45 protein-coding genes, 1 tRNA gene and 1 pseudogene are annotated in these 48182 nt (G+C 65.4%); 22 read left to right on the top strand and 25 right to left on the bottom strand.

Annotation, left to right across the window (positions count from 1 at the left end; all coding sequences use genetic code 11):
* A pseudogene (locus tag Q0319_RS00480) lies at window positions 1-419 on the bottom strand (alpha/beta hydrolase); the annotation flags it as partial.
* A gap of 399 nt (window positions 420-818) precedes the next feature.
* Between Q0319_RS00480 and Q0319_RS00475 the strand changes: the two are divergent.
* Window positions 819-1538 carry a TetR/AcrR family transcriptional regulator gene (locus tag Q0319_RS00475; protein ID WP_299450136.1) on the top strand — a complete coding sequence of 240 codons (720 nt, stop codon included), beginning with the start codon at window positions 819-821 and terminating at the stop codon, window positions 1536-1538.
* Here the strand turns inward: Q0319_RS00475 and Q0319_RS00470 are convergent.
* From Q0319_RS00470 to rplU, 6 genes are all read right to left on the bottom strand, one after another.
* A complete protein-coding gene (locus tag Q0319_RS00470; protein WP_296464917.1) occupies window positions 1487-3094 on the bottom strand; it encodes a glycerol-3-phosphate dehydrogenase/oxidase in 1608 nt (535 codons plus the stop codon). The two genes, Q0319_RS00475 and Q0319_RS00470, sit on opposite strands and share 52 nt — an antisense overlap.
* Window positions 3091-4620 carry a glycerol kinase GlpK gene (gene glpK, locus Q0319_RS00465; RefSeq protein ID WP_296464920.1) on the bottom strand — a complete coding sequence of 510 codons (1530 nt, stop codon included), beginning with the start codon at window positions 4618-4620 and terminating at the stop codon, window positions 3091-3093. The genes Q0319_RS00470 and glpK overlap by 4 nt, the downstream gene beginning before the upstream one ends.
* A gap of 232 nt (window positions 4621-4852) precedes the next feature.
* Window positions 4853-5977, bottom strand: a complete 1125-nt coding sequence (proB, locus tag Q0319_RS00460) for a glutamate 5-kinase (protein ID WP_296464925.1) — start codon at window positions 5975-5977, stop codon at window positions 4853-4855.
* 48 nt (window positions 5978-6025) lie between these two features.
* Window positions 6026-7159 carry a GTPase ObgE gene (obgE, locus tag Q0319_RS00455; RefSeq protein ID WP_299450131.1) on the bottom strand — a complete coding sequence of 378 codons (1134 nt, stop codon included), beginning with the start codon at window positions 7157-7159 and terminating at the stop codon, window positions 6026-6028.
* Between the two features lie 334 nt (window positions 7160-7493).
* Window positions 7494-7751: a 50S ribosomal protein L27 gene (gene rpmA / locus Q0319_RS00450; protein ID WP_296464929.1), complete on the bottom strand. Its 258-nt coding sequence runs from the start codon at window positions 7749-7751 to the stop codon at window positions 7494-7496.
* A 69-nt stretch (window positions 7752-7820) separates the two neighbouring features.
* Window positions 7821-8132 carry a 50S ribosomal protein L21 gene (gene rplU, locus Q0319_RS00445; RefSeq protein WP_296464932.1) on the bottom strand — a complete coding sequence of 104 codons (312 nt, stop codon included), beginning with the start codon at window positions 8130-8132 and terminating at the stop codon, window positions 7821-7823.
* A gap of 354 nt (window positions 8133-8486) precedes the next feature.
* Between rplU and ispB the strand changes: the two genes are divergently transcribed.
* The 3 genes from ispB (at window position 8487) to Q0319_RS00430 (ending at window position 10145) form a co-directional block, all read left to right on the top strand.
* A complete protein-coding gene (gene ispB / locus Q0319_RS00440) occupies window positions 8487-9452 on the top strand; it encodes an octaprenyl diphosphate synthase (RefSeq protein ID WP_299450126.1) in 966 nt (321 codons plus the stop codon).
* Window positions 9453-9509: 57 nt separating this feature from the next.
* A tRNA-Pro gene (locus tag Q0319_RS00435) sits at window positions 9510-9586 on the top strand.
* 124 nt (window positions 9587-9710) lie between these two features.
* Complete coding sequence (locus tag Q0319_RS00430) at window positions 9711-10145, top strand: secondary thiamine-phosphate synthase enzyme YjbQ (RefSeq protein ID WP_296464939.1); 435 nt, start codon at window positions 9711-9713, stop codon at window positions 10143-10145.
* A gap of 22 nt (window positions 10146-10167) precedes the next feature.
* On the opposite strand, the gene Q0319_RS00425 is transcribed toward Q0319_RS00430, so the two are convergent.
* Window positions 10168-10746 carry a CNP1-like family protein gene (locus tag Q0319_RS00425; protein ID WP_296464943.1) on the bottom strand — a complete coding sequence of 193 codons (579 nt, stop codon included), beginning with the start codon at window positions 10744-10746 and terminating at the stop codon, window positions 10168-10170.
* A 104-nt stretch (window positions 10747-10850) separates the two neighbouring features.
* Window positions 10851-11429, bottom strand: a complete 579-nt coding sequence (locus Q0319_RS00420; protein WP_296464946.1) for an RNA pyrophosphohydrolase — start codon at window positions 11427-11429, stop codon at window positions 10851-10853.
* A gap of 83 nt (window positions 11430-11512) precedes the next feature.
* Here Q0319_RS00420 and Q0319_RS00415 point away from each other — a divergent pair, with 83 nt between their 5' ends.
* Window positions 11513-13255, top strand: a complete 1743-nt coding sequence (locus Q0319_RS00415) for a proline--tRNA ligase (RefSeq protein WP_296464949.1) — start codon at window positions 11513-11515, stop codon at window positions 13253-13255.
* A 48-nt stretch (window positions 13256-13303) separates the two neighbouring features.
* Here Q0319_RS00415 and Q0319_RS00410 read toward each other — a convergent pair whose 3' ends face one another.
* Entirely contained in the window at window positions 13304-14224 is a 921-nt protein-coding gene (locus Q0319_RS00410) for a tripartite tricarboxylate transporter substrate binding protein (RefSeq protein WP_299450120.1), read from the bottom strand.
* Window positions 14225-14420: 196 nt separating this feature from the next.
* Between Q0319_RS00410 and Q0319_RS00405 the strand changes: the two genes are divergently transcribed.
* Window positions 14421-15314: an SMP-30/gluconolactonase/LRE family protein gene (locus Q0319_RS00405; protein ID WP_296464958.1), complete on the top strand. Its 894-nt coding sequence runs from the start codon at window positions 14421-14423 to the stop codon at window positions 15312-15314.
* Window positions 15315-15326: 12 nt separating this feature from the next.
* Here Q0319_RS00405 and Q0319_RS00400 read toward each other — a convergent pair whose 3' ends face one another.
* From Q0319_RS00400 to ffh, 5 genes are all read right to left on the bottom strand, one after another.
* Window positions 15327-15962, bottom strand: a complete 636-nt coding sequence (locus Q0319_RS00400) for an ABC-type transport auxiliary lipoprotein family protein (RefSeq protein ID WP_296464961.1) — start codon at window positions 15960-15962, stop codon at window positions 15327-15329.
* Window positions 15959-16897 (bottom strand): MlaD family protein, encoded by a 939-nt coding sequence (locus Q0319_RS00395; RefSeq protein ID WP_299450115.1) that lies wholly within the window; start codon window positions 16895-16897, stop codon window positions 15959-15961. Before Q0319_RS00395 ends, Q0319_RS00400 begins: the two co-directional genes overlap by 4 nt.
* 1 nt (window position 16898) lies before the next feature.
* On the bottom strand, window positions 16899-17693 hold the full coding sequence (locus Q0319_RS00390) for an ATP-binding cassette domain-containing protein (RefSeq protein ID WP_299450112.1): 795 nt from the start codon (window positions 17691-17693) through the stop codon (window positions 16899-16901).
* On the bottom strand, window positions 17687-18883 hold the full coding sequence (locus Q0319_RS00385) for an ABC transporter permease (RefSeq protein ID WP_296464969.1): 1197 nt from the start codon (window positions 18881-18883) through the stop codon (window positions 17687-17689). Before Q0319_RS00385 ends, Q0319_RS00390 begins: the two co-directional genes overlap by 7 nt.
* Before the next feature lie 79 nt (window positions 18884-18962).
* Complete coding sequence (gene ffh, locus Q0319_RS00380; RefSeq protein WP_299450108.1) at window positions 18963-20381, bottom strand: signal recognition particle protein; 1419 nt, start codon at window positions 20379-20381, stop codon at window positions 18963-18965.
* A gap of 24 nt (window positions 20382-20405) precedes the next feature.
* On the opposite strand from ffh, the gene ccsA reads away from it, so the two are divergent.
* From ccsA to Q0319_RS00345, 7 genes are all read left to right on the top strand, one after another.
* Window positions 20406-21257 (top strand): cytochrome c biogenesis protein CcsA, encoded by an 852-nt coding sequence (gene ccsA / locus Q0319_RS00375; protein ID WP_296464975.1) that lies wholly within the window; start codon window positions 20406-20408, stop codon window positions 21255-21257.
* Between the two features lie 44 nt (window positions 21258-21301).
* Window positions 21302-21547, top strand: coding sequence for a PP0621 family protein (locus Q0319_RS00370; protein WP_296464981.1), 246 nt, complete (start codon window positions 21302-21304; stop codon window positions 21545-21547).
* Complete coding sequence (gene ampD / locus Q0319_RS00365) at window positions 21544-22140, top strand: 1,6-anhydro-N-acetylmuramyl-L-alanine amidase AmpD (RefSeq protein WP_296464984.1); 597 nt, start codon at window positions 21544-21546, stop codon at window positions 22138-22140. Before Q0319_RS00370 ends, ampD begins: the two co-directional genes overlap by 4 nt.
* Before the next feature lie 605 nt (window positions 22141-22745).
* The gene (locus Q0319_RS00360) at window positions 22746-25646 is read left to right on the top strand and encodes a ribonucleoside-diphosphate reductase subunit alpha (protein ID WP_299450102.1); all 2901 of its coding nucleotides are present in this window, start codon (window positions 22746-22748) and stop codon (window positions 25644-25646) included.
* 26 nt (window positions 25647-25672) lie between these two features.
* Window positions 25673-26830, top strand: coding sequence for a ribonucleotide-diphosphate reductase subunit beta (locus Q0319_RS00355; RefSeq protein ID WP_296470218.1), 1158 nt, complete (start codon window positions 25673-25675; stop codon window positions 26828-26830).
* Window positions 26831-27210: 380 nt separating this feature from the next.
* On the top strand, window positions 27211-27744 hold the full coding sequence (locus Q0319_RS00350) for a histone H1-like DNA-binding protein (protein ID WP_299450143.1): 534 nt from the start codon (window positions 27211-27213) through the stop codon (window positions 27742-27744).
* Between the two features lie 158 nt (window positions 27745-27902).
* Window positions 27903-28460 carry a YggT family protein gene (locus Q0319_RS00345; RefSeq protein ID WP_296469712.1) on the top strand — a complete coding sequence of 186 codons (558 nt, stop codon included), beginning with the start codon at window positions 27903-27905 and terminating at the stop codon, window positions 28458-28460.
* A gap of 110 nt (window positions 28461-28570) precedes the next feature.
* Here the strand turns inward: Q0319_RS00345 and Q0319_RS00340 are convergent, their stop codons facing one another.
* The 9 genes from Q0319_RS00340 to Q0319_RS00300 all read right to left on the bottom strand — a co-directional run bounded on the left by Q0319_RS00340 (window position 28571) and on the right by Q0319_RS00300 (window position 36023).
* Entirely contained in the window at window positions 28571-29020 is a 450-nt protein-coding gene (locus Q0319_RS00340; protein ID WP_296469721.1) for a glycine zipper 2TM domain-containing protein, read from the bottom strand.
* A gap of 230 nt (window positions 29021-29250) precedes the next feature.
* Complete coding sequence (locus Q0319_RS00335; RefSeq protein ID WP_296469714.1) at window positions 29251-30207, bottom strand: carbohydrate kinase family protein; 957 nt, start codon at window positions 30205-30207, stop codon at window positions 29251-29253.
* 5 nt (window positions 30208-30212) lie between these two features.
* Window positions 30213-31388 (bottom strand): DUF3426 domain-containing protein, encoded by a 1176-nt coding sequence (locus Q0319_RS00330; RefSeq protein ID WP_299450096.1) that lies wholly within the window; start codon window positions 31386-31388, stop codon window positions 30213-30215.
* 12 nt (window positions 31389-31400) lie between these two features.
* Window positions 31401-32291: a 50S ribosomal protein L11 methyltransferase gene (gene prmA / locus Q0319_RS00325; RefSeq protein WP_296469718.1), complete on the bottom strand. Its 891-nt coding sequence runs from the start codon at window positions 32289-32291 to the stop codon at window positions 31401-31403.
* A 9-nt stretch (window positions 32292-32300) separates the two neighbouring features.
* Window positions 32301-33650: an acetyl-CoA carboxylase biotin carboxylase subunit gene (accC, locus tag Q0319_RS00320; RefSeq protein ID WP_296469719.1), complete on the bottom strand. Its 1350-nt coding sequence runs from the start codon at window positions 33648-33650 to the stop codon at window positions 32301-32303.
* Between the two features lie 168 nt (window positions 33651-33818).
* Window positions 33819-34283 carry an acetyl-CoA carboxylase biotin carboxyl carrier protein gene (gene accB, locus Q0319_RS00315; RefSeq protein ID WP_299450091.1) on the bottom strand — a complete coding sequence of 155 codons (465 nt, stop codon included), beginning with the start codon at window positions 34281-34283 and terminating at the stop codon, window positions 33819-33821.
* A 22-nt stretch (window positions 34284-34305) separates the two neighbouring features.
* On the bottom strand, window positions 34306-34740 hold the full coding sequence (aroQ, locus tag Q0319_RS00310) for a type II 3-dehydroquinate dehydratase (RefSeq protein WP_299450088.1): 435 nt from the start codon (window positions 34738-34740) through the stop codon (window positions 34306-34308).
* 132 nt (window positions 34741-34872) lie between these two features.
* Window positions 34873-35412, bottom strand: coding sequence for a TlpA disulfide reductase family protein (locus tag Q0319_RS00305; protein ID WP_299450085.1), 540 nt, complete (start codon window positions 35410-35412; stop codon window positions 34873-34875).
* Window positions 35409-36023, bottom strand: coding sequence for a hypothetical protein (locus Q0319_RS00300; RefSeq protein WP_299450082.1), 615 nt, complete (start codon window positions 36021-36023; stop codon window positions 35409-35411). The genes Q0319_RS00305 and Q0319_RS00300 overlap by 4 nt, the downstream gene beginning before the upstream one ends.
* 100 nt (window positions 36024-36123) lie before the next feature.
* Between Q0319_RS00300 and mpl the strand changes: the two genes are divergently transcribed.
* The 7 genes from mpl (at window position 36124) to mgtE (ending at window position 44645) form a co-directional block, all read left to right on the top strand.
* The gene (mpl, locus tag Q0319_RS00295; RefSeq protein WP_299450079.1) at window positions 36124-37512 is read left to right on the top strand and encodes a UDP-N-acetylmuramate:L-alanyl-gamma-D-glutamyl-meso-diaminopimelate ligase; all 1389 of its coding nucleotides are present in this window, start codon (window positions 36124-36126) and stop codon (window positions 37510-37512) included.
* Entirely contained in the window at window positions 37509-38120 is a 612-nt protein-coding gene (locus tag Q0319_RS00290) for a YqiA/YcfP family alpha/beta fold hydrolase (protein WP_296469290.1), read from the top strand. The genes mpl and Q0319_RS00290 overlap by 4 nt, the downstream gene beginning before the upstream one ends.
* A 6-nt stretch (window positions 38121-38126) precedes the next feature.
* Complete coding sequence (locus Q0319_RS00285) at window positions 38127-40184, top strand: ribonuclease catalytic domain-containing protein (RefSeq protein ID WP_296469282.1); 2058 nt, start codon at window positions 38127-38129, stop codon at window positions 40182-40184.
* A gap of 288 nt (window positions 40185-40472) precedes the next feature.
* Entirely contained in the window at window positions 40473-41288 is an 816-nt protein-coding gene (locus Q0319_RS00280) for a TonB family protein (RefSeq protein ID WP_299450076.1), read from the top strand.
* Window positions 41285-42127, top strand: coding sequence for a shikimate dehydrogenase (gene aroE, locus Q0319_RS00275; RefSeq protein ID WP_299450139.1), 843 nt, complete (start codon window positions 41285-41287; stop codon window positions 42125-42127). Before Q0319_RS00280 ends, aroE begins: the two co-directional genes overlap by 4 nt.
* Before the next feature lies 1 nt (window position 42128).
* Window positions 42129-42911: a monofunctional biosynthetic peptidoglycan transglycosylase gene (gene mtgA, locus Q0319_RS00270; protein WP_299450073.1), complete on the top strand. Its 783-nt coding sequence runs from the start codon at window positions 42129-42131 to the stop codon at window positions 42909-42911.
* 264 nt (window positions 42912-43175) lie between these two features.
* Window positions 43176-44645, top strand: a complete 1470-nt coding sequence (mgtE, locus tag Q0319_RS00265; RefSeq protein ID WP_299450070.1) for a magnesium transporter — start codon at window positions 43176-43178, stop codon at window positions 44643-44645.
* A gap of 57 nt (window positions 44646-44702) precedes the next feature.
* Here the strand turns inward: mgtE and Q0319_RS00260 are convergent, their stop codons facing one another.
* On the bottom strand, window positions 44703-45956 hold the full coding sequence (locus Q0319_RS00260) for an aromatic ring-hydroxylating dioxygenase subunit alpha (protein WP_299450068.1): 1254 nt from the start codon (window positions 45954-45956) through the stop codon (window positions 44703-44705).
* 202 nt (window positions 45957-46158) lie between these two features.
* Between Q0319_RS00260 and Q0319_RS00255 the strand changes: the two genes are divergently transcribed.
* Together Q0319_RS00255 and Q0319_RS00250 are read left to right on the top strand one after the other, a co-directional pair.
* Window positions 46159-46908, top strand: a complete 750-nt coding sequence (locus tag Q0319_RS00255) for an FCD domain-containing protein (protein WP_296470605.1) — start codon at window positions 46159-46161, stop codon at window positions 46906-46908.
* Window positions 46909-47167: 259 nt separating this feature from the next.
* The gene (locus Q0319_RS00250; protein ID WP_299450066.1) at window positions 47168-48169 is read left to right on the top strand and encodes a tripartite tricarboxylate transporter substrate-binding protein; all 1002 of its coding nucleotides are present in this window, start codon (window positions 47168-47170) and stop codon (window positions 48167-48169) included.
* Window positions 48170-48182: the final 13 nt, after the last annotated feature.

Genomic DNA, 48182 nt, shown 5'->3' with positions numbered 1-48182 from the left:
GCGTATGCGCGGCCAAACGGCGTTCGGCCTGGGTCGCATCTTCGCGCCCCTTGATGGACTTGCGCGCCGTCAGCCGCCGGGCGATCAGTTCGCGCGCCTGCGCATCGAGGCGCGCGACGCGCTCGCGCTGCGCCTCGCGGTAGCGCCGGACGAACTCCGGCGCGTAGCGTGCCTGGCCGCCTGGCCGGTACCCGTTGTCGGGGTTGAGCGGATCGAGCTCGGGATCGACCGACAGGGCGTCCCCTTCGTCGCGCACGCGCAAGAAGGCCAATCCCGCCGCGACGTCGTGCAGCGCGATTTTCGTGCTCCAGTCGCAAATCGTTGCCCACGGAACGTGCACCTTGCGACCAGGCTGCCAACCCCGCCCCGACGATATCGGGAATCAGGTAGTGGCAAGCCATGAACTCACGGGGGTGCATGATGCAAACCACCGTGCGGGGCCGCTTGCCGCCCGGCTGATAGAGAGAACCGGTCGTCGCCGCGCCATCATCCGTACGCAGGACGACGTTGCGGGTAGACGCGCCCGCCGGAAGATCGCGAGGGTTCCAGTCTGTGTTCAAGAAACCAGCGGTGACGTGCTGGGGTGCAGTGGCGCCGATGTTCACGATGCGTCTCCTGAATTCCTGCCGGCAGATCCAGCGTTTGTCGCATTCGACTATTTTTTGACTATTATGTCAATACAAGTCGAAAATTAGACGAATGTGTCGAACCACCCCTGCCAGACCCTACGTTTCCCTCGGAAAGCAGCCGGTCGCCATGCCATAATCCGGCCTCGGGTTGTCGCCCGACGGTCCCACTCTCCTGGAAAATCCCTATCCGTGAACGAGGCTCCCATCAAGACGACGATGAAAGGTGAAGTCCTGCGCAGCGCCATCCTGGACGCGGCCGCCAAGCTTTTCATCCAGCGCGGCACCGGGGGAACGAGCATGCAGGACATTGCCGAATCGCTCGGACTCAGCCGGACCGCCGTCTACTACTACTTCAAGAACAAGAACGCGATCCTGCGCGCGCTGACCGAAGAAGTCCTGATCCCCGCCAAGCAGCTGGCCAATGACGCCGTTGCGCGCAAAGACCTGGATCCCACCGAGGCGCTGCGCCTGCTCGTGACGAAATATGCCGAGCTCATCCTGTCACGGCCCGCAGAATTCCGCGTCGCGGACCGAAATGAGTCGGACCTCACGCAGCGCCAGCTCGCATCCATGCAATCGGCGCGACGCAGCGTGCTGGCCGACTTCAGCGATGTGATCGAACGCGGCATCGAGCTCGGGCACTTCCGCATGGTTGACGCGCACGTAGCGGCGTTCAGCCTGATCGGCATGTGCAATTGGACGGCTTGGTGGTTCAAGCCGAGCGGACGGCTGAGCAAGGAGGAAGTAGCCGAGGCCATCGCGGACCTCGCCGTCCACGCGCTACGGCGGGACGAAACGCGACGCGCCCGCACCCCCGACGTCAAGGAATCGCTGCGCTTGCTGCGCGAAGACCTGGCCTACCTGGAGAAACTGGTGCTGCCGGACGAGTCGCCGGACCAGCGCAAATAAGACGCCGCCAATTCGCGGAACGCGGCCACGCCTGGGTCTCGGCCGGTCTCTTCCTGCAGCAGGCGGCCAACCTCGTCCGCCGCCTCGAGCGCCAGCCGCACGTCTAGGAACAGCAAGCGTGAGCGCCGGGCAAGGACGTCCTCCACCGTGCGGGCGTACTCATGGCGCGCCGCAAACCGCACCATGGCCTCGGTCAATCCACATCCCAGGTCGCGTTCTGCGCCTGGCAGCGCCAGCACGGCCTCCTGTTCGCTGCCATACCCCCGGATGCCCGGGCCGTCACCCAAGCGGCGCCGGCCGGATGCGGCGCCCACCAGAGGCCAGTCGGAGGTCAGGCTGGGCTTGTTCGTTTTCAGCAGTCCCGCATCGATGCATGCGTCCACGGCATCTTCGGCCATGGCGCGATACGTCGTCCACTTGCCCCCGGCCACCGTCACCAGCCCGTCACGCTCGACGCGCACCACATGCTCGCGGCTGATGTTCTTGGTACTGGTGAAACCGTCGGTCCGTACGAGCGGACGCAACCCTGCCCAGGCGCTCGAGACATCTTCCACGCCGGGCGGCTTGGCCAAGTACCGGGCAATCTCGCCGAGCAGGAAATCCACTTCGAGCGGCAAGGGCCGTGGCTCGATTTCGGCCGCCGGGCGCGGGGTATCGGTCGTGCCGATGATGGTCTTGCCCATCCACGGCAAGGCGAACAGCACGCGGCCATCGCGGGTGCGGGGCACCAGCAGCGCCCGGTCGCCCGGCAGGAAACTCCCGGGAACCACGACGTGGGCACCTTGGCTGTACGTGATCATGGGTTCGGAGGGGGCGGACTCCCGGCCGAGCGCGCGCACGGCATCCACCCAGATGCCCGCCGCGTTCACGACGCAGCGCGCACGCACCGCATAACTCCTGCCCGTCTCGCCGTCCTCGCAGCGCACGCCAACCACCTGGCCGCCCTCCCGCACGATCGCCGTGACGCGGCAATAATTGAGCAGCAGGGCACCTGCCCGCGCGGCGGTGCGGGCCAATGCGATCGCCATGCGCGCATCATCGAACTGGCCGTCCCAGTATTCGACTCCTCCACGAAGCCCGTCGGCGCGCAGCGCCGGCTGGCGCACCAGCGTCTCGCGAGGGTCCAGCCACCGCGTACGGCCGAGGCCGGCCTTGCCAGCGAGCACGTCGTACAACACCAACCCCAGGCCGTAGAAAGGCTTCTCGCCCAGGCGATACGCCGGAACCACGAAGGGCAGCGGCTGGGCCAGGTGGGGTGCATTGCGCAGCAGGACCTGACGCTCGCGCAGTGCTTCCCGCACGAGCGCGAAATTGCCTTGGCCGAGGTAACGGACGCCGCCATGGACGAGCTTGGTGGCGCGCGACGAGGTGCCTTTTGCGAAATCCTGCGCTTCGAGCAACACGACCCGCAGGCCGCGCGTCGCGGCATCCAGCGCGACGCCCAGGCCTGTCGCCCCCCCGCCTATGACCGCCAGGTCGTAATCGACCGGTTCCGCGAGGCGCGCCAACAAGGCGGCCCGGTCGGTACGCGCGGGCTGGGGAACGCTCGCGCTCACCGCCTCGCCCACGCCCGGGATCGGGCCACGGCTTCGCGCCAACGCTCGACCTTGGCACGACGCGCGGTTTCGCTCATGGAGGGCTCGAATCGCCGGTCCACTTCCCACTGCGCCGATATCTCGGCTCCGTCGGCCCAGAACCCGGTGGCCAGCCCGGCAAGATACGCGGCGCCTAGCGCCGTGGTCTCCGTGATCCCGGGCCGCACTACCGGCACGCCGAGGAAGTCCGCCTGCATTTGCATGAGCAAGTCGTTGCTGCATGCGCCGCCGTCGACGCGCAATTCGCGGATGGCGAGGCTGGAATCCCCCATCATGGCGGTGAGCGCATCGGTTGCCTGCAAGGCAATGGACTCCAGCGCGGCCCGGGCAATGTGCGCACGCGTGGTGCCCCGCGTCATCCCGATCAGCATGCCACGCGCGTAAGCGTCCCAATCGGGCGCACCCAAGCCGGCGAACGCCGGGACGAGGAACACGTCGCCAGTATCGGGCACGCTGGCCGCGAGCGCTTCGATCTCCGACGCGCTCGATATCATCTTCAACCCGTCGCGCAGCCACTGGACGGTTGCCCCGGCCATGAAAACCGAAGCCTCGAGGCAATAGGCCGTGCGCGTGGCGGGGTCGGCCGAAGCCGGCCCCTGCCATCCCACCGTGGTCAGCAGTTTGTTGCCGCTCGGGATGGGGGTGGCGCCGGTATTCATCAACATGAAGCAGCCGGTGCCATACGTATTCTTGACCATGCCGGGCGCAAAGCACGCCTGGCCGAAGGTGGCGGCTTGCTGGTCGCCCGCCACGCCGGCGATGGGCACGGACGCGCCGAACAGCTCGGGCTCAGTCTCGCCCAGCACGGCACACGATGGCACGACAGCCGGCAGCACGCTGGCCGGGATGTCGAACAGCTCGAGCAGCTCCTCGTCCCATTGCATGCGATGCACGTCGAACAACATGGTGCGCGACGCGTTGCTGACGTCCGTCGCATGAACCCGCCCGTTGGTCAGCTTCCAGATGAGCCAGGCATCGACCGTGCCGAACGCCAATTCGCCGTTGCGCGCACGCTGGCGCGCGCCGGGTACGTTGTCGAGCAGCCACTGCAGCTTGGTCGCGGAGAAATAAGCGTCGAGCACCAACCCCGTCTTGGCCTGGATCAGCGCCTCCTTGCCCTCGGCCCGGAGTTGGTCGCAGCGCTCCGCCGTACGCCTGTCCTGCCAGACAATCGCGTTGGCCACCGGCCGCCCCGTGGTGCGATCCCACAGGATCGTGGTTTCCCGCTGGTTGGTGATGCCAATGGCGATGGCTGGCGCCCGCGAATAGCCGTTGCCCACCAGGGACGTCGGCGCACGCGCGAGGCAGGCGCGCGCAACCGCCAGCTGCGATTGCCAGATCTCTTCGGGATCGTGTTCGACCCAGCCGGGCCGGGGGAAAAACTGCGGGAACTCCTTCTGGGCCAGGGCGACGATTTGCCCGGCATGGTCGATCAATAGCGCGCGCGAACTGGTCGTGCCTTGATCCAGCGAGAGGATGTAGCGCATGCGTCTGCCCGTAAGAACCTGCGATGTAGCGGCACGGTGACGGGACGCGGACGATGGCCGGCAGCCCCGCTCAAGCGTAGCCAGCGGGAAACCCTCGCTTCCATAGGGATATCCCCCCAAGGACAGCTGCCCGTTTTCTACTCTGCCGCGCTCGAATGCGCAAGATCCAAGTGCCGCCCGCTCCCTCCGCGCCGGCGGGCGGCGGCGGAAAAACGAAGCGCCCTGGCGCCGCTCAGCGTATGACCATGTTGTCCCGGTGCATCAGCTCGGGCTCTTCCATGCTGCCCAGCAGGGCCTCGATCTGGCTCGAGGGGTGGCGCATGATGCGCCGCGTGGCACCGGAGGAGTAATTGATCAGGCCGCGGGCGAGCTCCCTCCCAGACTCGTCCACACAAGCCACGACGTCGCCCCGGTCGAACTCGCCTTCCACGGCGATCACGCCGATGGGCAGCAGGCTCTTGTTGTCCCGCGTCAGGGCCAAGGCCGCCCCGGCATCCACTGTCACGCGTCCGCGCAGCTGCAGGTGGTCGGCGATCCACTGCTTGCGGGCCGACAAAAGCGGCATGGAAGCACGCAATTCAGTGCCGATGCACTCGCCTTCGGCCAAGCGCACCAAGACATCGGGTTCGCGGCCGGAGGCGATGACGGTATGTGCCCCGCTGCCGGCCGCCCGCTTGGCGGCCAGGATCTTCGTGAGCATGCCGCCCTTGCCGAGGCTGCTCCCGGCCCCGCCGGCCATGGCCTCCAGCGCAGGGTCTCCGGCCTGTGCGTGGGACACGAACTGGGCGTCCGGATGCTTGCGCGGGTCTGCCGTATACAGGCCCGCCTGGTCCGTCAGGATGATCAATGCATCTGCTTCGATCAGGTTGGTCACGAGCGCGCCCAGCGTGTCGTTGTCGCCGAATTTGATCTCGTCCGTGACCACCGTATCGTTTTCGTTGATGACGGGCACCACGCCCAGGCGCAGCAGGGTGAACAGCGTCGAACGGGCGTTCAGGTAGCGGCGCCGGTTCGAGAGGTCGTCATGCGTGAGCAGGATCTGCGCCGTCTGCAACCCGTACTGGGCGAAGCTGCTCTCATAGGCGCGGGCCAGGCCCATCTGCCCGACCGCCGCAGCGGCCTGCAGTTCCGGAACCAGGGTGGGACGCTTGTCCCAACCCAGGCGCAACATGCCTTCGGCGATGGCGCCGCTGGAAACCAGCACGACCTCCTTGCCGAGCGCCCGCAGCCGCGCGATCTGCTCGGCCCAGCGCGCGAGGGCGCGCCTGTCCAGGCCGCGCCCCTCGTCGGTGACCAACGAGGAGCCGACTTTGATCACGAGCCGCCGGGCGGCGGCGATCACGGATGGGGTATTCATCGAGAACCGTGAGCGAATAAGGTGAAAATGGTCGCGGGGAAGAAAAAGTCAGTCGTCGTCGCCCTCGGCCGGGGCATCGTCGACTTCCGTCCCTTCGCCGGACGAAGCGCGGGCATCATCGCCGCTCGCAGGCCGGGAGGCAAAGCGGGGATCGTCGTCGAACCCCCGCTCGGCATCGCGCTGCGCGTCCAGCCAGTTCTGGACGGCCCACACCAGTTCCTGGGTCCCGTCCCCGGCGAGGGCGGAGATGCAGAAAACCGGGCCGTCCCAGCCCAGCTCCAGGCAGAACGCTTCCTTCAGCCCCTGTGGATCGTCCACCATGTCGATCTTGTTGAGCACCAGCCAGCGCGGCTTCTCGTAGAGGGCCGGATCGTAGCGGCGCAGCTCCTCGACGATCGCCCGCGCTTCATGGATAGGATCGACGGTGGGATCCACCGGCGCCACGTCCACCAGGTGCAGCAGCAGCCGGGTGCGAGACAAGTGGCGCAAGAATTGGTGGCCCAGGCCGGCCCCTTCCGAAGCGCCTTCGATCAGCCCGGGAATGTCGGCAATGACGAAACTGCGCTCAGCATCCGTGCGCACCACGCCCAGGTTGGGATGCAGCGTCGTGAACGGGTAATCGGCTACTTTGGGCCGCGCGTTCGATACCTTGCGGATCAGCGTAGACTTGCCGGCGTTCGGCATGCCGAGCAAGCCCACGTCGGCCAGCACCTTGAGCTCCAGCCGCAGCTTGCGGTGTTCGCCCGGCCGGCCGTGCGTGAACTGGCGCGGCGCGCGATTGGTGCTGGACTTGAAATGCAAGTTGCCCAGCCCACCGGCGCCGCCGGCCGCCAGCACAACCTTTTGGCCATGGGTGGCCAGGTCGAACAGCAGCTCGTTGGTTTCCGCATCGTAGATCATGGTGCCGACGGGCATGCGCAGCGTAATGTCGCGCCCGCTCGCCCCGTACCGGTCCGAACCGCTGCCCTGCTCCCCGTTCTGCGCCCGGTGCACGCGCGCGTAACGGTAATCGATCAGCGTGTTGATGTTGCGATCGGCCACGGCGTACACGCTGCCGCCCCGGCCGCCGTCCCCACCGTCGGGACCGCCGAAAGGAATGAATTTCTCGCGGCGAAAGCTCGCCACGCCATTGCCGCCTTTGCCGGCAATCACTTCGATGGTGGCTTCGTCGACGAATTTCATAGAGAGAGGCCCATCTCTCACCTCGCGCCACGCCGCGCGAACAGCCGATGCGGGCAGAGCGGTGAAGCCGGCGCGCGGGCTCCCGGATCGGGCGGCGCCTGGAGATGGGACTTTAGCGTCCTTGCAAACAGACTTGCGATGATAATAAAAAAACGCCTCCGCGCTCAGGATGGCGCGGCGGCGCTGTTCTCGTCGAGGCGGTTTCGCGCCTCGGAGCTACGACTCAGGTCGGCGAGCGTCCTGTCCAGAGCAGCGCAACCACCGCTCCGACTCCCCCCGCCCTCTCAAGCTCCCCGGCAGGCCGGGATCGCGAGTCGCAGGCAGGGGAAAAGGATTACACCGGCTCGATGGAAACGGTCTGCTTGCGCAGAGCGCCCTTCACGCCGAACTGCACCCGACCGTCGACCAGGGCGAACAGGGTGTGGTCCTTGCCCACGCCGACGTTGACGCCGGGATGGAAACGCGTGCCACGTTGACGCACGATGATCGATCCGGCGGAGATCACTTGACCGCCATAGGCCTTGACACCCAGGCGTTTCGCTTCGGAATCGCGGCCGTTCCGGGTGGAACCGCCGCCTTTTTTCTGTGCCATGCTTGCACTCCTGCTTGTTCAGTTACCGATTCTTGACTACTTCCGACGGCCGGCCGGGCCGGCCCGCGATCAGGCGGAAATGGTGCCGATCTGGATTTCGGTGTAGTTTTGACGGTGGCCTTGGCGCTTCTGATAGTGCTTGCGCCGACGCATCTTGAAGATACGGACCTTGTCGTGGCGACCGTGCGCAAGAACCTTGGCCGTGACCACGGCACCGGACAGAAGGGGCGTGCCGACCTTGAGTTGATCGCCTTCGCCCACTGCCAGGACCTGGTCCAGCGTGATTTCTTGCCCAATGTCTGCCGGTATCTGTTCTATCTTGAGTTTCTCGCCGGCGGCAACGCGATACTGCTTTCCGCCGGTTTTTATGACCGCGTACATGGGATGACCTCTTAGGTACAAAGAACTACGGCAGGGAAAGGGAATGCCCCCAGGCCCCCGGGCCGTAAAAAAAGAATCGCCACAGCCCCAAGGAACCGATCGCGCTTGCAAGACAAGCTGACAAGCGGGATAGGAAAGGAAGGCTGAACTCTAGAAAATAACACTAATTTGCGTGTTGCGTCAAGCCATCGGCCGCAAGAGCTTCTGCCTCGTATAATCTGTGGCTGCCGGGAAAAACGCCTTGCCCGGCGTTGTGCGGCGGCCATCGTGGCCCGGCGCGCACCGCCGGCCCTTCGTATTTCGGCATTGTCGCACCCCCTGGCTGCGACCAGCCAGTTTACCCACGGATTCCCCTTGAGCCTGCCGACCCTGTTCGCCCCCATCGCCGACGACATGAAGTGCGTCGATGCCGTCATCCGGGCACGCCTCGACTCCGACGTCCCGCTCATCCGCACCATCGCCGACTACATCATCGGCGCAGGCGGCAAGCGGATGCGCCCGGCCCTGCTCTTGATGATTGCGCGCGCCCTGGGTTACGAAGGGCAGCAGCACCACTTGCTGGCTGCGGTCGTGGAGTTCATCCATACCGCCACCCTGCTCCACGACGACGTGGTCGACGAATCGTCGTTGCGGCGCGGGCGCGCCACCGCCAACGCGGTGTTCGGCAATGCAGCCAGCGTGCTGGTGGGCGATTTCCTGCATTCCCGCTCGTTCCAGATGATGGTGGAAACGGGCTCGGTGCGCGTGATGCAAATTCTCGCCGATGCGACCAATGTCATCGCAGAAGGCGAAGTGCTCCAGCTGCTGAACGTGCACGACCCGCTGGTGACCGAGGAACGCTACTTGCAGGTGGTGCGCTACAAGACCGCCCGGCTGTTCGAGGCCTCGGCCCAGCTCGGCGCGGTCCTGGCGGGCGCCACGCCGGAGCACGAAGCCGCGGCAGCCGAGTACGGGCGCCGCGCGGGCACGGCCTTCCAATTGATCGACGACGTGCTGGACTACAGCGGCGACACCGAGGCGCTGGGCAAGAACCTGGGGGACGACCTGCGCGAAGGCAAGCCGACGCTGCCGCTCATCCGCCTGCTCGACGTCGGCACGCCGGCCCAGCAGGCGCTGGTGCGCACCGCCATCGAAAACGGCGAAGGCGATTTCGCGGCCGTGGCCGCCGCCATACGCGAATCGGACGCGCTGGATTACACTCGCGCCCGGGCCGAACGGGAAGCCCAAGCGGCAATCGCCGCGATTTCCGGGTACCCCGTTTCCGCTTTTCGAGAATCTCTGTTAGAATTCTGCGCTTTCGCGATAAACCGAGATCGCTGAAAGTAAAATGCGGCTTTGCGCAGGCGCACGAGCCTGCAAGAAGCCGGAAAGTCAAGTCGGGGCGTAGCTCAGCCTGGTAGAGTACTGCGTTCGGGACGCAGGAGTCGGAGGTTCGAATCCTCTCGCCCCGACCATTCATCTGGTCGGACAAGCCTGTCTCAGGCACGCAAGCGCACAGTTCAAACTGTGCGTTTTTTGTTTCCGGCGCCAGCCCCGAGCGGCAGAATAGGGAAAAAGACTCCCCCACGCCCGCAACCCATGAAACCGTCCCCCGCCTCCGTCCTCCAGCACAGCTTCACCATCGAGACGCCGGGCCGCGGCTTTACCGAAATCACCGAACACGTCCGGCGCCTAGTACGCGCCAGCGCCGTGCAGGCCGGCCTGGCGCACATCTTCACCCGCCACACCAGCTGTTCGCTGCTCATCACCGAAAATGCCGACCCTGACGTGCGGAAAGACCTGGAACGCTACTTCGGGCGCCTGGTACCTGACGGCGATCCCATGTACGCGCACGATGCGGAAGGGCCGGACGACATGCCCGCCCACGTACGGGCCGCCTTGACGGCAGTCAGCGTGACGGTGCCCGTGGCCGGCGCCGACCTGGCCCTGGGCACCTGGCAAGGGATTTACCTGTGGGAACACCGGCTACGGCCGCATAGGCGGCACGTCGTCGTGACCCTGGTGGGATGCTGAGGCGCCGCAAGGCGCCCCGCCTTCAGAGGGAATTGCGCCCGGCCAAGCCGTCGGCGTAGCGCTCCCAGTTGCGCAACCGGTAGACCAAGTCGGCGGGCGTCTGGCCGGCCGGCGCACCGCCGGAGCAGAACACGCCATTGCGAAGCACGTGCTGGACAGTACCCGGAATCAGGTCGCGCCAGTCGTCATGCACGGCGCGCTGCCAGCCGGCGCCGGGGCGGTACAAGGCCACGGCACGCCATTCGCGCCGGCCGCAGCGCACCGATTCATAGGAAATATTCTCGGCACCCAGGTCGCTCACGGCGCGCAAGGTGTAGCGCACGATGAGGCCGGGCGCGATCTCGATCGAGCGCGGATCCACCCCGAAGCGGAAGTGATCGGTGCGGGACAGCGGCTCGATGGGCAATACGTCCTTCTCGGTCGGCACGGGAGGCAGCTTGGACCGCAAGGCTTCCCAGCCGGCGTCCGGTAGATTGCGCTGGGCGTCGATGTCGTCGAGCAGGTAGTTGCCATCGCGTGGCTGGCTGCCGCAGCCGGCCACGGCGGCGGCCACGCACGCGGCCCCGATCCAAGCAAAAGTCCGGTTTACGGATCGCGCCAAGCGCTTTCCGTGGAAATCACTATGCATCATCCTCTTCCACTACGAGTCGGAACCCCGACGATACCCGAATCCACGCCGGCCCGCCCCGGGCCCCGTAGGGAAGATCAACCTTCGTGGGCGTCCCCAGGCAGGACAGGCGCCGGCTGCGGCTCGACCGGGCCGCGCCGGTGGGCCCCCACGTGCTGGCGCAGATAGCGGGTTTCGTGATTGCGGCGGAACAGCACCGTCGCCAGCTCGTTCAAGGCGAGCGTGTACACGTCGCGCTTGAACTCGATCACGGAATCCAGCGGCACCCAGTAAGAGCTCCAGCGCCAAGCGTCGAATTCGGGATGCGGCGACGCGCGCAGGCAGACATCGCTGTCGCGGCCCAGCATCCGGAGCAAGAACCAGATCTGCTTCTGCCCTTTGTAGTGCCCCCTCCACTCGCGTCGCACGAAGTGTTCGGGCACGTTATAGCGCAACCAGTCGCGTGTGCGACCCAATATCCGGACATGCTCGGGCCGGAGGCCCACCTCTTCATGGAGCTCGCGGAACATCGCCTGGACGGGGCTCTCGCCGTACTTGATGCCGCCCTGCGGAAACTGCCAGGAATGTTCGTTGACCCGCTTGCCCCAGAAGACCTCGTTCTTCTGGTTGACGAGGATGATGCCGACGTTGGGACGGTAACCTTCACGATCCAGCATGAGCCACCCCAGCGATTCTCATACAATTGAGTCGATTATAGGCCCAGGGGGCCAAACCCGTATCCATACACGTGAGCAACGCAATGCGCGCATCGCAGTTCCATATCGGCACCCTCAAGGAAGCCCCGTCCGACGCCGAAATCGTCAGTCACCAACTCATGACCCGCGCGGGTATGATCCGCAAACTCGCCGGCGGAATCTATACCTACATGCCCCTAGGCCTGCGCGTGATCCGCAAGATCGAAGGCATCATCCGCGAGGAAATGGACCGGGCGGGCGCCCTGGAGCTGCTGATGCCGGTGGTCCAGCCTGCCGAGCTCTGGATGGAGTCGGGCCGCTGGGAGCAGTACGGCCCCGAGCTACTTCGCATCAAGGACCGCCACGGGCGGGATTTCGTCCTGCAGCCGACCTCGGAAGAGGTCATCACTGACATCGCGCGCAACGAAATCCACAGCTGGCGCCAGCTTCCCAAGAACTTCTATCACATCCAGACCAAGTTCCGGGACGAGCGCCGCCCCCGCTTCGGGGTGATGCGCGGCCGCGAGTTCACGATGAAGGACGCCTACTCCTTCGACCGGGACGAGGCCGGCGCCCAAAAGAGTTACGACGCCATGTACGAGGCCTACGTGCGGATCTTTACCCGCATGGGGCTGACTTTCCGTGCCGTGGCGGCCGACACCGGATCGATCGGCGGCTCGCGCAGCCATGAATTCCAGGTCATCGCCGACACGGGTGAAGACCTCATCGTCTACAACCCTGCCACCCAGTACGCCGCCAACATCGAGCTGGCCGAGGCGCCCTGCCTGATTGCCCAGCGGGCCGCGCCCAGCCAGCCCATGCAGAAAGTGCCGACGCCGGGCAGGACCAAGTGCGAGGCGGTGGCCGAGCTCCTGGGCCTGCCGCTGACCAGCCACGTCAAATCCGTGGTGCTCGCGGTCGAGCCGGAGGAAGCCGGCCAGCCCGTGCAAATCTGGCTGCTGCTCCTGCGCGCCGATCATGAGCTCAACGAGATCAAGGCTGGCAAGATCCCCGGCCTCGACCGCGGCTACCGTTTCGCCACCGACGCTGAAATCGTCGAGCATTTCGGCTGCGTGCCCGGCTTCATCGGGCCGGTCGGCACCGCCAAGCCGGTCAAGATCGTGGCCGACCGGACGGTCGCCAACATGCACGACTTCGTGACCGGGGCGAACGAAGCCGACCACCACTACACCGGCGTCAACTGGGGGCGCGACCTGCCCGAGCCCGAGCTCGTCGCCGACTTGCGCAACGTCGTCGAAGGCGACCCGGCCCCCGACGGCACCGGCACGCTGTCCATCCAGCGGGGCATCGAAGTGGGCCACGTATTCTTCCTCGGCACCAAGTACTCGGCGGCGCTCAAGGCGACGTACCTGGACGAAACCGGCAAGCCGGCGCTGATGCAGATGGGCTGCTACGGCATCGGCGTCACCCGCCTGGTGGGGGCCGCCATCGAACAGCATCACGATGCCCGGGGCATCATCTGGCCGCGTGCGCTGGCGCCGTTCGAGGTGGTCGTATGCCCGGTAGGCTGGGGCAAGAGCGAGGCAGTGCGCGAAACGGCGACGCGGCTCTACAAAGAGCTCAAGCAGGCGGGCGTGGACGTCATCCTGGACGACCGCGACGAGCGCCCGGGCGTGATGTTCGCGGACTGGGAGCTCATCGGCGTGCCGGTGCGGGTCACCGTCGGCGACCGAGGCCTGAAGGACGGCGTGATCGAAATCCAGGGCCGGCGCGAAGACGCTGCATCCAAGGTGCCCGCCGCCGATGGCCTGTCCGCCGTGCTGGCCAAGCTCGGGCAAGCCAACTAATCCTTCCTCCCCGGCAGCGCGAGAGCGCGCCGCCGGGCACGGGGCCGGCTATTCGCTCCGGATGTTGCGCGCCTTGATGACTCGCTCCCACTTGCTGCGCTCGTTGGCGATGAAGGCGGCGAACTGGGCGCGCGTCATGCCCGTGTCGACCAGCCCCGAATCGCGCATGTAACGCTGCACGTGCGGCACTTTCAGCGCCTCGGATACGTCACGGTGGATTTGATCCTTCACGGCATCCGGCGTGCCGGCCGGCGCGAAGAAACCAAACCAGCTGCCTGAGACCACCCCCGGCAGCCCCGCCTGGGGGAAGGTGGTCAGGTCGGGCGCTTCGACCAAGCGCTCCTCGGCCGCCACGGCAATGGCGCGCAACTTCCCCTGCTTGACCAGGGCAAGCGAAGCCGGGAAGTGAAACATCGCGTTCACGTGCCCGGCGAGTAAATCGGCCAAGGCCGGGCCGGCCCCCTTGTACGGCACGTGCAAGATCGGGATCCCGGCTTCCGAAGCCAGCAGCTCCGCCGTCAAATGGGGACTAGACCCGTTGCCGGTCGAAGCGAACTTGAGCTCCCCCGGATGTGCCTTGGCGTACGCGAGCAGCCCAGCTACGTCCTGCACCGGGACGCTGGGGTGGACGTACAAGACATTGGCGGCCGTGCCGCCCATGGCCACCGGCGCAAGCGCGTCAGGCTCATAAGGCAGCGACTTCATCAGGATCTGGTTGGTCACGAATCCCGTGCTGGTAAAGAGCAGGGTATGGCCGTCGGCTTCGGCCCGTGCCACTTGCGCCGTCCCTATCGTCGTGCCGCCCCCGCCCCGGTTCTCGACCACGACGCTCTGCTTCCACTTCTTGCCGAGCTCGGTCGCCAATTGGCGGACCAAGCCGTCGGTCAAGCCGCCGGGCGGGAAAGGCACCACGATCTGCACCGTGCGGGCGGGGAAATTTTCCGCCTGGGCCGGCGCCATCGGGGCCATGCCAACCCATGCCGCCAACGCGGAAACCACCCAACTGGCACCTGGGCGCCACGACCGAGTCCTGCCAGAACCATTCATTTGCTGCGTCCCCTCTGTATATGATGATTATCGAGCACGCATTATTCGCCAATTAATTGATTCGATCAACTAACTGGTTGATAATATCCACAATTTGTGACCAACTGGAGGAGCAGCAATGGGCACGTCTACGGGAGATCGCTACGAATGCGTAGTGGCAGGCGCGGACATACTTGGTGAAGTGCCCATGTGGTGCGACCGCACGCGCCTATTGTGGTGGGTGGACGTGCGCCGCGCGGCGCTTCAGTCCTACGACCCGGCGACCGGCCGCCACATGGCGCGGCGGGTCGCCGAAGGCATGCTGATCGGCAGCATGGCGATGCGCCGCGACGGCGGCTTCCTGTTGGCGACCAACTCGGGGTTCTATACCTACGATCCCGATGCCAACGAGCCACCGCGGCCGCTGTTCAACCCCGAGCCCGACCTGCCCGGCAACCGGCTCAATGACGGACGATGCGACCGGCGCGGCCGCTTCTGGGTCGGCAGCATGGTCGATGCCGAGCGCATTCCTGGTGGGAAGCTGTACTGCCTGGAACCGGACCTGCGCTGCCGGACCATACTGGAAGGCATTGTCGTGCCCAACTCCATCGCCTGGAGCCCGGACGATCGCACCATGTATTTCGCCGACACGCACCGTCAATTGATCTGGGCGTTCGACTACGACCCGGACGACGGCGTCGTGACCCGCCAACGCGTGTTCAAGGACTGGAGCCACCAAAAAGGCCGCCCCGACGGCGCCGCCATCGACGAAGACGGCTGCCTCTGGACCGCCATGGTCGCGAGCGGCCAAGTCATCCGGCATACGCCCGATGGCGAGGTGGACCGCGTGATTCAACTACCCGTGTCCAATCCGACGTGCCCCGCCTTCGGCGGGGACAACTTGGACATCATGTTCGTCACCAGCCATTCGCAGCGCCTGGGAGACCAATTGTCGCGGGAACCGCTCGCGGGCGGCCTGTTCGCCATCCACACCGGTTGCCGCGGGCTGCCCGAACCGCGCTTCGCGGGCTGACCGGAACCGGAATCAGCGCAGCGGGACGGCAGGCTCCGCCGGACGCTCCTGGGCCGCCGCCCAGTCCGCGACCTGCCGCGCAACGGCATCCGCCGCCCGGCCGAAGGCATCCACGACGAAGGGCACGCCCGTCCCGTCCGACCGTTCCGAGACCTCGAAGGCGCGCGAAGCCACGATGCGCCGCGAGGCGGGGGCCACCAAGTGCGCCTGCAGCGCAATGACGGCATAAGGCTCGCCCCCGCGGTATTCGCTGTGGAAGGCCCTCAGGTCGGTATCCAGCTCGAGTTCAGCCTGAACGTTGCTGTCCGAAGTCGTCACGTTTTGGAATCGACCGTTGGCGCGCAGGGCTTCGGTGAGCCTGTCGCGCATCATGACCGGCGGGATGTCGGCCCATCGCGCCCCGGCGTAGCTGCTGATGCGGTTGGCTTCGGCGATGACGGCGATGCGTGGATTTTCCAAGCGATACGTGGTGTTCGGCATCGTCACCCGCAGCGTTCCCCGGCCGTTGGTGGATGCAGGCGGCGGCGTCAATGCCGACGGCAGGCGATAGACGTCGACGGCACGGCGCTCGGGCAACACCGAGCAGGCCGCGATCCACGACAACGCAGCGATGGCGGCCAGTCGGCCGGCACGGCGGACAGGGATCATGGGGTGAACTCCTTGGGCTGTTCGCGGCCCAGCAGGTAATCGGCCGGGTTATCCTCCAGGCGCCGGGTAATGGTGCGCAGCGACGCCAAGGTCGAGCGCAACTCTCGCAGGGCCGCGCCGAGCTCGTTGAGGCTTTGCGCGCCATTGCTGATCGCGCCGCGATTTTCCTGGACCAGCGCATCGATGCTGGCGCCCGCGCGCGCCAGGGACTGCATGGCCTCCTGCGCGCTCGTCATCGTGACGGGCCCCTGCTCGGCGACCAGGCGGTCGGCATGGCCCACCAGCGCGGAAGTGCGCTGCAGCGCTTCATCGGCCTGGCGGCTCACCCGCGACAGGCTCTGCACCAGTGCGGCGAAATCCTCGCGCTGGGCGGCGATCGCACCGGTCGCCTCTTCCAAATTCCGCAGCACGCGCGTGAGCTGCTGCGCGTTCTCGTCCGACAGGATGCGCCGCGAGCTTGCGACCAGCTCATTGATATTGAGCATCAAGTCTTCTCCGCCGGCCAACAATTGGTGCAAAGGCGACGGCGAGGCGATGATTACAGGCACCTCGTTTTCCTTGCCGACCAGGGGCGGGCTTTCCGGCGTCCCGCTGCCAAGCTGGATGACAGCGGTGCCCGTCACGCCGGTCAGGCGCAGCTGGGCGTTCGTGTCTTCCTTGATCGGCACATCGCTGCGGATCCGGATGCGCGCCACGACCTTGCGCGGATCGGCCGGGTCGAGTGCCAGCCGGGCGACGTCCCCGACCCGGATGCCGTTGTACATGACGGCGCTCCCTACCGAGAGCCCGTTCACCGCCTCATTGAAAACGACGTCGAATTCAGAAACCTTGGCGTCGGAATGGGTCTTCGCCAGCCACAGCGCGAACAATAGCCCGGCGGTGACCGCGACGAGGACGAACAATCCGATGACGACGTGATGCGCGCGTGTTTCCATCTCATTCATCCATTCGAACGGCGCGGGTCGAAGCATAGGCCGCCGCGCGGGCGCGGGGCCCCTGGAAGTATTCCTGCACCCACGGATCGGCGACGCGCTCGACGACGTCGAGCCGATCGGCCACCAGCACCTTTTTCTGCGACAGGACGGCGACCCGGTCGCAGATCGTATAAAGCGTATCCAGGTCATGGGTGACCAAGAACACCGTCAGTCCCAGCGCATTGCGCAAGGTCAGGATCAATTGGTCGAACGCACCTGCGCCGATGGGATCCAAGCCCGCCGTCGGCTCGTCCAGGAACAGCAGGTCGGGGTCGAGCGCCAATGCGCGGGCCAGTGCAGCGCGCTTGACCATGCCGCCTGATAGGGAGGCAGGATATTTGTTCCCGGCGTCGGCCGGAAGCCCGGCCAGCGCCAGCTTCATGCGTGCCAGGCGCTCGGCCTCGGCGCGTGGCAGCCGGGCATGCTCGATCAACGGCAGCGCGACGTTCTCCGCCACGGTCAGGGAGGAAAACAGCGCGCCGCGCTGGAACAGTACCCCCATGCGCCGCTCCAGCCTCGAGCGCGGCCCGGCAGGCAAGGCAGTGAGGTCCTGGCCGAAGACGTGGACCGCGCCCGCGGTGGGTCGCCGCAGGCCCACGATAGAGCGCAGCAGCACCGACTTCCCCGAGCCGGAACCGCCGACGACGCCAAGGATTTCCCCCCGGTAGATATCGAGGTCCAGGTCGCGATGGACGACCTGCCGGCCGAACTGGTTGACCAAGCCGCGCACCTGGACCAGGGGCGTCCCGCTTACCATCCCATCTCCATGAAGAACAGGGCCGCCAGCGCGTCGAGCAAAATGACCATGAAAATGCACTGCACCACGCTGGAGGTCGTATGCTCGCCCACTGACTGCGCGCTACCCGCGACCTTGAACCCTTCCAGGCAGCCGATGACGGCGATGATGAAAGCAAAGACGGGCGCCTTCACCATGCCCACGAAGAAATGGCGCAAATCCAGGTGCTCGCGCAGGATGCCGAGAAACATGGCGGGCGGAATGTCCAGGCTGATGGCGCACACCGCCATGCCCCCCGCGATGCCGGTCAGCATGGCAAGAAAGGTGAGCAGCGGCAGCGAGATCAACAGCGCCATCACGCGCGGCAGGACCAGCAGATTGACCGGATCCAGTCCGAGCGCGCGTATGGCATCGACTTCCTCGTTGGCCTTCATGGACCCGATCTGGGCCGTGAACGCGCTGGCAGTCCGCCCGGCCATCAGGATGGCCGTCAGCAGCACGGCGAACTCCCGCAGAAAGGCAAACCCCACGAGGTCGACGGTATAGAGGGTCGCGCCGAAGTCGCGCAATACCGTCGCGCCCAGGAACGCCACGACCGCGCCCACCATGAAGGTCAACAGCGCGATGATGGGAACCGCATCCAGGCCGGTCTGCTCGATTTGCGCGACGGTCGCGGTAATGCGCCAGCGGCGCGGACGGACGGCAGCCGCCGCCAGGGCCTGCAAGGTCAACCCGATGAACCCCAGGAGGCTGACCGCGTGCGCCCAGACGACTTCGGCTGCCCGGCCAATGCGGCCGAGCAGCTCGCGCATCGTGCCTTCGCGGCGCGGGGTCGTCGCTTCGGCCGCATCTGCGGCCGCCGAGGCGACGGCAAGCAGTAATGCACGGCGGGCGGAATCCAGCCCTGCCTCCGCTTCTACGCACCGGGCCAGCTTTTCCGGGCCTACGGCTTGGACCAGCAACGCAGCGCCGGCGGTATCGATCGCGGTGAGTCCCTGCAGCGCCAAGCTAGCGACGTTTTCCGCTTGCACGCGATCGAGTTGCGCACGCAACCAGGCATGGTGCACGAGGGTCCAGTCGCCGCGCACGACCAGCCGCCCGGGTGCGGACGCATCCCACCCCAACTCCCCGGGCCACCCGGCCTGCCCGTGCGGGCCACCGGTGGGAGAGGCGCCAGCGCCCTCCCCGACGCGAGAGTCCGCCTTCGTCATATCGCGGACACCGTGCACACGCAAAGAACCCTCTCTATATATATTGAGTTATTGCCGCCGCGCCTGCCGCTCTTCTTCCTTACTTGAAACCGGGCAATCCTTTCATGCCCCGCAGGGCCTTCATGCCCCCCATGGCACGCATCATCTTGGCCATGCCGCCCTTTTTCATCTGCTTCATCATGGCCTGCATCTGCTCGAACTGCGACAGCAGGCGGTTGACCTCCTGCACCTGGACACCGGCGCCTGCGGCGATGCGGCGCTTGCGCGAGGCCTTGAGGATTTCGGGCTTGCTGCGCTCCAGCTCGGTCATGGAATTCAGGATGCCCTCCATGCGGCGGATCTGCCGGCTCGCCTGCTTGGCATCGACCTGCGACGCCGCCTGCGCAAATTGCGCCGGCAGCTTCTCGAGCAGGGAGCCCATGTCGCCCAAATTCTTCATTTGCGCGATCTGGGCGCGAAAGTCGTTGAGGTCGAACTTGTCGCCCGACTTGAGCTTGGCGGCGAGCTTCTGTGCCTCGTCGACGTCGATGGCGCGCTGGGCCTCTTCGACCAGAGACAGGATGTCGCCCATGCCGAGGACCCGTTGCGCCATGCGCTCGGGGTGGAAGGGCTCCAGGCCGGCCAGCTTTTCCGACACGCCGACGAACTTGAGCGGCTTGCCCGTCACATGGCGCACCGACAGCGCCGCCCCGCCGCGCGCGTCGCCGTCGAGCTTGGTCAGTACCACGCCGGTGAGCGGCAGGGCGTCGTTGAAGGCCTTGGCGACATTGACCGCGTCCTGCCCCAACATGGCATCGACGACGAACAAGGTCTCGATGGGGTTGAGCAGGGCGTGCAGGGCCCGGATCTCGTTCATCATTGCTTCGTCGATGCCCAGGCGCCCGGCGGTATCGACGATCAGCACGTCATAGAAATGACGGCGGGCATGGTCGAGCGCCTGGCGGGCGATCTCCTCGGGAGCCTGGTCGGAGGACGAAGGCAGGAAGTCGACGCCAGCCTGGGCCGCAACGGTCTTCAACTGATCGATGGCCGCCGGACGGTAGACGTCGGCGCTGACCACGAGCACTTTCTTCTTGCCGGTCTTGCGCCCGTTCTGGACATGGCCGCCCTCGGCCAGCCAACGCGCCAGCTTGCCGGTGGTGGTGGTCTTGCCCGAGCCCTGCAAGCCCGCCATGAGGATCACCGCCGGGGGCTGCTGGGCCAGCGAGAGCTCGCTCGCATACGGACCGAGGTCGCCTCCCATCAAGGCGGTCAGCTCTTTGTGAACCACGCCGACCAAGGCCTGGCCGGGCGTCAGGCTGCCCATGACCTCCTCGCCCAACGCCTTTTCCTTGACCTTGGCGATGAATTCGCGCACGACAGGCAGCGAGACGTCCGCCTCGAGCAAGGCCAGGCGCACCTCGCGCAGCATTTCCTGCGTATTCGCCTCGGTCAGCCGGGCCTCTCCCTTCAGGGTTTTGACGACGCGGGACAGCCGGGCGGTAAGGTTATCGAGCATGAATAGGATCGCTTACACTTCCATATGGATATGGGAATTGTATTGCACGCACTGGCCTCGGCCGGTTACGCCTTGTTGACGGCGCTCGCGTGGCGAGCCGTCTCCTTGCACCCCGAAACCCGGACGGGCTTGGTCGAACGCCTGGGGCTGGCGCTGGTGCTGGTCGCGCACGGCTGCGCGGTCCAGCAAGCCATGCTTGGCGATGGTCACTTGCGCCTGGGCTTTGCCCTCGGGATCTCCGCCGCGCTACTGCTGGGACTCATCGTCTACTGGGCCGAAAGCCTCTGGGTCGCCATCGACGGGTTGCGGCTCTGGCTCATGCCGCTGGGCGCAGTCGGCACGCTGGTCGTCGTACTGTTTCCGGAAGGCCGGGTGATCGCCCATGCCGACAGCGGCTGGCTGCGCGTGCACCTCGCCCTCTCCATGGCAGCCTACAGCATGATCACCATCGCCTCCCTGCACGCGCTGCTGATGGCCTCGGCAGACCGCCGGCTGCACGACATCTCGGCCAGCGCGCCGCCCGAGCGGGGCCACGCGGCGCGAGTGTATGCGCGCCTCCTGGACGCCGTGCCCCCCTTGCTGGTGCTCGAGCGCCTGCTGTTCCGCCTGATCTGGATAGGCTTCGTGCTGCTGACGCTGGCCGTGATCACCGGCATCGTCATCTCGCTGTCTCTCTCGGGCGTCGTGCTGCCGCTCGATCACAAGACCATCTTCACGCTGTTGTCATGGATGACATTCGGCACGCTGCTCCTCGGCCGCGAGGTCTGGGGATGGCGCGGGCGCATCGCGCTGCGCTGGACGCTGGTCGGCTTTGCGTTCCTGCTGCTGGCCTATACGGGCACCCGCTTCGTGCTCGAGTTCATCTTGAAGAAGTAACCGGGTAGCGCCCTCGCCAACCGCCGTCAGGACTCTGTTCGCCCATGGGCAAGCTTCTCTTCTGGGTTTTTGTCATTTTGGTCGCGCTGCTGGTGGCACGCATCGCGGCTCGAAGCGCTGTGAAAGGCCAGCGCCGTGCCGCCCGGCGAGCCGATGCCACGCGCTTTCCCGCCGACGGGATGGTCCGCTGTGCTCATTGCGGCATTCACTTACCTAGTTCGGAAGCCGTCCGGCGCAAGGGCTACAACTATTGCACGCTCGCCCACTCGCTCAAGGGGCCGGGCAGATGACGCCTTTCGACACGCCCGCCCGGCTCGATCCGCACGGCTGGCTCGAACACCCGGCGGTCCGCATCGTGCCCTCGCCGAACGTCGACGACAGGCCGGCCGGCACGGAGGTCTCGCTGTTGGTGCTGCACAATATCAGCCTACCCCCGGGCGAGTTCGGCGGCCCCTACATCGAGTCCCTGTTTACCAACACGCTCGATTGCGACGCCCATCCCTGGTTCGGGTGCCTGCGCGGCCTGAAGGTCTCGGCCCATTTCCTCATCGACCGTGGCGGGTCCGTCATCCAGTTCGTGAGCACCGAGCGACGCGCCTGGCATGCCGGCGTGTCGTTCCACGATGGCCGCGAGCGTTGCAACGATTTTTCGATCGGCATCGAGCTGGAAGGTTGCGACACGGTTCCCTTCACCGACGCGCAGTACCGCGCGCTCGCCTGGCTCACGCCTGCCCTTCGCGCCCGGTATCCGCTGACGGCCGTGCGCGGCCACGAGCACATTGCGCCCGGCCGCAAGACCGACCCCGGCCCGGCTTTCGATTGGCAGCGCTATGGCCGGGAGACCGGCTGGGACGCATTGCCCCCCCCGGGCGGGCAATCCTGATCCGGCGCTGGCGACACGACGGGCGCTGCGGCACAGCCGCAATGGGCTTGGCCTGAGCCGGTCCCGGCGTTGCCGGGATTCCCCTGGGTCGATAAGAGAACCACGCTCGCCCGAACGGGCGCCTCGCTCCCGACACCTGTAGAATCTCGCCCTCGCTCAAGAGCGTGCCGACGCCGAGCCGCTGTTTCACGCATCGCAAAGGCCGCAGTTCACGCGCCCTTCGTGCCCCTTCTTGCGTGAAACATGCATGATTGCTGGCTGTCTAAAAACAGAGGTCCGAATTACCTATACGAGCGGCGGACTCTCTCCGCCTGCAACATTTTGACACTTGCCGTACAATCTGCACCCCCCTAGAATTAGTGGCTCGCAGGCCGCACACCACTAGATGTAGTGGCCGCACCGCATGGGAGGGGAAAACATGGCTTATCCAAACCAGCCCGAAGTGCGACGTCCGCTCTTGCTTCGCACTTCGCCGTTCGGCCCCGAGGCGCGTTGTCGCGCGGCCTGACGCCCTTGTGGTCCCGAATTTTTTTCCGCTTCAAATCCCCAGAACTCTCGAGTACGGCGCGGCTCACCCTCCGCGCCTTTTGCATCCAGGAGGCCTTATGCAACTCTCGACACCCTCGGCCCAACCGAACGCTGCGCCGCCCGCTGCCCAGCCCGCAACGTTCGAGGCCGAACAAACCGCATATGCCGACTACAAGGTCATCCGGCGCAACGGCGCCGTAGTCGGCTTTCAACCGAGCAAGATTTCGATTGCCCTGACCAAGGCCTTCCTCGCCGTCCACGGCGGTCAGGGCGCCGCTTCCGCGCGCGTGCGCGAGCTCGTCGAAAAGCTGACCCAGCAAGTCGTGCAGGCGCTGATTCGCCGCCAGCCCACCGGTGGCACCGTGCACATCGAAGACATCCAGGACCAAGTCGAACTAGCGCTGATGCGCTCGGGCGAACATGACGTCGCGCGCGCGTACGTGCTGTATCGGGAAAAGCGCGCCCAGGAACGCGCGCAGAAGCAGCAGGCTGAAGCCGAGCAGCCCGTCCTGCATGCGACCGAGAACGGCCTGCGCATCCCGCTCGACCCGCAACATCTGCAAAACATCATCCGCGCCGCGTGCACGGGCCTGGAAGAATTCGTCTCGGCCGAGGCCATTTTCAAGGAAACCGTCAAGAACCTGTACGACGGCGTTTCCACTGACGAGATCTTCAAGTCCGCCATTCTCGCGGCGCGCTCTTACCTGGAAAAAGACCCGGCCTATAGCAAGGTCACGGCACGCCTCTTGCTGCACACCATCCGCAAGGAGGTGCTGGGCGAGGAGGTCGAACAAAGCGCCATGGCGACCCGCTATGCCGAATATTTCCCTCAGTTCATCGCCCGCGGCATCGAAGGCGGGCTGCTTGATCCGCGCCTGGCCACGTTCGACCTGGCGCGCCTGGGTGCTGCGCTGGACCACGAGCGCGACCTGCAATTCACCTACCTCGGGCTGCAGACGCTCTACGACCGCTATTTCCTGCACATCCAGGGCAAGCGCATCGAACTGCCGCAGGCCTTCTTCATGCGCGTCGCCATGGGTCTGGCGCTCCAAGAGAAGGATCGCGAGGGGCGGGCCATCGAGTTCTACCGGATCCTGTCGTCGTTCGACTTCATGAGCTCGACGCCGACCCTCTTCAACTCGGGCACCCTGCACTCGCAGCTGTCGTCGTGCTACCTGACCACCGTTTCCGATAGCCTCGAAGGCATCTACGACGCCATCAAGGAAAACGCGCTGCTGGCCAAGTACGCTGGCGGCCTGGGCAACGACTGGACGCCCGTGCGGGCGCTGCGCAGCCACATCAAAGGCACCAACGGCGAAAGCCAGGGCGTCGTGCCCTTCCTGAAGGTCGTCAACGATACGGCCGTCGCGGTCAACCAAGGCGGCAAGCGCAAGGGCGCCGTGTGCACGTACCTGGAAACCTGGCACCTGGACATCGAGGAATTCCTGGAGCTGCGCAAGAACACCGGCGACGAGCGCCGTCGCACGCACGACATGAACACGGCCAACTGGATTCCCGACCTGTTCATGAAGCGCGTCATGGAAAACGCCGAGTGGACCCTGTTCTCGCCCTCGGACTGCCCCGACCTGCACGACAAAGTCGGCAAGGAGTTCGAAAAGGCCTACCTCGCCTATGAGGAAAAGGTCGCCCGCGGCGAACTGAAGCTGTACAAGAAGATCCCGGCCGTCACCCTGTGGCGGAAGATGCTGTCGATGCTGTTCGAGACCGGCCATCCGTGGATCACCTTCAAGGACCCGTGCAACATCCGCTCGCCGCAACAGCACGTGGGCGTGGTCCACAGCTCCAACCTGTGCACCGAAATTACGCTCAATACCAGCGAGACGGAGATCGCGGTCTGCAACCTGGGCTCGGTCAACCTGGTTGCACACCTGAAGACCAACGCCGACGGCACGGTCGAACTCGATCACGAAAAGCTCCGCCGCACCATCCGTGTCGCCATGCGCATGCTCGACAACGTGATCGACATCAACTACTACGCCGTCGACAAGGCCCGCAACTCCAACCTGCGCCATCGTCCGGTTGGCTTAGGCATCATGGGCTTCCAGGACGCCCTGCACATCATGCGGGTGCCGTACGCATCCGAAGCGGCGGTGGAGTTCGCCGATCGCTCGATGGAAGCCGTGTGCTACTACGCTTACCTCGCCTCGACCGAATTGGCCGAAGAGCGCGGGCGCTATTCCACGTTCGAAGGCTCGCTCTGGGATCGCGGCATTCTTCCGCAAGACACGATCAAGATGCTCCGCGAAGAGCGTGGCGGTTATGTGGATGTGGACGAAAGCTCGTCCTTGGACTGGAATGCGTTGCGTGAGCGCATCAAACTGCACGGCATGCGCAATTCCAATTGCGTCGCTATTGCCCCGACGGCAACGATTTCCAATATCATTGGCGTATCTGCGTGCATTGAACCGACTTATCAAAACTTGTACGTCAAATCGAATCTGTCCGGCGAATTCACGATCGTCAACGATTACTTGGTGCGTGACCTCAAGAAACTCGGTTTGTGGGACGAGGTAATGATCGCAGACCTGAAGTACTTCGACGGAAGTCTCGCCAAGATCGATCGGGTTCCTCCCGAGCTTCGCAAGCTGTACGCGACGGCCTTCGAGATCGAACCCCGCTGGCTCGTGGAATGCGCAGCACGCCGTCAGAAGTGGATCGACCAGTCGCAATCGCTCAACATCTACATGGCGGGTGCGTCGGGCAAGAAACTCGATGAAACGTACAAGCTGGCTTGGCAGCGCGGGCTGAAAACCACGTACTACCTGCGCACCCTGGGTGCGACCAGCGCTGAGAAATCGACCGGCCGCGGCGGCGAGCTGAACGCCGTGCCCACGGTACCGTCCAATGCGGGCTTGTCCGCGGCGGGCACCAATCTCCCGGAACCGGAAATCGTCGGGGCGGTATGTACCATGAAACCGGGTGACCCCGGCTTCGAAGAGTGCGAAGCTTGCCAATAATCCCCGCTGAATACCGGAGTCGATCTATGTTGTCTTGGGACGAAGAAGTTTCCCCCTCCAAGCCGGCGCCTCAGCTCGCAGGAGCTGCCGCGCTCGGCCAACACGCAGCCGCGTTCGACGAGGTCGCGCTGGCTGCGGGCGCCGCGGCGCCCGCGGACGCCACCTCGCGTCGCGTGAATATTGCCGACAAGCGCATCATCAACGGGAAGACGGACGTCAACCAGCTGGTCCCGTTCAAGTACAAGTGGGCCTGGGAGAAGTACCTGGCCACCTGCGCCAACCACTGGATGCCGCAGGAAATCAACATGTCGCGCGACATCGCGCTGTGGAAGAACCCGAACGGCCTGACCGAAGACGAGCGCCGCATCGTCAAGCGCAACCTCGGGTTCTTCGTCACGGCCGACTCGCTCGCCGCGAACAACATCGTGTTGGGCACCTACCGCCACATCACGGCGCCGGAGTGCCGGCAGTTCCTGCTGCGCCAGGCCTTCGAAGAGGCGATCCACACGCACGCCTACCAATACATCGTCGAGAGCCTGGATCTGGACGAGTCGGAGATCTTCAACGCCTATAACGAGATCCCGTCCATCCGCGCGAAGGACGAATTCCTGATCCCGTTCATCGACGTCATCGCCGACCCGACCTTCAAGACCGGTACGCCGGAGGCCGACCAGAAGCTGCTCAAGTCGCTGATCGTCTTCGCCTGCCTGATGGAAGGCCTGTTCTTCTACGTCGGGTTCACGCAGATCCTGGCGCTGGGCCGTCAAAACAAGATGACGGGCGCTGCCGAGCAGTACATGTACATCCTCCGGGACGAGTCCATGCACTGCAACTTCGGCATCGACCTCATCAACACGATCAAACTCGAGAACCCTCATCTGTGGACGCCCGAGTTCCGCGAGGAAATCCGCGGCCTCTTCCGCAAGGCAGTCGAGCTCGAATACGCATATGCCGAAGACACCATGCCGCGCGGCGTGCTGGGGTTGAACGCGCCCATGTTCAAGTCGTACCTGCGCTTCATCGCCAACCGTCGCTGCCAGCAGATCGGCATCGAGCCGCTGTTCCCGCAGGAAGAGAACCCCTTCCCATGGATGGCGGAAATGATCGACTTGAAGAAAGAACGCAACTTCTTTGAAACCCGTGTGATCGAGTACCAGACTGGCGGAGCGCTGAGCTGGGACTAGACACACGCAAACAGGATCAGGCGCCCATCGGGCGCCCGGCAGGGCCCGGACAGGTTCAGACGCGGGCGCGAGGGGCAAAGGCCCCCGCCCAGCGCGCCGTCCGGCCCCTGCGCATGCTGCTTTGTAGAATGCGAAGCGGCGGCGACCGGGCGAACGAGGCGTCATCCGGCAGGCGGACGACCGCCTGCCAAGTCATTCGACATGGGTCGCACCGGTTGCGGGGTATGTCGAATGGCTGTGTGCAGCATTCATTAGCGCAAACTGATTCCGCTGTGGAGGCAGTTGATCGACAGCAGGGCTTGCGCCGATGAATAGCCCGTGAGGATGGTCCGAGCGGGTTCGTGTTCTGGGTCCCTGAACGTCTCGTAAAGGAGCAGACCATGGCGACAGCCAAGAAGGCCGCGAAGAAGGCGGCAGCCAAGAAAGCCCCGGCCAAAAAGGCGGCAGTCAAGAAAGTAGCAGCGAAGAAGGCGCCGGCCAAGAAAGCCGCTGTAAAGAAAGTCGCAGCGAAGAAGGCGCCGGCCAAGAAAGCCGCTGTGAAGAAAACCGCTGTGAAGAAAACCGCTGCCAAGAAGGCCCCGGCCAAGAAAGCTGCAGTGAAGAAGACCGCGGCCAAGAAAGCCCCGGCCAAGAAGGCTGCAGTGAAGAAAACCGCTGCCAAGAAGGCCCCGGCCAAGAAGGCTGCAGTGAAGAAGACCGCGGCCAAGAAGACGACCGCGGCGAAGAAGGCGCCGGCCAAGAAAGCTGCAACCAAGAAGGCTGCAGCCAAAAAGCCTGCTGCCAAGAAGGCTTCCGCCAAGAAGCCCGCAGCCAAGAAGCCTGCCCCTGCACCGTCCACCGCGGCGGCTCCGGGCGCCAAAACGGCCCTCAACCCCGCGGCGGCTTGGCCCTTCCCTACGGGCAGCCGCCCGTAAGCGAACCATCGGAGCGCCTGGCGCTCCGATGTCGCCCCGTCCAGGTGCAAGCTTGGACGGGGTTTTTGCATTGAAGAAGGGTCTCGCTTCCAGGCGACTGTGCGACAATCAGAGCCCGACGTTTTACCGCCTGCGGAACAGGCGCAACCGGAGCCTTCATGTTTGGCGACATTGCCCAATTCCTCCTCAACATCCTCGCGACACTGTACGGCGCGGTGCTCTTGCTGCGGCTATGGCTGCAGTTCGTCCGCATGCCGCCTTACAACCCGATTTCCCGCACCGTGTTCCAGTTCACGGACTGGATCGTCGTGCCACTGCGCAGGGTGATCGGCGGCCGCGGAGGCATAGACTGGGCCTGCGTGGTGGCGGCGTGGGTGACCGCACTGGTTTACCTGGCGGCAGTCATGATGGTGGACGGCATCAATCCCACGTCGCTCTTCCCCGAGGCGCTGTGGATCGCCCTGCTGCTACTGCTCAAGTGGGGAATCAACCTGGTGATGTGGGTAACGCTGCTGATGGTGATCCTGTCGTGGGTGAATCCGCGCGCCCCGGCCATGCCCGCGCTGCACGCGCTCACCGCGCCGCTGCTCGACCCCATCCGCCGCATGCTGCCGGCAATGGGCGGGCTCGATCTTTCGCCGCTCGTCCTGTTCCTGATCACGCAGATCGCGCTGATGGTGTTGTCCCGTATCGGACTACCCGTATTCGGCCTGTAAGGCCGGGCCCAGCCGCCACTGCGCCGGGGCCGGATGCAAACACAGGCCGGTCGGCAGAGATGCCGGCCGGCCTGTCCGTTTCAGTGGGAAACGACCGCTGGCGGTATTGCTTACAAGTGCGTGACGCGGGTCACCCCGGAGCCGCTCAACACCCGCACCCGGTCCCCCACGTAGAACTTTTCGTCGGCTTCCTGCACGATGGAGCGCACTTCCCCGTTCTCGAAGCGGACGGTGATCTCCAACCCGGTGCGCTTGGACAAACCGCCCTCGACGGCCTGCCCCGCGACGCCGCCGGCGATGGCGCCGAGCACGGACGCGATGATCTGCCCGCGGCCGCCGCCTATCGTGCTACCGGCCACTCCGCCGACGATCGCGCCGCCGGCCGTGCCGACGCCGGTCTGCCCGCGATCGATGGTGACTTCCCGGACCGACTCCACCGTGCCCAGGCGCACCACCTGCTCGCGCTGGGCCTGGTTGCGGTCGTAAACGGACGCCGAATTGCTACCCGTCGCGCACCCGGCCAACAAGGCCAGGGCAGACAACGCCGCCGCAACGGCCATGGCGCGGCCACGACCGGCCTTCAGGGGGAAAGACGCAATGAATCGATCCATAAAGCCATCCTGAAAAATCGGATAGGTGCCGCAGCACTATCTCGTCATCAAAAACACGTACAACCCTTCGACTGGATTTATACCCCGCCGGTTCGCCCCCGCGGCCCAGGAGGGCGGCATCCGTCACGCTAGGTTGTTTCAAAGCATAACGAATTGCGGGACGGCCGGGAACCGACGGCTCAGGCGTGGGGCAGGCTCAGGCCATAGCTCCGGTCGAGCCGGGCCGAGATTTCCTCGCGGCTCAACACGTGGTTCTGCGGCCCCCGGCTGGCAACCTTGATGGACCCCATCAAACTCGCCAACTTGCAGCAATCTTCCCAGTTCCAGCCCAGGGTAATGCCGTAAAGCAGGCCGGCGCGGTAGGCGTCGCCGCAGCCGGTAGGATCGACCACGGCATCGGCCTTGATCGCGTCGATGTGGATTTCCTGGCCGCCGGTAAGCAGCGTGGATCCTTTCTCTCCGCGCGTCACGATGGCGGCCTGTAGGCCGGCCGCGATTTCGGCCATGCTGCGCCCCGTGCGCTGCTCGACGACGCGCGCCTCGTAGTCGTTGACGGTGAGCACCTGCGCCATCGACAGCATGTCGCGCAGATCGTCGCCGTTGAACAGCGGCATGGCCTGGCCGAGGTCGAAGATGAACGGCACCCCGCGGGCATGCAGGCGCCGCGCATGGGCGAACATGCCCTCCTTCGAGTCGGGGGCGACGATGCCCCACACGCCGGGAGCCGCCGTCAGGTCATTCGTGGCAGACGCCGACATCGCGCCGGGGTGGAAGGCGGTAATCTGGTTGTCCACGAGGTCCGTGGTGATGAAACACTGGGCCGTGAACGTCCCCGGCACGACTTTCACCCAGTCGACGTTGATGCCTTGCGCGCGCATCCGCTGCAGGTATTCGCCTGCATCCTCGCCGACCGTGGCCACGGGCACGGGCGTACCGCCCAAGAGCCGCAGGTTGTACGCAATGTTGCCGGCGCAGCCCCCGTACTCCTTGCGCATGGAGGGCACCAGGAACGAGACGCTCAACGCATGGACCTGCTCGGGCAGGATGTGCTCCTGGAATTTGCCCTCGAACACCATGATCGTATCGAACGCGATGGAGCCGCAAATGATGACGGGGGCGGTTTCGGGATGAGCCATGGCGGTCACGGATAAAAAAGAGCGACGCGATAACCGGTGGCATGCGCGTCGATGGTTTCAACGGGAATCCGCAGGGTGCGTTCTTCGAGCGGCCCCAGCGGCTTGGCGAGGTCCTGGGGCGACAGGTACACCGAAGGCAGCAGGACGCGGCGCGCGGCCACCGCATCCGACAAATCCATCAGCGACAGCTCTATGGCCGGCCACGCCTGGGGAAATGCCGCGCGATTGCGCAGCAGGATCCGCAACGCCAGCCGCCTCACGGGCAAGACGACCTGGGCGGGCACCTGGCCGGCATCGAGCAGGGGGTCAGAGATAGGCGGCGCAAACCCGGGGGAATCCGGCGACCACGGCTCGATGGACGAAGATTCGATGACCAGCAATTCTGGCGCGCGCGGATATCCCACCGTGCAATGGAACCGCTGGCACAATTTTTCAAGCAACGGGCGAGCGGCCGGCACGCGGGTGGCAAACTCGGCGCGGAACATCCAAAGCGCCTGCCCTGCCAGGACCACGAGCGCGACCAGCGCCGCGATGCCCCACAGCCATTGCGCGCGCCGGCGGCGCCGCTTCTCGTCCTGGTCGAAGAAGTCCGGCTCGTCGGCCGGCGGCGCATACGCTGAACGAGGTTCGGCCACGATGCGCGGGATCGGGTCGTCGCCCGCATCGCCTACCACCAGGGCATCGCCGGCAGAATCCTCGACGGCGTCGGTGGCATCCGGCAGAGCTTCAGGCGCCCGCGGAGCCGCCTCGCCTGCGGCCGAAGACCTGCGCGGTCGCAACACGACCGGGATCTCGTCGGACGCGGGCGCGGAAACCCCGGGCTGGGAGGAGGCCGGGTAGCCCGGCTGGGCCATCCCGCCGGCAGGAGAAATGCGGTCGGACGAGGATTCGTCCTCGGGCACCCCTGGCGTCGCCGGGACGCCGGGCACCGCCGCCGGCGACAATCCCTCTCCCCGCTTGCGCACGACACGCGGCTCGGCAGACGGATCGGAATCCGGCGCGGCCTGCAGCGACACGGGCCGCGGCGGCCCGCCGGCCGGGTCCAATTCGAACAAGTACTCGGTGCTGTCGAACGCCTCGTTGCACACGCCGCAGCGGACCCACCCGCCGCGCAGCTTGATCTGGTCCGGCACGACGCGGAACGAAGTGCTGCAATAGGGGCAGTGAGTGGCAAGGACCATGGCGCGGCCCCGTCAGTCCGGACGATGTCCGTGCAAACACACCCAGCCGTCGAGCGCCCGCCAGACGGACAGGGAAAGCCAAGGCGCATAGGCCTGCGCCACTTCGTCGGCCTGGCGCTCGAGCACCCCCGACAAGACCAGATCCCCTCCCGGCAAGACCCGGTCGCACAACATGGGCGCCAGCACTTTGAGGGGGTTCGACAGAATGTTGGCGACCACGACGTCGGCGCGCCATCCCTGGCGAACGTCAGGCAGGCCAGTCAGTACCTCCACGCCGTTGGCGGCGGCGTTGGCCTGGGCCGACTGCACGGCCTGGGGATCGATGTCGATGCCCACGGTTTCGCCCGCCCCTAGCTTGCGCGCGGCAATCGCCAGGATTCCCGAGCCGCATCCGTAATCGAGCACGGTGGCCCCGGGGCGCAGGTGATTCGCCAGCCATGCCAGGCAAAGATGCGTAGTGGGATGGCTGCCGGTGCCAAAGGCCAGCCCGGGATCCAGGCGAATGGAAATCGTGCCGGGCTCGTCGGGCACTTCGTGCCAGGTGGGCACGATCCAAACCTTGCCTTCAACCTCGATGGGTTCGAACTGGGACTGGGTCAGCCTAACCCAGTCGGCATCCGGCACCTCCCGCAATTGCCAGCCCGGCGCTTCGATGCCACACGCTTCGCAGGCCAGCGCCAGCACCTGGGCAGGATCTTCGCCGTCGGGCATCAGCGCCACGATCCTGTTGCGCGACCATGCCTGGGTTTCGGGCTCCAGCCCGGGTTCTCCGAAAAGCGGCTTTTCCGCTTCGGTGCCGAAATCCGCATCCTCCACGGAAACGGACAAGACCCCCGCTTCCAGCAAGGCGTCGGAAAGCGGCTCGGCCATTTGCTCGGCGCAGTCGAACACCAGTTCGCGCATGAGGGGCTCTTATTCCGGGCGCTGTGCCAGGCGCTGCTCCAAATAATGGATATTGGTGCCGCCTTCGATGAAGCGGGCATCCTGCAGCAACTCGCGGTGCAACGCAATGTTGGTAGAAATGCCGTCCACCGCCATCTCCGACAGGGCGATGCGCATCCGGGCCAGCGCCTGCTCCCGCGTATCGCCATAGGCGATGATCTTGGCGATCATCGAGTCGTAATTGGGCGGCACGAAATAGCCATTGTAGACATGCGAATCGACGCGGATGCCGGGACCGCCCGGCACGTGCCAATTGGTGATGCGGCCCGGGCTGGGCGTAAAGCGGAACGGATCCTCGGCGTTGATGCGGCATTCGATGGCATGGCCACGGAACACGATGTCGCGCTGCCGATAGCGCAGCTTCTCGCCCGCGGCGATGCGGATCTGTTCCTGCACCAAGTCTACGCCGGTGATGGCTTCGGTCACCGGATGCTCGACCTGGATACGCGTGTTCATCTCGATGAAGTAGAACTCGCCGTTCTCGTACAGGAACTCGAATGTGCCCGCGCCGCGGTAGCCGATCTTGCGGCAGGCGTCGGCGCAGCGGTCGCCGATGCGGTCGATGAGGCGGCGAGGAATGTGCGGAGCCGGCGCCTCCTCGATGATCTTCTGGTGGCGGCGCTGCATGGAGCAGTCGCGTTCTCCCAGCCAGATTGCGCCGCGCTGCCCGTCGGCCAGCACCTGGATCTCGATGTGACGGGGGTTCTCGAGGAACTTTTCCATGTACACATCGGGATTGTTGAACGCGGCGGCTGCCTCCGAGCGCGTCATGGTCACCGCGTTGAGCAGGGCGGCCTCGGTATGGACCACGCGCATGCCTCGGCCGCCGCCCCCGCCGGCTGCCTTGATGATGACCGGATAACCGATCTTGCGGGCAATTTGGATGATTTCCTTGGGATCTTCGGGCAATGCGCCGTCCGAGCCGGGCACGACCGGCACGCCTGCGGCGATCATGGCCTGCTTGGCGCTGACCTTGTCGCCCATCAGGCGGATGGATTCCGGCTTGGGCCCGATGAACACGAAGCCGCTCTTCTCGACCCGCTCGGCAAAATCCGCGTTCTCCGACAAAAAGCCGTAACCGGGATGGATGGCCTCGGCGTCAGTGACCTCGGCGGCCGAAATGATGGCCGGCATGTTCAGGTAGCTCTCGCGCGAGGACGCGGGCCCGATGCATACCGACTCGTCGGCCAGCTTGACGTACTTGGCCTCGCGATCAGCCTCCGAGTGCACGACCACACTCTTGATCCCCAGTTCGCGGCAGGCGCGCTGGATACGCAGGGCGATTTCCCCGCGATTGGCGATCAGGATCTTTTCAAACATGAACGATTGTCCTGAAAAAGTCGGACGACTGGCCTGGGCTGCGGACTCGGCGGGGCCGCGGTGGAAAGCGTCTTCCCGGCTCCGTCGCGCCGGTCCGGGCGCCCGACTGATGATACGGTGTGAAGCGCATCAACGGACCAAGCGTCGATGCACATGGCGTCGACCAGATCAGCCGATCACAAACAGGGGTTGGCCGTATTCGACAGGTTGACCGTTCTCGACCAGGATTTCCTTAATGACGCCAGCCTTGTCGGCCTCGATCTCGTTGAGCAGCTTCATGGCTTCGATGATGCACAACGGGTCGCCTTCCTTGACGGTTTGGCCGACATCCACGAATGCCGGCGCGCCCGGGTTGGGTGCGCGATAGAAAGTGCCGACCATGGGCGACTTGACGATGTGCCCCTGCGCCACGGCGGGCTCGGCCGCCGGAGCGGGAGCAGCCTCGGCGGGCGCGGGAGCGGCCGGCGCCTGCGGCACGACCTGGTATGACTGGACGGCCGGCGCAGCGGCTACCGGCGCGCTTTGCGCGAACTTGACGATGCGAACCTTGCCCTCGCCTTCCGTGATTTCGAGTTCGGCGATGCCCGACTCGGCAACCAGATCGATCAAGGTTTTCAGTTTTCTGAGATCCATGGGGCTTCCCCAATAATTTTCTTTAATGCGACAGCGCGTAGCGCACTGCCGCTTCGTAGCCATCTGCGCCCAGCCCGGCTATGACACCCACGGCCAGGTCGGAAAAATACGAACGGTGCCTGAAGGCCTCCCGTTTGTGCACGTTCGACAAATGGACTTCTATGAAAGGCACCGCCACGGCAGCCAGGGCGTCCCGGATCGCGACGCTGGTATGCGTGTAGGCGGCCGGATTGATGACGATGAAGTCGACCCCTTCCGCCGCCGCCGCTTGGATGCGGTCGACCAGCGCGCCCTCATGGTTGCTCTGGAACGAGACGAGCGAAGCGCCGTGCTGCTGGGCCAGCGTCTGCAGGCGGGCGTCGATGTCCGCCAATGTATCCGCGCCATAGATACCGGGCTCGCGAGTGCCGAGCAAATTCAGATTCGGGCCATGCAAGACCAGTATGCGATGGGCCATATGCCTGCGTTGCGGTATGAAAGGGCGCGATTTTTACGCAAAACACGCCGTATTGTCCATCAATTGTAACGAATCCGCGGCTCGTCGAAGAAAACGCGCCGCGAACCCCGATGGGAAAGGAGCTCGCCTGCCTCAACTAGACGCCAATACGTCGCGCAAAGTTTCCGCCTTGATCCGCCCCGCGTACTGGTGAAGGACGCTGCCTTTCTCGTCGATGACCACGGTGTAGGGCAACCCGCCGCTGGCGTTCCCCAGCTCCCGCGCCAGCTCGGTGCCCACGTTGCCGGCGATCAGCAAAGGATAACTCACCGGCACCTTTTGCACGAATTTTTGCATGTTAGTCGCCGAATCGATGCCGATGCCCACGAATTGCGCCCGTCCGTCGAATTCCTGCCGAAGTGCCTCGAGCTCGGGCATTTCCTCCACGCAGGGCGGGCACCAGGTAGCCCAGAAATTGACCACCAACCGGCGTCCGCGCCATTGTTCGAACGCATAAGAACGCCCGTCCAACCCTTCCAAGGTCTGCGCATACAGGATGTCGACCGCCCGGTCGGAGCTGGGACGCGGCGCGAGCTGCCACCAGGCCGCCACGCCACCGGCCAGCGCCGCTGCCGCGCCTAGGCCGCCATAGACCAACAACTGGCGACGCTTGTCGGAAGACCCGTGGTTCATGCCATCCCCCCTTGCACATCCTCTGCTTCGTCGAGCAGCCGCGACACCGCGCGCGCGTCCCCGCGCTCCACGCGGCCGTCCGCTCCCGGCTTGAGGGCGCCGCGCAAGGCCAGGTCGTCATAAATACTCAACATGACGCCCTCGCCCTTCCACATGAAGTACAGCGCTTCGACCTTGCCGCGGCCCCGGAAATCCGGACGCTCGCCCACTTCGTATTGAATGCCTTGGTTGATCAGGAAAATCTCCACCTCCTTGGAAGAGTCGGCGAAGCACTGCAAGGCAATATCGGAATGCTCGCCCGCAGTGCCGTTCCAGACCGGACCGACCAGGTAGGGCTGGAATCGATCGAGCAGCTCCATGACCGACAAGGCCACCCGCCGCAGGCGGTTCAGCCTGGCCGGCTGGGTGTCGCCCATGAACAATGCCTGGTATTCGCGGACTTCGCTTTCGATTTCGTCATTGTCGGGCAGCACGTCGCCCTTGGGCAGGGCCCCCTTGCCCACCAACTGCCGGACCGCCTTGCGCTTGGCGGTGCTGTAATCGAGCCCGTCCTCGGCGATCATCCTGGCCGCAACGGCGGCAATTTCCTGGCGCAAAGAAGAAAACGACATGATTGCTCCAAGGAGATGACCCCGACATCATACTTCGTGTCCCGGAGCGCCGCCGGTCCGGGCGTCTACAATCCCATACCCGACCGGAAGACTGGCAACCATGCATCTACATATTCTCGGCATCTGCGGCACCTTCATGGGCGGCCTGGCGCTGCTCGCGCGGGCGGCCGGCCATCGCGTCACGGGCTGCGACGCTGGCGTCTACCCGCCCATGAGCACCCAGCTCAGGGAGCAAGGCATCGAACTCATCGAAGGCTACGGGGCGGACCAGACCGGCCTCAAGCCCGATTTGTTCGTCGTGGGAAACGTCGTCAGCCGGGGCAACCCGCTCATGGAGGCCATCATGAACGAGGGGCTGCCCTACGTCTCCGGGCCGCAATGGCTAGGAGAACACATCCTGCCGGGCCACCATGTGCTGGCCGTGGCCGGCACGCACGGCAAGACCACGACCACCTCGATGCTCGCCTGGATCCTCGAGGCTGCCGGCCTGGCGCCTTCATTCCTCGTTGGCGGCGTGCCGCTCGACTTCGGGGTCTCGGCACGTTTGTCCACGGGCTCCAAGCGCCTGTTTGCCATGGAAGCCGATGAATACGACACCGCCTTCTTCGACAAACGCTCCAAGTTCGTCCACTACCGGCCCCGCACGGCGATCCTGAACAACCTTGAGTACGATCATGCGGACATCTTTCCCGATCTTGCCGCGATCGAAACCCAATTCCACCATCTCGTGCGTACCGTCCCAAGCCAAGGACGCATCGTCGCGCCCACGCGCAGCCCGGCGATAGATCGCGTGCTTGCGCGCGGTTGCTGGTCAGAAGTCGTCACGTTCGGCGAAGATGGCGCATGGCAGGCAGGTCCGGAGCAATCCGACGGGAGTTTCGAGGTCCTCCACCAGGGCGCCCCGGTCGGCCGCATCCAATGGACGCTAAGCGGCGAACACAATCGCATGAACGCACTGGCCGCCATGGCTGCCGCCGAGCACGTGGGCGTCTCCCCCGCGGAGGCCGCGGCAGCCCTGAGCCGCTTTGGCGGCGTGAAGCGCCGCATGGAACTGCGCGGGACGGTGCGCGACATACGGGTGTATGACGACTTCGCGCACCACCCCACGGCCATCGCCACCACGCTGGCGGGCTTGCGGGCGAGGATGCCGGGCGGGCGCATCCTGGCCGTGCTCGAACCGCGATCCAACACCATGAAGCTCGGCGCGATGAAAGCCCAGCTTCCGGGCTCCCTGGCGCAAGCCGACCTTGTTTTCTGCTACGGTGAGAAAACAGGCAAGCACGCCCTGGGCTGGGACCCGGCCGAAGCCCTCGCGCCCTTGGGCGACCGGGCAAGTGCCTGGTCGGACCTGGCCGCCATGGTCGAAGCCGTCGCGCGCACCGCGCAGCCGGGCGACCACATCGTCGTCATGAGCAACGGTGGCTTCGGGGGCGTGCACGACAAACTACTGCAAGCGCTGCGCGAGCAGGCCGACGCCGGAGGCCCCTGATGATTCTGTACCTGCACGGATTCCGGTCCTCGCCGGCTTCGTACAAGGCGCGCCTCTTGGCCGAGGCCATGTCGGCACGCGGCCGGAACAAGGAATGGGCGTGCCCCCAATTGGCGGCCAGTCCTCGCCAGGCCATGGAGCTGGCCGAATCTTTGGCGCGGGACATGCAGGCCCATGCGCGGTCTGCCGGACGCGAACTGACCCTCATCGGCTCTTCGCTGGGCGGCTATTACGCCACCTTCCTGGCCGAACGGCTGGGCTGCCGCGCCGCACTGCTCAACCCAGTCGTGCACGCCGCGCGCGACCTGGCCACGCAGGTCGGCGAACACACGACGTATCACGACGGCCAGCCCTTCTCGTTCACGGCCACCCACGTGGAAGAGTTGCGCGCCTACGCCGTCGAGCGCATCTCCCGTCCCAACCGCTACTATTTATTGGCGGCCACTGGCGATGAAGTGCTGGACTGGCGCGAGATGCGCGATCACTACCGAGGCGCCCGGCAACACATCATTGAAGGCGGCGACCACGGCATCAGCGACTTCGCGCGGTACTTGCCGGAAGTGCTGGCCTTCGCCGACGCCCCGAACGACGAATTCTCCCCTGGATAACACGCAATGCATGTCCTTTATGAGGATGACGGCGGATTCAAGGCCGCCACCATCCTGAGCGAAACCGATGCCAGCCTCCAGGTCGAGGCGGCAAGCGGCAAGCGGAGCAAGATCAAGAAGTCCGCCATCATCGTACGATTCGAGCAACCCGACCCGGAGTCCCTGCTCAAGCAAGCGGAGGAGGCATCGAAGGAACTGGACGTGCAGTTCCTCTGGGAATGTGCGCCCCAGGAGGAGTTCGAGATCCCGGCACTGGCCGAGGAGTACTACGGCCACCCGCCGGCGCCGGTCGAACAGGCGGCCATGCTGCTGCGGGTGCATAGTGCCCCGGTCTACTTCCACCGGCGCGGCAAAGGCAAATATCGACCGGCCCCGCCGGACATCCTTGCCGCCGCACTTGCCGCCCTCGAGAAAAAACAGCGCCAGGCCGAACAGCAACAGGCTTGGGTAGAAGAAATCAAAGCCGGCAGGCTGCCGGAACCGCTGGCCCGCCAAGCCGAAACCCTGCTGTTCAAGCCGGACAAGAACACGCTGGAATGGAAGGCGCTCGATGCCGCGTGCACCCAGCTGCAGGTCCGCCCTGAGCGGCTGCTGATGAACCTCGGCGCATTCCCGAGCGCGATCTCCATCCACAAGCGGCGCTTCTACGCGCAGCACTTTCCGCGCGGCACCGGCTTCGCACCGGCCGAGGTCCCGCCCATCGCGCGCGACCTGCCCCTCGCCGACGTGGAGGCGTACTCGGTCGATGACATCACCACCACCGAGATCGACGATGCGCTCTCCGTCCAGCAGCTGGACGACGGCACCCTGCGCGTCGGCATACACATTGCCGCGCCGGGGCTCGCCGTCACGCGCGACAGCAACCTGGACGCGCTGGCGCGCGCGCGCATGTCTACCGTGTACATGCCCGGGGACAAGATCCCCATGCAGCCGGAAGAAGTCATCAAGGCGTTCTCTCTGGATGCCGGCGCCCCCGTGCCCGCCGTCTCGCTCTACGTGGTCGCCGACCCCGAAACGGGCGAAGTCCTGTCGCACGAATCGCGCATCGAACGCATCGTGGTACGCGAGAACCTTCGCCACAACGTGCTGGACGACGTCGTGACCGAAGCGCTGCTGGACGACCCGTCCGCCGAGGTACCCTACGGCCACGTCTTCCGTCCGCTCTGGCGCCTGGCCAAGGCCCTGTCGGCCAAGCGCGATCAAGTACGCGGCAAGCCCGAGTCGAACAACCGGGTCGACTTCAGCTTCTACGTCGACGGCGATCCGGACCGGCCGGAAGAGGCAAGGGTGCGCATCGTGCAACGCAAGCGCAACGCCCCCCTGGACCGCCTGGTGGCCGAATACATGATCCTGGCCAACAGCTTGTGGGGAGGCCTGCTGGCCTCGTGCGGCGTGCCGGGCATCTACCGTTCGCAGCAAATGGGCCGCGTGCGCATGGGGACGGCGGCCGCACCGCACGAATCCATCGGCGTACCCCAATACGCCTGGTTCACGTCGCCGCTGCGCCGCTATGTAGACCTCGTCAACCAGGGCCAGTTGATCGCGGCGATCGACCACGGCGTCTCGGCCCGCCTCGCGGCCCCGTTCAAGCCGCGCGAGGCCGATCTCTACGCGATCATCAGTGCCTTCGAGGCCAAATACGGCGCCTATGCCGACTTCCAGCAGGCCATGGAACGCTTCTGGTGCCTGCGCTGGCTCAAGCAGGAAGGGTTGCGCCGCGTGGAAGCGGTGGTGCTGCGCGACGACCTGGTGCGCCTGAAGGATGCGCCGTTCTACACCCGCGTGGGGACGCTCCCCTCCCTGGAGCGGGGCCAGCACGTCATGCTGGAGATCATGGGTGACGACGAGCTCGAGTTGACCCTGGATTGCCGCTTCCTGGACGTGGTGGAGAGCGCGCAGGCCGACGAGGACATCGAAGAGGAGCCGGCCGCCGAAGAGCACGCGCAAGCCGCCGAGATCGATGCCGCCGACGGCCCCGACCCGACGGATGCCCGGCTGGTCGACGCTTCGGAAAGGCACGCTCCTGATTCCGAAGACGCTGGCGGCACCCCGCCCGCGTCCTGACCCGTCCGCCCAGGGTTTCCCAGGCAACCCGAGCGCCAGGCGGCATACAAGTCGCCCGGCGCCATCCGCAGCCCAGGCGGCGATCCGGCCAGCCTGAAGAATTACAATCGCGGGGTGTCGCACCGCCCTGCTCCCGCATCTCCGCCCGATTCCTCCGCCGCGCCGGCCCCCGGCGTGCGGCCGGCCGCCTCGCACCCCGCGAAAATGCCTAGGCTCCGTCGCCTTCCCGCCCAGCTGGCCCGCCAGCTCACACAAGATTGGAAGGAACGTCCGGATCGGCGCTATCTGATGAGCGCGATCGTGATTTCGCTGGCGGCGCACGGCATCCTGTTCGCCCTGCACTTCACGGCACCGCGGGCGCAGCGGCCGGAGCGAGATGCCGGCCTGGAGGTCGTGCTGCTTAGCGCAGGCACCCGCCAAGCCCCCTCCAAGGCCGAACTACGCGCGCAGGTGGCCAGCAGCGGCGGCGGGGACGCTACGGCAGGACATGCCCAAGCACCCACGCCGCACGCCGCAGCCGACCGCAACGGAAAACTGCTCGCGGAGCTGCAAGCGCGGCAGGCGGCGCTGGAAGCGGAGCAGCGCCGCCTGGCTGCGGCCCTCGCCCAGCACCGCGCGCCCCAGCCCGCTCCCGCCGCCCAGCCAGGCACGCCGTCGAGCGAACGGAACGCCATGCAGGAGCAGGCCGAGCACCTTGCACGCCAGTTCGCCGAGGTCTCCCGAGGCATCGAGGACTACAACAAGCGTCCGCGCCGCCACTTCTTTGCGCCGTCGACCTCGGAATACCGGTTTGCGGTATATGTCGAGCAATGGCGCGAGCGCATCGAGACCCTCGGCACCCAGCACTATCCCGCCGCCGCGCGTGGCAAGGTATATGGATCCTTGCGCATGACGGTATACATACGCAGTGACGGCACCGTGGAAGGCATAGACATCGACAAGCCGTCGGAACATAAAATACTCAACGACGCCGCCCGGCGCATCGTCGCGCTTGCCGCGCCGTTCGCGCCTTTTCCGCCCCAGATCGCGCGCGATACCGATGTGTTGGCCATCACGCGCACCTGGTATTTCACCAACGACAAGCTCTTCGCGAAGCCCGGCTGATGCTTCCTTCCCCTCGCACACGCTACGCCGTCATCGGCAATCCCATCGCACACAGCAAATCGCCGTGGATCCACGCCCGGTTCGCCGAGCAGACCGGGGAGCCCATCACGTATGAGGCGATCCTGGCGCCGGTCGATGGATTCGCCGCGCAAGTCGAAGCGTTTTTCGCCTCGGGCGGCGGTGGCTTGAACGTCACCGTGCCGTTCAAGCTGCAGGCCTTTGAATTGGCGCGCGCGAACCTGAGCCCCCGCGCGCGGGCGGCTGGTGCAGTCAACACGCTTTGGATGCAAGACGGCGCATTGCACGGCTGCAATACCGACGGGGTCGGCCTGCTCAACGACCTGCGCCGGCTGGGAGCACGCTTGGCCGGAGCCCGGGTGCTCGTTGCCGGAGCGGGAGGCGCGGCGCGGGGCATATTGCTGCCGCTGATCGAGGCGGGCTGCGCCAGCATAGACATCGCCAACCGCACGCCGTCCCGTGCACAGGAGCTGGCGGCGGCCTTCTCCGCGTCCGCGGGAGCCGTCATGCGCGGTGGCAGCTATGCCGACCTACCCGCGGACGGCCACTGGGACCTCGTCATCAATGCCACGGCCAGCAGCCTGGACGATGAAGCGCCGCCCCTTCCGGCCGGCGCCTACGCGCCAGGCGGGCTGGCGTATGACCTCATGTATGCCGCGCGCCCCACAGCCTTCATGCGGCAGGCAGCCGCCGACGGAGCCGCCGCGGTTGCGGACGGCCTAGGCATGCTGGTGGAACAGGCCGCCGAAAGCTTTTTCATCTGGCGCGGCGTCCGCCCCGACCCAGGTCCCGTGCTGACGGCCCTGCGAACCTCTTTATGAGATGAGCGCCCGCCGCCCCCAGCCCCGCCGCCGTCGCTCCCTGCGCGCCCGCATCCTGTCGGCGGGCATGCGCCTGTGCCTCGCGGCCTTGGCGCTGGTGCTGCTGTACCAAGCCTGGATCTTTGGCTGGGTCGTCTGGTATGCCTACATGCCTCCCGGCACGACTTCGGTCATGCGCGCGGAATTGTCCCGCCTGCAGAAAACCGACCCCAAGCGCAAGCTCGATTACCGGTGGGTCGACTACGATCGCATCAGTAATCACCTGAAACGTGCCGCCGTGGCCGCCGAAGACGCCAATTTCCTCGAGCACGGAGGCATAGACTGGGACGCGGTCGAACGGGCATACGCCCATAACCGGCAATTGGCCGAAGCCACCGAGCGTGCCCTGGCGCTTGGCCGGCGGCCGCCGCAACGGCCCATGCGCGGCGGCTCGACCATCACGCAGCAGGTCGCGAAAAACCTATTTCTTTCCAACTCGCGCACCTACTTGCGCAAGGCCCAGGAAGTCGTCATCACCTACATGATCGAGCTGGTCATGAGCAAACGGCGCATCCTGGAGCTGTACCTGAACATTGCCGAGTGGGGGGAAGGGGTTTTCGGCGCGGAAGCAGCCGCACGCCACTACTTCAACACCTCGGCCGCCAACCTATCGGCCTACCAAGCCGCGCGGCTCGCCTCCATGCTGCCGCGGCCGCGCTACTACGACAAGAACCGGGGCTCGGCCTACCTCGCTTCCCGCACCGACAGGCTGCTGCGCTGGATGCCGGGAACCGCGATTCCCTAGGCGCTGCCCGTCACGCAATTGCAACCAAAGCCGCCAAGCCGGCCCGACGCCCTGACGAACACCGCCTGCACGCGTACAATTGCGGCGTCGTCAACTCTGCAGTGCCAGGCACTGCTTTTCGGCATGGCCTCACAGCCACGACCTAGACCCTTAATACCAGCCGGCCCCTTGTCTTCCGGCACCCGTTCGAGCCACCTCTGAGCCCGCCTGCGTCAGGCGGCCAGGCCCCAGGCCCGTGCGGGGCCGCTTTGTGTTTCCCGCGCGATGGTCGAACAAGCAACTGAACCCAAATCCCTCGAGCGCAACCGCCTCGAACCCGAAGACGCCCAAGAGGCTCTGGAACACGTCCAGGAGCTGCTGCGACGCCAGCATCTGGTCGAAGAGCTCGTCCAGAGGCAAGAGGCCGGGGACACCCGCGCGCCGCTCGTCGAAGCGCTGGTCCACCGGCAGCATGAAGCCGAGCTGAGCGCCCTGCTGGACGACCTGCATCCGGCCGACATCGCCTTCATCCTCGAATCCCTACCCAAAGAAGATCGGCAGATCGTCTGGCAGCTCGTTCGCCCTGAACGCGTGGGCGAGGTGCTGCTCGAAGTCGCCGACTGGATGCGGGAATCGCTGATCGCCACCACGGACCAGCAAAAGCTGCTGGCGGCGGCCGAGAGCCTGGAGGCGGACGAACTGGCCGACCTCGCTCCAGACCTGCCCCCCGAAGTCGTGGCCGAGGTGCAGAAGGGCCTGACCGACGAAGAGCGGGCGCGCCTGACCGAAGTCATGAGCTACCCCGAAGACTCGGTGGGCGCGATCATGGACTTCGAAATGGTCCGGGTGCGCAACGACGTGACGCTAGAGGTCGTGCTGCGTTACCTGCGCCGCCTGCACGAATTGCCCGATCACACCGACCAGATCTTCGTGGTCGACCGGCACGACAAGCTCATGGGCAGCCTGCCCATCAACCGGTTGCTGGTGAGCGATCCCGAGACCAAGGTCGCTGACGTCATGGACACCGAAATCCTGACGCTGGCGCCGCTCGACGAGGCCGCCGAAGCAGCCGCTGCGTTCGAACGCTACGACTTGGTGTCTGCGCCCGTGGTCGATGCCGTGGGGCGGCTGATCGGCCGGGTGACCGTGAACGAGGTGGTGGACGTGATCCGCGAGGCCTCGGACGAACAGGCGCTGTCCAAGGCCGGCCTGCAAGAAGAAGACATCTTCGCCCCAATCCCCAAGGCCATCCGCAACCGCGCGCCGTGGCTGCTAGTCAACCTGTGCACCGCCTCGATCGCCGCCTTCGTCGCCTCGCGCTTCGAAGAAACGGTGGGGCACATCGTCATCCTGGCCTTCCTGATGTCCATTGTCGCCGGCATAGGCGGCAATTCGGGCAATCAGACCATGACGCTAATCATCCGGGCCCTGGCGGTGGGCCGCATCAACGCCGCCAACGTCGGCAAGCTGGTCCGCCGCGAGCTCCAGATCGCATTTTTCGTCGGGCTGGGGGGCGGCGCCGTGGCGGGGCTGTTCGCCTGGGCGATTTCGGGACGCTATTCGCTCGGCCTCGTCATGATGGCCGCGATGGTGCTCAACCTGCTGGTCGGCGCCAGCATAGGCATGCTGGTTCCCCTGACCCGCAGCCGGTTCGGCAAGGATCCGGCCATCGGCTCCTCGGTACTGCTCACCTTCGCCACTGACACGATGGGCTTCTTTATTTTCCTGGGGCTAGCGACCATCTTCCTGACGTAGCCGCGTCCCCGCCGGCAGTGCTCGCGCCCCACGCCGCCCTGCGCGGGGCGACGGCGTTCACGCCAAGCCCATGGCTTCCTTATAGGCCCGTTCCACCGACTCCGGCTGCCCTGCCTGGAAGATGTAGTGCTGCATGTGGCGGCCGAATATCGGATGCGCCTTTAGCTCCGCCATGGTCATTCCCTCGACCAGCTCCTTGCGGAAGGCCATCGGCAATTCGACGCGGTGGTTCTTTTCCGGATCCCGCAATATGCCTTTCGGGTCCGCGCCGCCGGCGACGGCCTCCAGCTCCTCGAAGAACTTCTTGCGGATCATGGCGATGCCGCGATCGCTGGGGCCCAGCGTCTCGAGGCTACGGTCGGCGATGGTCCCCTGCCCCACCCACGCGACGAAGTCCTGGTTCATCACATGGCTGGTGATCCAGTTGCCCTCGGCATCACGGATAGGCCCATGCCAGGTCGGGATGCGCTCTTGCACGTAGGGTTCGCGCTCCCGGGGAACGCGGGTGAAAGACCAGCAAACGCTCAGGGTGTGTTCGTCGTCCACCGGAACGCGCCACTCGAAGTGGTCACCGAGGAAGACGGCATTGGGCCACAAGCAGACCCGCCCGATAGACCACAGCGGATCGTCCTTGGTTGCATTGCCCCGGACACGCTTGTAGAGAAACCCGAACTCGAACTCCTCGAAGCCGACTTCTTTGTGCGGGGGCGAATAGGGCCCAAGCACCCCGCGCTGGCGCAGGCTCCAGTTGTTGTGCGCCCACTCGAAATGCACGGGGTCGATGGAGTTTTCCTGGCACTGGAACCAGTTACAGGGAATCACGGACAAAACGATCTGCCGGAACCCATTGGGCCATGAGAACGCCTCCCAGTCGGGCAAGAGAGGGGCAGGCTGGGGGCCCATGTACGCCCATAGCAGGCCCGCCTTTTCCTGGACCGGATACGCCTTGATCCGCACCTTATCCTTCATGCGGATTTCCGGATGGGCGACGTCCTCGTAGGGCTGCTCCACGCAGGCGCCGTCCGCGGAAAAACACCATCCGTGATAACTGCAGCGCAGGCCATGGGGCTCCGGGAATCCGTGCGTCATGTCGGCTCGGCGATGTGGGCAGTGCCGGTCCACCAACCCCCAGTTCCCGCTCAGGTCACGATACAGGACCAAGTCCTCGCCCATGATGCGCACGGCTTTGGTCGCACGCGTGTCGAACTCGCTAACCCCCGCGATGGGCATCCAATACCGGCGCAGCAAGTCTCCCATGGGCGTGCCCGGCCCCACCCGGGTCAATAGCGCATTTTTTTCCTGATTCAGCATGACCGTTCCATTGCAGGTGAAGGAGTGCGGCATGAACGAAAAGCGGCCGCGCTATCTATATTATATATCATACTTATCTGCGCGAGCAGCAGGTGGTCGTTCCCGGAAGACCTGTGCGGCCGGTCCCGCCACGCAGGGCAACCTATAATGCGGCGTACCTACGTCACGATCCATCTCACCACGGCACGCAAAGGATTCGGGTTTGGTCAAGAAAGTCTCTCCATCGACCCGTACTTGGACAGCGGTCCCCAACGAAACGCTTTCGGGGGGCATCGTGGCGCAGATACGCGCCGCCGTTTTGAACAAAGAGATCGTTGCCGGCCAGTTTCTGGGCAGCGAGGCCGCGCTGTCCGAACAATTCGGCGTCAGCCGCATGGCGGCGCGCGACGCCCTACGCACCCTTGAAGGGCTGGGCATCGTCGAGATTCGAATGGGATCGCGCGGCGGCGTATGGGTGGCCCAGGGCAACCCGGATCGGCTGGCCGATGCAATGGCCATTCACCTAAAGCTCATCGGCGTCACGTCGGGCGAGGTGTTCGACGCCCAGATGGCGATCGAGGAAATGGCGGCCGAACTGGCGGCTGAGCGACGCAACGACGCCGATCTGGAAAGATTGCGTGCGGTACTGGCCGAACTATCGGCGCTCAAGGATGAACTCGACCGCTTTGCGGACGCCTCGATGCGCTTTCATGAAGCCATCGTGCAGGCATCCCACAGCCGCATCCTGCTGGCGCAGTTCCGCGCCCTGAGCATTGTCCTGCGCCCCGTGCTGCGCCCGAATCTCACGCCGGCATCGGCCGTGCGCATCATGCGCCACCACAAGCGGATGCTGGCTGCCATCGAATCCGGCGACGGCGCCGAAGCTTCCCGGCTGATGCGGGAACGGCTGAGCTACCAGAGGAATAAGACGTTGTCGCAAGAAGCAAGCTCGGCCTCCCGGGCGAAGGACTAATCCTCCCAGCCTGGCGGCCTTTGGATTTCCCCCGTCGCCCCCCCTTCGCCGAACGTCCCGAAAACCAACACCCGGACCACGTGGGCGGGCTTTACAACCGCGTCCGTCGATCTTAATCTATATTATATATTAGAGATAAAACAGAATAACGCGCCCGCTTGCCCGCGGCAGGACGGACGACCTACCCCGTTTACGCCCTGGCCGGCGCCAGCGAGGCAGCGCCGGCTCGCGCGGAACAAGAAAGAGCTAGGAGACACGCATGAAGCATGCATTCCGGAAGTCCACATGCCCCCTCTCGACCGCCGCCATGGCGCTGCTTCTGGCGGGTAGCCCGATCGCGCACGCCCAGGGAGGGGCCGACGCAGCTGGCTACCCGAAACGCACCATCAAGATCGTCGTTCCGTACAGTCCGGGAACGAGCGCCGACGCCATTGCCCGGCGCACCGCCGAACAGCTCTCGGCGAGGCTGGGCCAAAGCGTTTATGTGGAAAATCGGCCCGGCGCCAGCGGCGTCATCGGCACGTCCTATGCCGCGAATGCGGAACCCGACGGGCACACGCTGATGATCGGGCCGACCACGCTAGTCATCACGTCAGCCTTCCGCCCCACCCCCTACGACCCGGTCAAGAGCTTTGCCCCCATCGGCCAGATCGCAGAAAGCGCGCAAGTCATCATTACGGGAGCCGGCACTCCCGCCCAAGACTTCAAGGAGCTGGTGGCCCACCTCAAGGCACGCGGGGAACTCGCTTCTTACGCATCTCCGGGAATTGCCTCGACCTCGCACCTGTACTCCACCGTGCTGCAGAACATGGTGGGCGTCAAGATGCGGCACATTCCGGCCGGCACGCTCAATGCCGCGATCATGGACGTCGTGCAAGGCAGCGTAGACATGATGATCGCCCCCATCGAGGCGGCCCGCCCCTTGGTCGCCTCCGGCAAGCTCAAGGCCATCGCGCAGACCGGCAGTGCGCGTTCGCCGCTGCTGGCTTCCGTCCCCACATTGGCAGAGGTGGGGTACCCGAACTACCAGCTGGCGCTCTGGATCGGGCTCTACGCCCCGGCCCAAACACCAGGCCCCATCATCGACCGCCTGAACCGCGAACTGAGGGCGATCTACGATTCAGAGTCGATGCGCACCGCACTCGCCGATACCGGCTTTGCCGTGGTGCTGGGTACGCCGGAAGATCTCGGCCGGCTCACGCGCACGGAATTCGAGCGCTGGAGCCGCGTCATCAAGACCGAGGGCATCAGCCCGGAATGATGGGCATGGGGCC

The sequence above is a fragment of the uncultured Pigmentiphaga sp. genome (assembly GCF_937950555.1).
Classification (GTDB): Bacteria; Pseudomonadota; Gammaproteobacteria; order Burkholderiales; family Burkholderiaceae_B; genus Pigmentiphaga.
This window is presented reverse-complemented; position numbering and strand designations above follow the sequence as displayed.

Coding starts and splice junctions, on each gene's coding strand:
- Q0319_RS00330 (WP_299450096.1), bottom strand. CDS start 31,388: ATGGTCCTTGCCACTCACTGCCCCTATTGCAGCACTTCGTTCCGCGTC.
- Q0319_RS00300 (WP_299450082.1), bottom strand. CDS start 36,023: ATGTCGTTTTCTTCTTTGCGCCAGGAAATTGCCGCCGTTGCGGCCAGG.
- Q0319_RS00335 (WP_296469714.1), bottom strand. CDS start 30,207: ATGGCTCATCCCGAAACCGCCCCCGTCATCATTTGCGGCTCCATCGCG.
- ccsA (WP_296464975.1), top strand. CDS start 20,406: ATGGATATGGGAATTGTATTGCACGCACTGGCCTCGGCCGGTTACGCC.
- Q0319_RS00340 (WP_296469721.1), bottom strand. CDS start 29,020: ATGGCCGTTGCGGCGGCGTTGTCTGCCCTGGCCTTGTTGGCCGGGTGC.
- mgtE (WP_299450070.1), top strand. CDS start 43,176: ATGGTCGAACAAGCAACTGAACCCAAATCCCTCGAGCGCAACCGCCTC.
- Q0319_RS00305 (WP_299450085.1), bottom strand. CDS start 35,412: ATGAACCACGGGTCTTCCGACAAGCGTCGCCAGTTGTTGGTCTATGGC.
- rpmA (WP_296464929.1), bottom strand. CDS start 7,751: ATGGCACAGAAAAAAGGCGGCGGTTCCACCCGGAACGGCCGCGATTCC.
- Q0319_RS00410 (WP_299450120.1), bottom strand. CDS start 14,224: ATGGCCCCGATGGCGCCGGCCCAGGCGGAAAATTTCCCCGCCCGCACG.
- Q0319_RS00400 (WP_296464961.1), bottom strand. CDS start 15,962: ATGATCCCTGTCCGCCGTGCCGGCCGACTGGCCGCCATCGCTGCGTTG.
- Q0319_RS00260 (WP_299450068.1), bottom strand. CDS start 45,956: ATGCTGAATCAGGAAAAAAATGCGCTATTGACCCGGGTGGGGCCGGGC.
- Q0319_RS00345 (WP_296469712.1), top strand. CDS start 27,903: ATGTTTGGCGACATTGCCCAATTCCTCCTCAACATCCTCGCGACACTG.
- Q0319_RS00415 (WP_296464949.1), top strand. CDS start 11,513: ATGCGCGCATCGCAGTTCCATATCGGCACCCTCAAGGAAGCCCCGTCC.
- Q0319_RS00350 (WP_299450143.1), top strand. CDS start 27,211: ATGGCGACAGCCAAGAAGGCCGCGAAGAAGGCGGCAGCCAAGAAAGCC.
- Q0319_RS00420 (WP_296464946.1), bottom strand. CDS start 11,429: ATGCTGGATCGTGAAGGTTACCGTCCCAACGTCGGCATCATCCTCGTC.
- Q0319_RS00355 (WP_296470218.1), top strand. CDS start 25,673: ATGTTGTCTTGGGACGAAGAAGTTTCCCCCTCCAAGCCGGCGCCTCAG.
- ffh (WP_299450108.1), bottom strand. CDS start 20,381: ATGCTCGATAACCTTACCGCCCGGCTGTCCCGCGTCGTCAAAACCCTG.
- Q0319_RS00285 (WP_296469282.1), top strand. CDS start 38,127: ATGCATGTCCTTTATGAGGATGACGGCGGATTCAAGGCCGCCACCATC.
- Q0319_RS00280 (WP_299450076.1), top strand. CDS start 40,473: ATGAGCGCGATCGTGATTTCGCTGGCGGCGCACGGCATCCTGTTCGCC.
- obgE (WP_299450131.1), bottom strand. CDS start 7,159: ATGAAATTCGTCGACGAAGCCACCATCGAAGTGATTGCCGGCAAAGGC.
- Q0319_RS00385 (WP_296464969.1), bottom strand. CDS start 18,883: ATGACGAAGGCGGACTCTCGCGTCGGGGAGGGCGCTGGCGCCTCTCCC.
- mtgA (WP_299450073.1), top strand. CDS start 42,129: ATGAGCGCCCGCCGCCCCCAGCCCCGCCGCCGTCGCTCCCTGCGCGCC.
- Q0319_RS00390 (WP_299450112.1), bottom strand. CDS start 17,693: ATGGTAAGCGGGACGCCCCTGGTCCAGGTGCGCGGCTTGGTCAACCAG.
- Q0319_RS00430 (WP_296464939.1), top strand. CDS start 9,711: ATGAAACCGTCCCCCGCCTCCGTCCTCCAGCACAGCTTCACCATCGAG.
- Q0319_RS00405 (WP_296464958.1), top strand. CDS start 14,421: ATGGGCACGTCTACGGGAGATCGCTACGAATGCGTAGTGGCAGGCGCG.
- Q0319_RS00395 (WP_299450115.1), bottom strand. CDS start 16,897: ATGGAAACACGCGCGCATCACGTCGTCATCGGATTGTTCGTCCTCGTC.
- proB (WP_296464925.1), bottom strand. CDS start 5,977: ATGAATACCCCATCCGTGATCGCCGCCGCCCGGCGGCTCGTGATCAAA.
- Q0319_RS00360 (WP_299450102.1), top strand. CDS start 22,746: ATGCAACTCTCGACACCCTCGGCCCAACCGAACGCTGCGCCGCCCGCT.
- aroQ (WP_299450088.1), bottom strand. CDS start 34,740: ATGGCCCATCGCATACTGGTCTTGCATGGCCCGAATCTGAATTTGCTC.
- Q0319_RS00250 (WP_299450066.1), top strand. CDS start 47,168: ATGAAGCATGCATTCCGGAAGTCCACATGCCCCCTCTCGACCGCCGCC.
- accB (WP_299450091.1), bottom strand. CDS start 34,283: ATGGATCTCAGAAAACTGAAAACCTTGATCGATCTGGTTGCCGAGTCG.
- ampD (WP_296464984.1), top strand. CDS start 21,544: ATGACGCCTTTCGACACGCCCGCCCGGCTCGATCCGCACGGCTGGCTC.
- accC (WP_296469719.1), bottom strand. CDS start 33,650: ATGTTTGAAAAGATCCTGATCGCCAATCGCGGGGAAATCGCCCTGCGT.
- glpK (WP_296464920.1), bottom strand. CDS start 4,620: ATGCGCTACATCCTCTCGCTGGATCAAGGCACGACCAGTTCGCGCGCG.
- mpl (WP_299450079.1), top strand. CDS start 36,124: ATGCATCTACATATTCTCGGCATCTGCGGCACCTTCATGGGCGGCCTG.
- rplU (WP_296464932.1), bottom strand. CDS start 8,132: ATGTACGCGGTCATAAAAACCGGCGGAAAGCAGTATCGCGTTGCCGCC.
- Q0319_RS00370 (WP_296464981.1), top strand. CDS start 21,302: ATGGGCAAGCTTCTCTTCTGGGTTTTTGTCATTTTGGTCGCGCTGCTG.
- prmA (WP_296469718.1), bottom strand. CDS start 32,291: ATGCGCGAACTGGTGTTCGACTGCGCCGAGCAAATGGCCGAGCCGCTT.